The organism is Novosphingobium sp. EMRT-2, assembly GCF_005145025.1.
Classification (GTDB): domain Bacteria; phylum Pseudomonadota; class Alphaproteobacteria; order Sphingomonadales; family Sphingomonadaceae; genus Novosphingobium.
On record NZ_CP039695.1, the window covers coordinates 1,045,172 to 1,102,842 of the forward strand.

50 protein-coding genes and 1 pseudogene (2 of these 51 running past the window's edge) are annotated in these 57,671 nt (G+C 66.8%); 15 read left to right on the forward strand and 36 right to left on the reverse strand.

Annotated features, from left to right (window positions below):
- The 9 genes and pseudogenes from nuoF to FA702_RS05225 all read right to left on the reverse strand — a co-directional run.
- Positions 1 to 1,235: the 5' portion of an NADH-quinone oxidoreductase subunit NuoF gene (nuoF, locus tag FA702_RS05185; protein WP_124807920.1), read on the reverse strand. 58 nt of this gene lie to the left of the window's left edge; the window shows 1,235 of its 1,293 coding nt (coding positions 1-1,235); it begins with the start codon at positions 1,233 to 1,235; the stop codon falls past the left edge of the window.
- A 3-nt stretch (positions 1,236 to 1,238) separates the two neighbouring features.
- Positions 1,239 to 1,907 (reverse strand): NAD(P)H-dependent oxidoreductase subunit E, encoded by a 669-nt coding sequence (locus FA702_RS05190; protein ID WP_136955289.1) that lies wholly within the window; start codon positions 1,905 to 1,907, stop codon positions 1,239 to 1,241.
- On the reverse strand, positions 1,907 to 2,230 hold the full coding sequence (locus FA702_RS05195; protein WP_125955111.1) for a nuclear transport factor 2 family protein: 324 nt from the start codon (positions 2,228 to 2,230) through the stop codon (positions 1,907 to 1,909). Before FA702_RS05195 ends, FA702_RS05190 begins: the two co-directional genes overlap by 1 nt.
- A 38-nt stretch (positions 2,231 to 2,268) precedes the next feature.
- Entirely contained in the window at positions 2,269 to 3,480 is a 1,212-nt protein-coding gene (locus FA702_RS05200) for an NADH-quinone oxidoreductase subunit D (RefSeq protein ID WP_125955065.1), read from the reverse strand.
- A 17-nt stretch (positions 3,481 to 3,497) separates the two neighbouring features.
- Positions 3,498 to 4,109: pseudogene (locus tag FA702_RS05205) on the reverse strand (NADH-quinone oxidoreductase subunit C); the annotation flags it as partial.
- A gap of 10 nt (positions 4,110 to 4,119) precedes the next feature.
- Positions 4,120 to 4,680 carry an NADH-quinone oxidoreductase subunit B family protein gene (locus tag FA702_RS05210; protein WP_124807925.1) on the reverse strand — a complete coding sequence of 187 codons (561 nt, stop codon included), beginning with the start codon at positions 4,678 to 4,680 and terminating at the stop codon, positions 4,120 to 4,122.
- Positions 4,677 to 5,051 carry an NADH-quinone oxidoreductase subunit A gene (locus FA702_RS05215; protein ID WP_124807926.1) on the reverse strand — a complete coding sequence of 125 codons (375 nt, stop codon included), beginning with the start codon at positions 5,049 to 5,051 and terminating at the stop codon, positions 4,677 to 4,679. Before FA702_RS05215 ends, FA702_RS05210 begins: the two co-directional genes overlap by 4 nt.
- 161 nt (positions 5,052 to 5,212) lie before the next feature.
- The gene (locus FA702_RS05220; protein ID WP_136955291.1) at positions 5,213 to 6,643 is read right to left on the reverse strand and encodes a coniferyl aldehyde dehydrogenase; all 1,431 of its coding nucleotides are present in this window, start codon (positions 6,641 to 6,643) and stop codon (positions 5,213 to 5,215) included.
- Positions 6,644 to 6,680: 37 nt separating this feature from the next.
- Positions 6,681 to 7,451, reverse strand: a complete 771-nt coding sequence (locus FA702_RS05225) for an A24 family peptidase (RefSeq protein ID WP_255504719.1) — start codon at positions 7,449 to 7,451, stop codon at positions 6,681 to 6,683.
- 198 nt (positions 7,452 to 7,649) lie between these two features.
- Here FA702_RS05225 and FA702_RS05230 point away from each other — a divergent pair, with 198 nt between their 5' ends.
- Complete coding sequence (locus FA702_RS05230; RefSeq protein ID WP_136955292.1) at positions 7,650 to 8,846, forward strand: acetyl-CoA C-acyltransferase; 1,197 nt, start codon at positions 7,650 to 7,652, stop codon at positions 8,844 to 8,846.
- 28 nt (positions 8,847 to 8,874) lie between these two features.
- On the opposite strand, the gene FA702_RS05235 is transcribed toward FA702_RS05230, so the two are convergent.
- A complete protein-coding gene (locus tag FA702_RS05235) occupies positions 8,875 to 9,351 on the reverse strand; it encodes an SH3 domain-containing protein (RefSeq protein ID WP_255504720.1) in 477 nt (158 codons plus the stop codon).
- Positions 9,352 to 9,469: 118 nt separating this feature from the next.
- Here FA702_RS05235 and FA702_RS05240 point away from each other — a divergent pair, with 118 nt between their 5' ends.
- From FA702_RS05240 to FA702_RS05250, 3 genes are all read left to right on the forward strand, one after another.
- Positions 9,470 to 10,513, forward strand: coding sequence for a D-glycerate dehydrogenase (locus tag FA702_RS05240; RefSeq protein WP_136955294.1), 1,044 nt, complete (start codon positions 9,470 to 9,472; stop codon positions 10,511 to 10,513).
- Positions 10,514 to 10,621: 108 nt separating this feature from the next.
- A complete protein-coding gene (locus tag FA702_RS05245) occupies positions 10,622 to 11,929 on the forward strand; it encodes an ammonium transporter (RefSeq protein ID WP_255504721.1) in 1,308 nt (435 codons plus the stop codon).
- 140 nt (positions 11,930 to 12,069) lie between these two features.
- Positions 12,070 to 12,525: a PilZ domain-containing protein gene (locus FA702_RS05250; protein WP_124807932.1), complete on the forward strand. Its 456-nt coding sequence runs from the start codon at positions 12,070 to 12,072 to the stop codon at positions 12,523 to 12,525.
- A 40-nt stretch (positions 12,526 to 12,565) separates the two neighbouring features.
- Here the strand turns inward: FA702_RS05250 and FA702_RS05255 are convergent, their stop codons facing one another.
- From FA702_RS05255 to FA702_RS05280, 6 genes are all read right to left on the reverse strand, one after another.
- Entirely contained in the window at positions 12,566 to 13,987 is a 1,422-nt protein-coding gene (locus tag FA702_RS05255; RefSeq protein ID WP_125955059.1) for a nitronate monooxygenase family protein, read from the reverse strand.
- 9 nt (positions 13,988 to 13,996) lie between these two features.
- On the reverse strand, positions 13,997 to 14,758 hold the full coding sequence (locus FA702_RS05260; protein WP_223806453.1) for a class I SAM-dependent methyltransferase: 762 nt from the start codon (positions 14,756 to 14,758) through the stop codon (positions 13,997 to 13,999).
- Positions 14,755 to 15,882, reverse strand: a complete 1,128-nt coding sequence (gene prfB, locus FA702_RS05265) for a peptide chain release factor 2 (RefSeq protein ID WP_124807934.1) — start codon at positions 15,880 to 15,882, stop codon at positions 14,755 to 14,757. Before prfB ends, FA702_RS05260 begins: the two co-directional genes overlap by 4 nt.
- Before the next feature lie 113 nt (positions 15,883 to 15,995).
- Entirely contained in the window at positions 15,996 to 16,544 is a 549-nt protein-coding gene (locus tag FA702_RS05270) for a peroxiredoxin (protein WP_136955295.1), read from the reverse strand.
- Positions 16,545 to 16,632: 88 nt separating this feature from the next.
- Positions 16,633 to 19,146 (reverse strand): penicillin-binding protein 1A, encoded by a 2,514-nt coding sequence (locus FA702_RS05275; RefSeq protein ID WP_136955296.1) that lies wholly within the window; start codon positions 19,144 to 19,146, stop codon positions 16,633 to 16,635.
- Positions 19,147 to 19,198: 52 nt separating this feature from the next.
- Positions 19,199 to 20,074 carry an N-acetylmuramoyl-L-alanine amidase gene (locus tag FA702_RS05280; protein ID WP_136955297.1) on the reverse strand — a complete coding sequence of 292 codons (876 nt, stop codon included), beginning with the start codon at positions 20,072 to 20,074 and terminating at the stop codon, positions 19,199 to 19,201.
- 632 nt (positions 20,075 to 20,706) lie between these two features.
- Between FA702_RS05280 and FA702_RS05285 the strand changes: the two genes are divergently transcribed.
- Complete coding sequence (locus tag FA702_RS05285; RefSeq protein WP_136955298.1) at positions 20,707 to 23,460, forward strand: ribonuclease E/G; 2,754 nt, start codon at positions 20,707 to 20,709, stop codon at positions 23,458 to 23,460.
- Between the two features lie 73 nt (positions 23,461 to 23,533).
- On the opposite strand, the gene FA702_RS05290 is transcribed toward FA702_RS05285, so the two are convergent.
- Positions 23,534 to 24,166: a class I SAM-dependent methyltransferase gene (locus FA702_RS05290; protein WP_136955299.1), complete on the reverse strand. Its 633-nt coding sequence runs from the start codon at positions 24,164 to 24,166 to the stop codon at positions 23,534 to 23,536.
- Positions 24,167 to 24,404: 238 nt separating this feature from the next.
- Here FA702_RS05290 and FA702_RS05295 point away from each other — a divergent pair, with 238 nt between their 5' ends.
- Genes FA702_RS05295 through zapE form a run of 3 tightly spaced genes read left to right on the forward strand, consistent with a single transcriptional unit; the run spans position 24,405 to position 26,765 of the window.
- Entirely contained in the window at positions 24,405 to 25,187 is a 783-nt protein-coding gene (locus FA702_RS05295) for a succinate dehydrogenase iron-sulfur subunit (RefSeq protein ID WP_124807940.1), read from the forward strand.
- Between the two features lie 7 nt (positions 25,188 to 25,194).
- Entirely contained in the window at positions 25,195 to 25,650 is a 456-nt protein-coding gene (locus FA702_RS05300) for a PaaI family thioesterase (RefSeq protein ID WP_136955300.1), read from the forward strand.
- The gene (zapE, locus tag FA702_RS05305; protein ID WP_136955301.1) at positions 25,647 to 26,765 is read left to right on the forward strand and encodes a cell division protein ZapE; all 1,119 of its coding nucleotides are present in this window, start codon (positions 25,647 to 25,649) and stop codon (positions 26,763 to 26,765) included. The genes FA702_RS05300 and zapE overlap by 4 nt, the downstream gene beginning before the upstream one ends.
- 353 nt (positions 26,766 to 27,118) lie before the next feature.
- Here zapE and FA702_RS23120 read toward each other — a convergent pair whose 3' ends face one another.
- The 13 genes from FA702_RS23120 to FA702_RS05370 all read right to left on the reverse strand — a co-directional run bounded on the left by FA702_RS23120 (position 27,119) and on the right by FA702_RS05370 (position 45,395).
- A complete protein-coding gene (locus FA702_RS23120) occupies positions 27,119 to 29,332 on the reverse strand; it encodes an EAL domain-containing protein (RefSeq protein ID WP_255504722.1) in 2,214 nt (737 codons plus the stop codon).
- A gap of 215 nt (positions 29,333 to 29,547) precedes the next feature.
- Entirely contained in the window at positions 29,548 to 31,437 is a 1,890-nt protein-coding gene (locus tag FA702_RS05315) for an XrtA/PEP-CTERM system amidotransferase (protein ID WP_136955302.1), read from the reverse strand.
- A gap of 10 nt (positions 31,438 to 31,447) precedes the next feature.
- A complete protein-coding gene (xrtA, locus tag FA702_RS05320; protein WP_136955303.1) occupies positions 31,448 to 33,004 on the reverse strand; it encodes an exosortase A in 1,557 nt (518 codons plus the stop codon).
- Positions 32,994 to 34,298, reverse strand: coding sequence for a TIGR03087 family PEP-CTERM/XrtA system glycosyltransferase (locus FA702_RS05325; protein WP_255504723.1), 1,305 nt, complete (start codon positions 34,296 to 34,298; stop codon positions 32,994 to 32,996). Before FA702_RS05325 ends, xrtA begins: the two co-directional genes overlap by 11 nt.
- Complete coding sequence (locus tag FA702_RS05330; protein WP_136955304.1) at positions 34,232 to 35,293, reverse strand: FemAB family XrtA/PEP-CTERM system-associated protein; 1,062 nt, start codon at positions 35,291 to 35,293, stop codon at positions 34,232 to 34,234. The genes FA702_RS05325 and FA702_RS05330 overlap by 67 nt, the downstream gene beginning before the upstream one ends.
- A complete protein-coding gene (locus FA702_RS05335) occupies positions 35,290 to 36,198 on the reverse strand; it encodes an XrtA system polysaccharide deacetylase (RefSeq protein ID WP_136955305.1) in 909 nt (302 codons plus the stop codon). Before FA702_RS05335 ends, FA702_RS05330 begins: the two co-directional genes overlap by 4 nt.
- A 16-nt stretch (positions 36,199 to 36,214) precedes the next feature.
- The gene (locus FA702_RS05340; RefSeq protein ID WP_136955306.1) at positions 36,215 to 37,459 is read right to left on the reverse strand and encodes an XrtA/PEP-CTERM system-associated ATPase; all 1,245 of its coding nucleotides are present in this window, start codon (positions 37,457 to 37,459) and stop codon (positions 36,215 to 36,217) included.
- A 16-nt stretch (positions 37,460 to 37,475) separates the two neighbouring features.
- Positions 37,476 to 39,209, reverse strand: coding sequence for a preprotein translocase subunit YajC (locus FA702_RS05345; protein ID WP_136955307.1), 1,734 nt, complete (start codon positions 39,207 to 39,209; stop codon positions 37,476 to 37,478).
- A 2-nt stretch (positions 39,210 to 39,211) separates the two neighbouring features.
- Entirely contained in the window at positions 39,212 to 40,210 is a 999-nt protein-coding gene (locus FA702_RS05350; RefSeq protein ID WP_136955308.1) for an AAA family ATPase, read from the reverse strand.
- Between the two features lie 16 nt (positions 40,211 to 40,226).
- Entirely contained in the window at positions 40,227 to 41,747 is a 1,521-nt protein-coding gene (locus FA702_RS05355; RefSeq protein ID WP_136955309.1) for an XrtA system polysaccharide chain length determinant, read from the reverse strand.
- A gap of 31 nt (positions 41,748 to 41,778) precedes the next feature.
- Positions 41,779 to 42,426 (reverse strand): XrtA/PEP-CTERM system exopolysaccharide export protein, encoded by a 648-nt coding sequence (locus tag FA702_RS05360; protein ID WP_136955310.1) that lies wholly within the window; start codon positions 42,424 to 42,426, stop codon positions 41,779 to 41,781.
- Positions 42,427 to 42,636: 210 nt separating this feature from the next.
- A complete protein-coding gene (locus tag FA702_RS05365; protein ID WP_136955311.1) occupies positions 42,637 to 43,863 on the reverse strand; it encodes a pyridoxal-dependent decarboxylase, exosortase A system-associated in 1,227 nt (408 codons plus the stop codon).
- Positions 43,860 to 45,395 (reverse strand): acyl-CoA ligase (AMP-forming), exosortase A system-associated, encoded by a 1,536-nt coding sequence (locus FA702_RS05370; protein ID WP_136955312.1) that lies wholly within the window; start codon positions 45,393 to 45,395, stop codon positions 43,860 to 43,862. Before FA702_RS05370 ends, FA702_RS05365 begins: the two co-directional genes overlap by 4 nt.
- A gap of 36 nt (positions 45,396 to 45,431) precedes the next feature.
- On the opposite strand from FA702_RS05370, the gene FA702_RS05375 reads away from it, so the two are divergent.
- The 4 genes from FA702_RS05375 to FA702_RS05390 all read left to right on the forward strand — a co-directional run bounded on the left by FA702_RS05375 (position 45,432) and on the right by FA702_RS05390 (position 48,237).
- A complete protein-coding gene (locus FA702_RS05375) occupies positions 45,432 to 46,433 on the forward strand; it encodes a GNAT family N-acetyltransferase (RefSeq protein ID WP_255504724.1) in 1,002 nt (333 codons plus the stop codon).
- Between the two features lie 69 nt (positions 46,434 to 46,502).
- Positions 46,503 to 46,778, forward strand: a complete 276-nt coding sequence (locus FA702_RS05380) for a phosphopantetheine-binding protein (protein WP_136955314.1) — start codon at positions 46,503 to 46,505, stop codon at positions 46,776 to 46,778.
- Positions 46,779 to 46,783: 5 nt separating this feature from the next.
- Positions 46,784 to 47,455 carry a hypothetical protein gene (locus FA702_RS05385; RefSeq protein ID WP_136955315.1) on the forward strand — a complete coding sequence of 224 codons (672 nt, stop codon included), beginning with the start codon at positions 46,784 to 46,786 and terminating at the stop codon, positions 47,453 to 47,455.
- On the forward strand, positions 47,452 to 48,237 hold the full coding sequence (locus tag FA702_RS05390) for a hydrolase 1, exosortase A system-associated (protein WP_136955316.1): 786 nt from the start codon (positions 47,452 to 47,454) through the stop codon (positions 48,235 to 48,237). Before FA702_RS05385 ends, FA702_RS05390 begins: the two co-directional genes overlap by 4 nt.
- Here FA702_RS05390 and trxB read toward each other — a convergent pair.
- The 5 genes from trxB to FA702_RS05415 all read right to left on the reverse strand — a co-directional run bounded on the left by trxB (position 48,234) and on the right by FA702_RS05415 (position 52,397).
- Positions 48,234 to 49,205 carry a thioredoxin-disulfide reductase gene (gene trxB / locus FA702_RS05395; RefSeq protein ID WP_136955317.1) on the reverse strand — a complete coding sequence of 324 codons (972 nt, stop codon included), beginning with the start codon at positions 49,203 to 49,205 and terminating at the stop codon, positions 48,234 to 48,236. The two genes, FA702_RS05390 and trxB, sit on opposite strands and share 4 nt — an antisense overlap.
- Positions 49,206 to 49,332: 127 nt before the next feature.
- Positions 49,333 to 50,124, reverse strand: coding sequence for a tyrosine-protein phosphatase (locus FA702_RS05400; RefSeq protein ID WP_136955318.1), 792 nt, complete (start codon positions 50,122 to 50,124; stop codon positions 49,333 to 49,335).
- Between the two features lie 66 nt (positions 50,125 to 50,190).
- Positions 50,191 to 50,625, reverse strand: a complete 435-nt coding sequence (locus FA702_RS05405; protein ID WP_255504725.1) for a response regulator — start codon at positions 50,623 to 50,625, stop codon at positions 50,191 to 50,193.
- Between the two features lie 129 nt (positions 50,626 to 50,754).
- Positions 50,755 to 51,189: a hotdog fold thioesterase gene (locus FA702_RS05410; RefSeq protein WP_136955319.1), complete on the reverse strand. Its 435-nt coding sequence runs from the start codon at positions 51,187 to 51,189 to the stop codon at positions 50,755 to 50,757.
- On the reverse strand, positions 51,186 to 52,397 hold the full coding sequence (locus FA702_RS05415) for a M20 family metallopeptidase (protein WP_136955320.1): 1,212 nt from the start codon (positions 52,395 to 52,397) through the stop codon (positions 51,186 to 51,188). The genes FA702_RS05410 and FA702_RS05415 overlap by 4 nt, the downstream gene beginning before the upstream one ends.
- Before the next feature lie 181 nt (positions 52,398 to 52,578).
- Between FA702_RS05415 and FA702_RS05420 the strand changes: the two genes are divergently transcribed.
- Positions 52,579 to 53,826, forward strand: coding sequence for an acetyl-CoA C-acetyltransferase (locus FA702_RS05420; protein WP_136955321.1), 1,248 nt, complete (start codon positions 52,579 to 52,581; stop codon positions 53,824 to 53,826).
- A gap of 57 nt (positions 53,827 to 53,883) precedes the next feature.
- Here the strand turns inward: FA702_RS05420 and FA702_RS05425 are convergent, their stop codons facing one another.
- Positions 53,884 to 55,221: a M28 family peptidase gene (locus tag FA702_RS05425; RefSeq protein WP_136955322.1), complete on the reverse strand. Its 1,338-nt coding sequence runs from the start codon at positions 55,219 to 55,221 to the stop codon at positions 53,884 to 53,886.
- Between the two features lie 135 nt (positions 55,222 to 55,356).
- Here FA702_RS05425 and ettA point away from each other — a divergent pair, with 135 nt between their 5' ends.
- The gene (ettA, locus tag FA702_RS05430) at positions 55,357 to 57,030 is read left to right on the forward strand and encodes an energy-dependent translational throttle protein EttA (protein WP_136955323.1); all 1,674 of its coding nucleotides are present in this window, start codon (positions 55,357 to 55,359) and stop codon (positions 57,028 to 57,030) included.
- A gap of 193 nt (positions 57,031 to 57,223) precedes the next feature.
- Positions 57,224 to 57,671, forward strand: partial view of an RcnB family protein gene (locus tag FA702_RS05435; RefSeq protein WP_136955324.1) — the beginning only. It continues 608 nt past the right edge of the window; only the first 448 of its 1,056 coding nucleotides appear in the window; its start codon is at positions 57,224 to 57,226; its stop codon lies beyond the right edge, outside the window.

Consider the following 57,671-nt stretch of genomic DNA (forward strand, 5'->3'; position numbering starts at 1 on the left):
CGGAAGTGGCGGATCAGGCCCTGGATCGGCCAGGCGGCCGCGTCACCCAGGGCGCAGATGGTGTGGCCTTCGACCTGCTTGGTCACGTTGAACAGCATGTCGATTTCCTCGACCGCCGCGTCGCCCGTGCGCAAACGCTCCATCACGCGCCACATCCAGCCGGTGCCTTCGCGGCACGGCGTGCACTGGCCGCAGCTTTCGTGCTTGTAGAAGTGCGACAGGCGGGCGATCGCGCGAACGATATCGGTGGACTTGTCCATCACGATCACGGCGGCGGTGCCTAGGCCCGAACCGAGCGCGCGCAAGCCATCGAAGTCCATCGGCGCGTCCCAGATTTCCGCGGCCGGAACCAGCGGAACCGAGGAACCACCGGGGATCACGGCCAGCAGGTTGTCCTTGCCGCCACGAATGCCGCCGCAGTGCTTCTCGATCAGTTCGCTGAACGGGATCGACATCTCTTCCTCGACCACGCAGGGCCGTTCGACGTGCCCGCTGATCTGGAAGAGCTTGGTGCCCTTGTTGTTCTCGCGCCCGAACGACGAGAACCACGAAGCGCCGCGCCGCAGGATGGTGGGCGCGACCGCGATCGATTCGACGTTGTTGACCGTGGTCGGGCAGCCATAGAGCCCCGCGCCCGCCGGGAACGGCGGCTTGAGGCGCGGCTGGCCCTTCTTGCCTTCGAGGCTTTCGATCATCGCGGTTTCTTCGCCGCAGATGTAGGCGCCCGCGCCGCGGTGGACGAAGACGTCGAAGTCATAGCCCGAACCGCAGGCGTTCTTGCCCAGCAGGCCAGCGGCATAGGCCTCATCCCGCGCGGCGAACAGCGTTTCGGCCTCGCGAATGTATTCGCCGCGAATGTAGATGTAGGCCGCTCGCGCGCGCATCGCGAAGCCCGCCACCAGCGCGCCTTCCAGCAGCTTGTGCGGATCGTGGCGGATGATCTCGCGGTCCTTGCACGAACCCGGCTCGGATTCGTCGGCGTTGATTACCAGGAAGCTGGGCCGGCCGTCCTTGCTTTCCTTGGGCATGAAGGACCACTTCATGCCGGTGGGGAAGCCCGCGCCGCCACGGCCGCGCAGGCCGGAAGCCTTGATTTCCTCGATGATCCCGTCCTGCCCGCGTTCGAGCAGCGCCTTGGTGTTGTCCCAATCCCCGCGCGCCTGCGCGGCGGGCAGGTTCCACGGCTGGTAGCCATAGACGTTGGTGAAGATGCGGTCCTTGTCGGCGAGAGCCATGGCTTACCATTCCCCCCGATAATCGTGGTTTTCGCTGACCATCGCGGTCAGGTTGCTGAGCGCGCCGGCCGGTTCCACCGTGTGACGGCCGGGAAGCTGCGTGCCGGTCTTGGGCTGCTTGCCCGCCGCCAGTTCGTCGAGGATGCGGTCCATGTCGGCGGGGGTCAGATCCTCGTAGTTGTCGTCGTTGATCTGGACCATCGGCGCCGAAGCGCAGTTGCCCATGCATTCGACCTCGGTGAACGACCACAGGCCGTCATCGGTGATATGCCCGGCCTTCATCCCGCGCTTCTTGCAGGCGGCGATGATGTCGTCCGATCCGCGCAACATGCACGGCGTGGTGCCGCAGACCTGGACGTGGAAACGACCGATCGGCGCGATGTTGTACATCGTGTAGAACGTCGCCACCTCGACCACGCGGATGATCGGCATGGAGAGATAGGCGGCGACATATTCCATCACCGGGATCGGCAGCCAGCCTTGCGTGTTCAGTTCAGCGCCGACCTGCCGCTGGGCCAGATCGAGCAACGGCATCACCGCCGAGCGCTGCCGCCCTTCGGGGTAGCGCGCCACGATCTCTTTCGCCTTTTCCGCGTTCTCGGCAGTCCAGGCAAAGGCGCCCCAGCGGGCGCGCAATTCCGGGGTATCCGGTTCGATGTAGCGGTCAGCCATCAGCGAATAAACTCCACCCGAGAGCACTTATCGCCCTCGAAAGTATAGACTGCGATCACGTCGAACGGTTCGACCAGGGCCGATCCGTCGGTGGCGGGGCCGCGCGTGACGTGTTCGCGCATCAGCACGTAGTTGCCGATCGCCTGCGCGTCGCGGATTTCGGCGTGGTTCTGCGGCCAGCGGGCGAACGCGGCGGCAAGGCCGGAGCGCGTGCCCTCCTTGCCCTCGCGCACCACATCCCCGCGATAGTTCGCCTCGCAGGCGTCGTCGGTCATGTAGGAGACGTAGGTATCCACGTCCTGCGCATTGTACGCCGCGATCATCGCCTTGGCCGTGCGCAAGTTAGATTCTTCGGAGCTGCTCACCGGTCGCACTCCCCGAACACCACGTCGATGGCGCCAAGGATCGCGGTCGCGTCGGGCAGCATGTGGCCCTTGCACATGAAGTCCATCGCCTGAAGGTGGCTGAACGCCGTCGGCCGGATCTTGCAGCGGTACGGCTTGTTGCTGCCGTCCGAGACCAGATAGACGCCGAATTCGCCCTTGGGGCTTTCGGTGGCGACATAGACTTCGCCGGCCGGAACGTGGAAGCCTTCCGAATAGAGCTTGAAGTGATGGATCAGCGATTCCATCGAGCTCTTCATCTCGCCGCGCTTGGGCGGGACCACCTTGCGGTCGGTCGAGCTGACCGGGCCTTCGGGCATTTCGGCCAGGCACTGCTTCATGATCCGCGCGGACTGGCGGACTTCCTCCACGCGCACCATGAAGCGATCATAGCAATCGCCGCTGGTGCCGACCGGAATCTCGAAGTCCATGCGGTCATAAACGTCATAGGGCTGCGCCTTGCGCAGATCCCACGCGATGCCCGAACCACGGATCATCGGGCCGGAAAAGCCCCAGCGGATCGCGTCTTCCTTGCTGACTACCGCGATATCGACGTTGCGCTGCTTGAAGATGCGGTTGTCGACCAGCAGGCTCATCGCGTCTTCGAACAGCTGCGGCAGGCGCGTGTCGAGCCAGTCGCCAATGTCGGTCAGCAGCTTCAGCGGCACGTCCTGGTGCACGCCGCCGGGGCGGAACCAGGCCGAATGCATCCGCGCGCCCGAAGCGCGCTCGAAGAAGTTGAGGCAGTCCTCGCGGATTTCGAACAGCCACAGGTTCGGCGTCATCGCGCCCACGTCCATGACGTGCGAGCCGATGTTGAGCATGTGGTTGCAGATGCGCGTCAGTTCCGCGAACAGCACGCGCAGGTACTGCCCGCGCAGCGGCACCTCGAGGTTGAGCAGCTTTTCAACCGCGAGCACGTAGGAGTGCTCCATGCCCAGCGGCGAGCAGTAGTCGAGCCGGTCGAAGTACGGCAACGCCTGGGTATAGGTCTTGTATTCGATCAGCTTTTCGGTGCCGCGATGGAGCAGGCCGACGTGCGGATCGATCCGCTCGATGATCTCGCCGTCCAGCTCCATGACCATGCGCAACACGCCGTGCGCGGCCGGGTGCTGGGGGCCGAAGTTGATCGTGTAGTTGGTGATGACCTCGTCGCCGGTGGTCGGCGATTCTTCCAGCTGGAAGCTCATGCCTTGGCCCCTTCCGCCGCCTTTTCATCGCCTGGCAGCACGTATTCCGCGCCTTCCCACGGACTCATGAAATCGAACTGGCGCAGATCCTGCGCCAGTTCGACCGGTTCATAGACCACGCGCTTGTCCTCTTCGGAATAGCGCAGCTCGACATAGCCGGTCAGCGGGAAGTCCTTGCGGAACGGATGGCCCTGGAAACCGTAGTCGGTGAGGATGCGGCGCAGGTCCGGATGGCCGGCGAACAACACGCCGAACATGTCGTACACTTCGCGCTCGTACCAGCCGGCGACGGGCCACAGGGTCGTCACCGTCGGCACCGGAGTCGCCTCGTCGGTCGAAACCTTGACGATGATCCGGTGGTTCTTGGTCAGCGAGAGCAGGCAGTAGCAGACCTCGAAACGGTCGGGCCGCTGCGGATAGTCCACGCCCGCGATTTCCATGAGCTGCTGGTATTCGTGCGCGTCGCGCAGCAGGCGGAGTGCGTCCTCCACGCGATCGCGCGCGACCGTCAGCAGGACTTCGCCATGCTCTTCCTTCGCCGAAACCAGCATGGCGCCCAGCGCCGCCGAAAGCGTGTCCAGCACGCCTTCGTTCGAGGTGAAGCGCGGGGCGGAATGAACGACCGTCATGCCCTTCTCCTCAACGCTCGAGCGTGCCGACGCGGCGGATCTTCCGCTGCAGCTGCATCACACCATAGAGTAGCGCCTCGGCGGTGGGAGGGCAGCCGGGCACGTAGATATCGACCGGCACGATGCGGTCGCAGCCGCGCACCACCGAGTAGCTGTAGTGGTAGTAGCCGCCGCCGTTAGCGCACGAGCCCATCGAGATGACGTACTTGGGGTCCGACATCTGATCATAGACCTTGCGCAGCGCCGGGGCCATCTTGTTGCACAGCGTGCCGGCCACGATCATCACGTCCGACTGGCGCGGGGATGCGCGCGGCGCGACGCCGAAGCGCTCCATGTCGTAGCGCGGCATGTTCACGTGGATCATCTCGACCGCGCAGCAGGCAAGGCCGAACGTCATCCACCACAGCGAGCCGGTGCGCGCCCACTGGAACAGTTCCTCGGTCGAGGTGACGAGGAAGCCCTTGTCCGAAACCTCGGCATTGAGGCTTTCGAAGAACGCCTGATCGGGCGCGGTGATGGCGGAGCCAGCGGCAGCGCCGGTTGCAGTCGGAGCGGTGACCATGTTGCTCATTCCCAATCCAGCGCTCCCTTTTTCCAGGCGTAGGCAAACCCGACGACCAGTTCCGCCAGGAACAGCATCATCGTGAACCAGCCGGCCCAGCCCGTTTCCTTCAGGCTGACCGCCCAGGGAAACAGGAACGCCGCTTCCAGATCGAAGATGATGAACAGGATCGCGACCAGATAGAACCGGACGTCGAACTGGCTGCGCGGGTCTTCGAACGCGGGGAAACCGCATTCGTACTCGCTGAGCTTTTCCGCGTTGGGATTGTAGGTTCCCGTCAAGCGGGAAACACCCATCGGCAGGAACACAAAGGCACTGGAAAGCGCAAGAGCGATCCCGAGGAAGATCAGGATCGGCAGATATTGTGACAGATCGACCAAGGGGCTGACTCGCCTAGCTGGTGTTCGCTCCGCGCCCTAGTCCCGACGCCGCCCGCGCGCAAGTGCCGTGCAGCGCCCGCAGGGGCAGTTTCTCCACCCTTTTGGCCTTCCCGTGCCGATTACAGCCCCGTTTCCGGGCCTCCCGCGATCGTATGCGGGGCTTACTTAAGTTGCATCTTCAGGGTGCGCTGCGTCGCGGTACCATAGGGCGGCCGCAAGCCTGCCAGCTTCGCAAGATCGACCTTCGGCTGACGATAGACCGCGCGCGCATGGCTGAACGTGCGGAAACCTTCCACGCCATGATAACTGCCCATTCCCGAAGGCCCGATTCCGCCGAACGGCAGGTCATCGGCCGATACGTGGAAGATCACGTCGTTGACGGTAACGCCGCCCGAGATGGTACGGGTCAGCACCTTCTCCGCCTCCGCCTTGTCCTCGCCGAAGTAGTACAGCCCGAGCGGACGATCGTGCGCGTTGACGTAATCGATCACCTCGTCGATCGCGCGATAGGTTTTCACCGGCAGGACCGGACCGAAGATTTCCTCCTGCATCACGCGCATGTCGTAGTTGACGTTGCGTAGGATGGTCAGCGGCATCTTGTTGCCGTTGGTGCCTTCGAAGTCCTCGCCGCCCGGATTGACGACGATCGCCTCGGCGCCCTTGTCGCGCGCGTCCTCCACCAGCCCGGCCAGGCGATCCCGGTGGCGCCGGTTGATGACCGAGGTGTAGTCGTCGTTGGCGAGCAGCGTCGGATACATCGAGCTGACCCCGGCCGCGACCGCGGCGATGGCGCGATCCTCCAGTTCCTCGGGCACCATCATGTAATCGGGCGCCAGGCATATCTGCCCCGCGTTCATCATCTTGCCCAGCGCCACACGCTCTGCGCTGCGCTGGAGATCGGCGCTGCGGCCGAAGATCGTTGGCGACTTGCCCCCCAGTTCCAGCGTGACCGGCACGAGGTGATCGGCGGCGGCATGGAGCACGTGGCGGCCGATCGGCGTCGCCCCGGTGAACAGCAGATGGTCGAACGGCAGCCCGCAGAACGCCTGTCCGGTTTCCGGCCCGCCCGTAACCACGGCCACTTCCTCTTCGGCGAAGTAGCGCGGGAACAGTTCCTGCATCAATTCGGACGTGCGCTCGGTAAATTCCGAAGGCTTGAGCATCGCGCGGTTGCCGGCAGCGAAAGCCTGCGCCAACGGCGCCATTGTCAGCCCGACCGGGAAGTTCCACGGCGCGACGATGCCGATCACGCCCTTGGGTTCGTAGCGCACTTCCGCCCGCGCACCGAGCAAGTTCAGCGGGAAGTTGACGTGGCGCTTTTCGGGTCGCGACCAGCGCTTCATCCGCTTCTGCGAATAGCGCACTATGCTGACCGAGGGCATGATGTCGGTCAGCATGGACTGTTCGTGGCTGCGGTGGCCGAAATCGGCGCTCATCGCCTTGGCGAACGCCTCGCCATGCTCCTTGAGCATGGTGGCGCAACGCTCCAGCCGGTCGTGGCGCACCGAAAGCGCTTCGGGGCGCGCCGCCGTGAAGGCCGTGCGCTGGCGTTCCAGAACGGCCAGCATGTCCGCGCGATTCGTCTCGTTCATCACAATTCCCGTCCCCGGACCGCTTGTGCGGCCCGCTTTATCCGAAGCCCTGGAACAGGAAGACCGACCAGCCGGCGACGGCGAGACAGGTTCCGAGCGGCAGGGCCGTTTGGCGCGAAACCTTACGGCCTCCCGCCAGCAAAGCAACTGTCGTGAGAAGGCCGATCACGCTACCCCCCAGCAGCGTGGCGACCGTGCCCACCGGCCCCAACCACAGGCCGATGGCGCCCAGCAGCAGCGGGTCCCCTCCCCCCATGCCTTCGCGGCCGCGCACCCGGCGATAGTAGGCGGCGATCAGCCAGAGCATGCCGAAGCCGGCCAGCGCTCCCGCCCCGGCCCACAGGATTGGACCGCTATCGCGCTCCACCGCCCCCCGCAGCAGCGCGAGCGCGCCTCCGGAGCCCGCCAGCGTCCCCACCAGCGGCAGGGGCAGCCAGAAGTGCCGCAGATCGAGCAGCGCCAGCAGCAGCAGTTGCCAGCCCAGCACCATCGCGGCCAGCGCGGTGCGATCGGGCATGGCCATCACGGACACGAGCGCCACCGCCGCCCCGCCCAGTTCGCAGCCAAGCTGCCAGCCGCCGATCGCGCCGCCGCAGCTCCGGCAGCGCCCCCGCTGCACGATCCACGAAACCACCGGCACCAGTTCCAGTGGGCCAAGCACCCGCCCGCAGTGATCGCAGGCCGACCGGCCGGTCACGACCGACCGGTCCTCTGGCAACCGCGCCAGCGCCGCGCCCAGGAAGCTCCCGACGATCGCGCCCAGCATCGCCGACGCGGACCAGATCAGCGGCAGGCTGGCATATGCCACGCGTTCGTGACTCCCCCGTCGGCTCGATTGCCATGAGCGCGGCGTGGCAGTATGGCCCCGCCAAGTCCAGCCCCGGCGCAATCGTGGCCTCAGGAACCACCAACGAACCGCAACGGATCGTCAGATGGTTGCCGCCCGCCCGGACCGACCCCATATCCGGGTCTTCCCTGACCCGACCATTGAAGGAGTGTGATCGCCATGGCCCAGTTTTCCGCCGCAGATCCGGTCGTTATCCTGTCTTACGCGCGCACTCCGATGGGTTCGATGCAGGGCGCGCTGTCCGATGCCGCCGCCACCGACCTTGGCGCCACTGCCGTGAAGGCCGCCGTCGAGCGTGCCGGCGTGGCGGGCGACAAGATCGACCGCGTGTATATGGGCTGCGTGCTGCCCGCCGGCCTCGGCCAGGCGCCCGCGCGCCAGGCCGCGATCAAGGCCGGACTGCCCAAGTCCGTGCAGGCAACCACCGTCAACAAGGTCTGCGGCTCCGGCATGCAGACCGTGATCATGGGCGCCGAGGCGCTGGCCTCGGGCAGCGTCGACGTGATCGTGGCCGGCGGCATGGAAAGCATGACCAACGCGCCTTACCTGCTCAAGAAGCACCGTTCGGGCGCGCGCATCGGGCATGATACCGCCTACGATCACATGTTCCTCGATGGCCTGGAAGACGCCTACGAACCCGGCCGCGCGATGGGCACGTTCGCGCAGGATACCGCCAACGAATACCAGCTGACCCGTGAAGCGCAGGATGGCTACGCGATCGAATCGCTGCGCCGCGCGCAGGCCGCCATTTCCGAAGGGGCCTTCGTGGACGAAATCGCGCCGGTCACGGTGAAAGCGCGCGGCGGCGATGTCGTGGTCGATACCGACGAACAGCCCGGCAAGGGCCGTCCGGACAAGATCCCGACGCTCAAGCCCGCCTTCGCCAAGGACGGCACGATCACGGCCGCCACCTCCAGCTCGATTTCCGACGGGGCCGCCGCCGTGGTCATCACCCGCCAGAGCGTTGCCGATGCGGAAGGCCTGAAGCCGGTGGCGAAGGTTGTCGCGCTTGCCGCGCACGCGCAGGAACCGAAGGACTTCACGGTCGCCCCGGTCGGCGCGATCAACAAGGTGCTGGAACGGGCCGGCTGGTCGATCGCCGATGTCGATCTGTTCGAAGTGAACGAAGCTTTCGCCTGCGTCGCGATGTTCGCGATGCACGATCTGGGCATCCCGCACGAGAAGATCAACGTGCACGGCGGCGCCACGGCGCTGGGCCACCCGATCGGCGCCAGCGGCACGCGCATCGTCACCACGCTGATCGGCGCGCTGAAGCGCCACGGCAAGACCAAGGGCGTGGCCAGCCTGTGCATCGGCGGCGGCGAAGCCACCGCGCTGGCGATAGAGCTGGTCTGACCCGCAAGAAAATGGCGGGGCGCCGGCGTTACGGTGCCCCTGCCCCCCAGATGGCCGCTTGCTGGGCATAGCCCTTGCGGCCATTAACATCGAACTGGCACCAGCCGGCGCCGCAATCGCCGATCGTGCCCACCACGCCGGGCGCCAGCCGCCACAGCAGCCGCCCCGAACCGTCGGCCTTTTCGCGCATCTCCGCGACGCCGCCCTTGACCATGCCGGTATGGGCGCGCGCCAGGAACTGGGCGAGCATCCACCCGCGCGAACCGTCCGGGTCCTCCACCAGCCGCCAGCCGCCCATCACGCGCAGCACCTTCATCGGCAGCCCCTTGCGCACGTAGGTCCAGTTGATCCGGTATTCCCGGCCGGGGCCGACGCGCATGTTCGATTCATCCTTGCGCAGCGAAACCCAGTATGGCGCGCCGCCATCCTCCGCGCGCGCGGCGTGGCTGGAAAGACCGGCGGACACGGCAAGGACGCAGGGCAGGACATACTTCACGGCACGCACGACACGGAAACCCCAGACCAAATCCAACAAAAACTTGCCCGCCATGCGATACAGCATTGGCACGACAGGGCAACCACGCGCTTGACCATCCCTGTCCCGCAGGCATAGCGGTACGATCATGCCAACGCACCAGAGCGCCGCCGACGCGCGCACCGCGCACGAAGCCGTCAAACGCCGGATCGAGGGGAAACCCTCGGTCATCGTCACCCGCCGCCTGCTGCCGGAAACCGAACAGCGGATGCGCGAACTGTTCGACGTGACGCTGAACGCCGATGACCGGGCGATGACGCGCGACGAACTCGTCGCCGCGATGCAATCCTGCGACGTGCTGGTGCCGACCGTGACCGACACGATCGACGCCGGGATGATCGCCGAAGCGGGCGACCGGCTGGGGCTGATCGCGAATTTCGGCGCGGGGATCGAACACATCGACCTGGCCGCCACGCGCGCCCGCAGAATCATCGTGACCAACACGCCCGGCGTCTTCACCGACGATACGGCGGACATGACGCTGGCGCTGATCATTTCCGTCGCGCGGCGGCTCAACCATGGCGGCCGCATCCTGCGCGCCGGCAAGTGGGAAGGCTGGGCACCTTCCACGCTGCTGGGCCACCGGCTCAACGGCAAGACGCTGGGCATCATTGGCATGGGCCGGATCGGGCAGGCCGTGGCGCACCGCGCCCGCGCCTTCGGCCTGCAGGTGGCCTATCACAACCGGCATCGCCTGCCCGAAGCGCTCGAAACCATGCTGGGCGCACGCTACGTCGCCGATCTCGACACCCTGATTGGCGAGGCGGATATCCTCTCACTGCACTGCCCCGCCTCGCCCGAAACGCACCACCTGCTCGATGCCCGGCGGATCGCGCTGATGAAGCCCGAAGCCTACCTCATCAATACCGCGCGCGGGCAGATCGTGGACGAACAGGCGCTGATCGAAGCGCTGGTGGCAGGGCGCATCGGTGGCGCGGGGCTCGACGTGTTCGAGCACGAGCCGCAGGTCGATCCGCGCCTGCTGGCGCACCACAACGTCGCGATCCTGCCGCACATGGGCAGCGCCACGTTCGAGGGACGCATCGCGTCGGGCGAAAAGGTCATGGCCAACATCCGCTTCTGGGCCGACGGACATCGCCCGCCCGATCAGGTGCTGGAAGGCTGGGCCTGACGCCGCCGATCCGGCGCCATCGCCTCCTCTGCCTGTACAGGGCCATGCGCTTCGCCTAGGGGCTTGAACGGACACCGCATAACCGCAAGCGCGGACGGAGGGGCAAGAGTGCGCAAGTTTCTGGCAACGGCCGCGATGGCCGCGACATCGGCCATCCCGGCACTGGCGCAGGCCCAGACCGCCACTATGCTCGATTCCGCCGACAGCGGCGATACCGCCTGGCTTCTCGCGGCTTCGGCGCTGGTGCTGATGATGGCCGCGCCGGGCCTCACCCTGTTCTACGGCGGCCTGGTGCGCGCCAAGGGCTTCCTGGCGGTGATGGTGCAGACCGGCGCAATCGTCGCCGTTGCCTCCCTGCTGTGGATCGCCGTTGGCTATACGCTGGCCTTCGGTGAAGTGACCAATGGCTGGATCGGCGCCGGCAATGCCTGGATGCTGCTCAATCTCGGCAATGTGCGCGGCAGCTATGGCGTGCCCGAAAGCGCGTTCGCCCTGTTCCAGATGTGCTTCGCGCTGATCACCCCCGCGCTGATGGTCGGCGCCTGGGTCGATCGCGCGCGGTTCGGCTGGGTCGTCGCCTTTTCGGCGTTGTGGAGCCTGATCGTCTATGCGCCCGTCGCGCACTGGATCTGGGGCGGCGGCTGGCTGGCCACCAAGCTCGGCACGCTGGATTTCGCAGGCGGCATCGTGGTCCACACCACCGCCGGCGTCTCGGCGCTGGTCGTCGCCATGCTGCTGGGCAAGCGCAACGGCTTTCCCAAGTCGCTGATGCTGCCGCACAGCCCGGCGCTGACGTTGGCCGGCGCGGCGCTGCTGTGGGTGGGCTGGTTCGGCTTCAACGGCGGCTCGGCGCTGGCCGCCAACGACGACGCGGCCTCCGCCATCATCAACACCCACGCCGCCGCCAGCGCGGCGGCGCTGGCCTGGCTGCTGATCGAAAAGCTGACCGTGGGCAAACCCACCTCGGTGGGCTTCGCCACCGGCGCGATCGCCGGCCTCGCCACCGTGACGCCGGCCGCCGGCTTCATCGCGCCTGGTGCGGCGATGCTGCTCGGCGTTGCCGCCGCGGCGGTATGCTATCCGATGATCCTGCTTGTGAAGCACAAGCTCCATATCGATGATTCGCTTGATGTTTTCGCAGTGCATGGCGTGGGCGGCATGCTCGGGTCGATCCTGCTCGCGGTGTTCGTCTCGCCGTCGCTGGGCGGCACCGGCTATGCCGATGGCATGGGCATGGCGCGCCAGATCGTCGGGCAGGTCGGCGGCGTGGGCATCGTGGCGATCTGGAGCGCCTTTGCCACCACCATCGCTGCCCTGATGGTTTCGATGGTGATACCGATGCGCGTCACCGAAGACGAGGAACGGGACGGTCTGGACCTGACCAGCCACGGCGAACGGGCGTGGGAAATGGACTGACGGCGGGCGGCCCGGATTTCCCCGGACGTTCGGGTCATCGCCCCGAAATCACCGTCGATGCCGATTTTGCTTCATACCCTGCTGATCGATAACGATTCTTTTACCGGCCATTGATACGTCATCTCCGAAGGAGTGATGTGATGGTCCAGCACAAATTGGCGGACGCCCTCGAGGCGAGGACCGCGCATCGACGCCGCCTGACGCTGTCGGTGGAAGCCAATGTCACCGCAGCGGGTACGCCTGTCGACGCCAGGCTGCTCGACTTGTCGGAACGCGGCTTCCTGCTCGAAAGCGATACCGCGCTGGACGAAGGCGATGTGGTAGACATCGGTCTGCCCGAAACGGCCGCGGCCACCGAGGCGGTCGTGGTGTGGACAGCGGGCACGCGCCACGGCTGCGAATTCGTTACGCCGATCAGCCGCGCCACCGTCAGCGCGCTGCTGCTGCGTTCGCCCGCGCTGCATGGACAGGTAACGATCCCGGCGGACCAGCGATCGCAGGAAGTGTTCTCGCCCCGCGCGAAGTTGGCGATCTGGATCGGCCTTGCCCTGCTGGCATGGCTGCCGATCATCGTCGCCTTCAGCCTCTGGGGCTGAAGGCGCGGCCGCACCACTTACCCGCGCAAGGTCTTCGGCGTCAGTCCCCCGTCAGGATACGATCGACCAATTGCTTCACGCTGGGCGTGAAGTTGTTCGAATAGAACGGGTCCTGCTTGAAACGATAGGCCGCGTGGCCGGCGAACATGAGGTTCTGATCCACCGGGCCGCCGTGCGCGATGTCCTGCAACGTCTTCTGGATGCAGAAGCTGCGCGGATCGGCGAGCCGGCCGGTGGTATAGTCGTCATGATCCTTCCAGGACGAAAAGCCACAGTGGGAAAGACAGCCCATGCAATCGGCCTGATCCTTGCGGATTTCCTCACGCTCGGCGGGCGTCACGAACACGATGGTATCGTCCGGCGTGCGTAGCGCATCGGTATAGCCCGCACCAAACCAGTTGCGCGCGCGATCGAGATCAGCCGGCGTAACCCAGAAGTTCTTGCCCTTCACCCCGACATCGAGCTGCACGGTGTGTTCGCCCGCCGCGACCTTGGAATAGGGAATCTGGCGCTCCGAACGCGCTTCGAGATTGCGCAGGAAGGGATTGCGCACGGCCGAGCTGTAGAACCCCGTGGGGGAAAAGCGGTGCAGCAGCACGTCGCCCGGTTCCAGCGTGCGCAGATGGTCCTTCCACGCCTGCGGAATGGGGCTTTCGTGCGTCAGCAGCGGCCGCGTGCCGAACTGGAAGGCGATGCTGCCGAGTTCCGGATTGTCGATCCAGTCGTTCCATTCGCGCAGGAACCATACACCGCCGGCCATCACGATCGGCACGTCGTCCGAAACGCCTTCCTTGCGCATCGTATCGCGCAGCGCGGCAACGCGGGGATAGGGATCTTCCGGCGTTAGCGGGTTTTCCGCATTCGACAGGCCATTATGGCCGCCCGCCAGCCACGGGTCCTCATAGACCACGGCGGCCATCAGATCGGAAACCTTGTGGTAGGCCCGCTTCCACAGCGCGCGAAAGGCGCGCGCGGATGAGACGATCGGCAGATAGTTGACGTTGAACCGCGCCGCGATTTCCGAGAGCTTGTAGGGCATCCCCGCGCCGCAGGTCACGCCGGTAACAAGGCCGCGCGTCTTTTCCAGCACGCCCTCCAGCACCTGCTGCGCACCGCCCATTTCCCACAACACGTTGATGTTGATCGCGCCACGCATGCCGTTGGGGCCGCTGGCGATATCATAGGCGCGCCGCACCTGCTCGACCGCGCCGTCGATCGCGTAGCGGATCAGTTCCTCGTGCCGCTCACGGCGAGTCATGGCGTTGTAAATCTGCGGAATGATCTTGCCTTCGGCGTCATAGCTATCGGCGTTGACGGCGCTGACCGTACCGATTCCGCCCGCAGCCGCCCATGCCCCCGAACTGGCATGATTGGTGGCCGCCACGCCCTTGCCGCCTTCAACCAGCGGCCAGACTTCACGGCCGCCATACAGAATCGGCTTCAACCCCTTGAACGCAGACATAAACCCCTCTCAACGACCCTTCGCGCGCGTGACCTGCCCGGCTTCCAGCCGACACGGCTTTATCTTACCGGGTTCGGGCCGCCTGGGCGCGGCTTCGAACTGTGCATAATAGCCCGCTATTTCGGGCTTACGTTGAAATTCACTCAAGCGGAAGCCCACCGCCTCAAATTCGCAGAACAGAAGCGCCGGCGGCGTTCCGTGCTGTTCGGTCGGCCGGTCCAGATCGACCACGATCACGCGTCCACCCGGCCGCAGCGCGGGCCAGAGGCGCCACAGGAACGCATAGGGCTCCCCCACTTCGTGATACATGTGGATCAGGAACACGCGGTCGAAACTGTGTTCCGGAATGCGTGGATCGTCGACCGCGCCGGGCTTGATCGACACGTTGTCGAGCCGGTCATGCTCGACGCGCGCGCCCAGCTTGCGCAGCGCCGCCTCGTCGATGTCCTGCGCCAATACGCGCCCCTTGGCGCCGACACGGGCCGCCAGACGGACGGTGTAATAGCCCTCGCCCGCGCCAATATCGGCCACGGTCATGCCCGGCTGGATCGCGGCCAGGTCCATGACCGTCTGCGCTTCCTTGCGGTTGTCGCGCTCCGCCTCGGTGGTGAAGCCACTGCCGCCCGGTCCCGATACGGGCCTGTCCGCACGCGGGAACGCCCGCGCAGTCGGAGCCCGATCCTCGTCGGACGGCCGCTGGCACGACGCCAGCGCCACGCAGGCCACCCCGATCAGGCCCGCCCGCAGGCCCAGGGCAGCCAGCCTGCTCAATCGTCGTCTTCCACGGCGACCTTTTCGCCGGTCACCTTTTGCGAGAGCGCCGCCGCCATGAACGGATCGAGCGCGCCATCCAGCACGTCCGTGGGATTGGTCGAAACCACACCGGTGCGCAGGTCCTTCACCTGCTGGTAGGGCTGCAACACGTAGGAACGGATCTGGTGGCCCCAGCCGATCTCGGTCTTGGCGGCATATTCGCCGCTGGCCGCCGCCTCGCGCTTGGCCAGTTCGGCTTCGTAGATCCGCGCCTTCAGCATGTTCATCGCGGTCGCGCGGTTCTTGTGCTGCGAACGGTCGTTCTGGCTGGCGACGATGATGCCGGTCGGCACGTGGGTGATGCGCACCGCCGAATCGGTCGTGTTGACGTGCTGCCCGCCCGCGCCCGACGCACGGTAGGTATCGATCTTCAGGTCGGCCGGATTGATATCGACCTCGATGTTGTCGTCGATTTCGGGATAGACCCAGACCGAGCTGAACGAGGTGTGCCGCCGCGCCGAGCTGTCATAGGGGCTGATGCGGACGAGGCGGTGGACGCCGCTTTCCGTCTTGGCATAGCCATAGGCGTTCTCGCCCTTGATCAGCAGCGTGGCCGACTTGATGCCAGCGGCTTCGCCGGCGTGGTAATCGACCAGATCGACCTTGTAGCCATGCCGCTCGGCCCAGCGCGTGTACATGCGCTGGAGCATTTCCGCCCAGTCCTGGCTTTCGGTGCCGCCCGCGCCGGCGTGGACTTCGAGATAGGCGTTGTTGGCGTCGGCCTCGCCGGCCAACAATGCCTGCACCTTGTCGTTGTCCGCCCGTTCGGCCAGCGCCGCCAGCGTCGCCAGCCCTTCGTTAATGGTGGCTTCGTCGTCCTCCATCTCGCCCAGTTCGACGAACTCAATCGCGTCGGCCATTTCCTGACCGATCTGGTTGACTGTGCCGATCGCGGCTTCCAGCCGGCGACGCTCGCGCATCACTTCCTCGGCCTTCTTGGGATCGTCCCACAGCTTCGGGTCTTCGACCCGCGCGTTCAGCTCATCGAGCCGGCGAACGGCGCGATCCCAATCGAGGAACTTGCGCACCAGCGCCAGCGACGCTTCGATGCGATCGATATGAGCCTGACCTTCGGCCCGCATGATACCTGAACTCCGTAAATGAGCGGAACCGCTTAGCGAAGCGGCGCGCCAAGTAAAGGCCGGTTGTCACTGCCCGGCGCCCGCCGATGCGGGTTATGATGCTCGAAGAGGGCCTAGCGCCGCGCGCGCAGGCGCTGCACCGCTTCCAGGGTCAGGCGAACGTGATCGCGATAGTCCATGTCCGAATGCACCAGCACGACCCGGCCATCCCGCCCGATCACATAGCTGGTGCGCTTGGTCAGTCCGGTGGACGTGCCATCGCGCTTGAGATCGACGTCATACGCGGCGATCACCTGCGGCGTCGCGGCGGCCACGGCGAACTTGTCGCGGCAGGCTTCGCGCGAAAACTTCTGCAGCGTCGGCAGGTCATCGGCGGACATCCCGACCACGGTGGCCCCGGCGGCGCGGAACTGGTCCGTAGCCTCGGCAAAGGCGTGCGCTTCCAGCGTGCAGCCCTGCGTGAAGGCCTTGGGGTAGAAATAGAGCACGACCGGGCCACGGCGCAGCGCCTGACGCAGGTTGAACTGGAACGTCCGCCCGCCCAGCGCGCCTTGCGCGGCGAAATCCGGCGCGCGCGCGCCTTGCGGCAGTTCCGCCTGCGCGGCGAACGGAAGAACGAGGGCGACGGCCGCGGCGGCGACCTTGATGGAGCGTGGGATCATTCCCCCGGTATAGCAGGCTCCGCGCCGCGCGGGGAGATGCCAAAACGCGAGCTGCCCGATAGGGCGGCGACGCGCCAACAGGGCCGGGTCAGTAGATCCCGCCCTGTTCCTCCACGAAGCCTTCCTCCCCGCCTTCGGGCGCGGCTGCGGGCCCATGGCGCGCGGCGCGGGCGCGGCGCAGCGCATCGAGCACGGCTTCCTTGGTCGTCAGTTCTTCCTGGTGGATCGTGCGCCGTGGCTCGGTATCGGGCTTGAACGCCTCCCAGATCACCGACGCCTTGGGTTCGTCGTTGTTCGGCATGCCGCCGAACACGCGCTTGCCTGAAACGCGGTCGATGCGGACCATGCGCACGCCTTCGGGCACCGGGAACGGCACATCGGCCCAGCGCGCGCGGGTGGACTGGACGAACTGCTTGAAGATCGGCGCGGCGATGCGGCCGCCTTGCGCATAGCCACCCAGGCTGCGCGGCTGGTCGTAGCCCATATAGACACCGGCGATGATGTCGGGCGAACCGCCCACGAACCACACATTCGTCGGACCGGACGTGGTGCCGGTCTTGCCGAACAGCGGCAGGTTGAGATCGCGCAGCGTGACCGCCGTGCCGCGAATGACCACGCCTTCGAGCATGTGAACGACCTGGTAGGCGGTGCGCGCGTCCATCACCTGACGCCCCGACGGCTTGAGGCGCGGCATGGGCTTGCCGTCCCACCGCGCCATGTTGCACCCGTCGCATGGGCGGTTGTCGGCGCGCCACACGACCTTGCCGTTGCGGTCCTGCACGAAATCGACCACCGACGGTTCATGCTGGCGACCATGGTTGGCCAGCGCCGAATAGGCGTTGACCATGCGCAGCACCGTTGTGTCTCCGGCGCCGAGCGCCATGGACAGGAACGGCTTGTAATCGCCGATGCCGACATCGCGGATCGTCTTCACCACGCGATCCATGCCGGTATCGTTGGCGATGCGCACGGTCATCAGGTTGCGCGACTGTTCGAGGCCCCAGCGCATCGTGTGGCTGCCCGAACCGCCTTCGCCACCGAAGTTGCGGAAGCACTTCTGGCCCAGCGCCGCGCCCTGATAGACGCAGAACGTGCCATCGACGACCATCGAGGCCGGCGTCATCCCGTTGTCGAGGCCGGTGGCATAGACGAAGGGCTTGATCGTGGAGCCGGGCTGGCGCTGTGCCTGCGTGGCGCGGTTGAACGAGCCAAGCCGCGCATCGAAACCGCCCTGCATGGCCAGCACGCGCCCGCTCTGCGGGTCTTCCACCACCATCCCGCCCGAGACTTCCGGCACCGTCCGCACCGCCCAGGCGTTGCCGTTGGGCGCAACCGTGATCACATCGCCCGGCTTCATCGCCTGCGGCATGCCATAGAGCGGCCCGGTGCTGCCATCGGCAAAACCAATCTTGCCGCTATCGCCGCTGCGCGACAGCACCACGCCGACACGCCAGTCGAGATAGCGGATCGAGAGGTTGCTGGTGATAAGCTGGGTCTGCCAGTTGCCATCGGAGAGGTCGATCGTCGCCACCGGCCCGTGCCAGGGCCGTCCACCCGAATAGCGCAGCAGGCCCGCGCGCAAAGCGTCCTGCGCCGCCGTCTGCAACTGAGTATCGAGCGAGGTCCGCACCCACAGCCCGCCAGCATAGACGCTGTTGGGGCCATCCTCGGCCTTTTCGCCGAACTTGTCGATCAGCTGGCGGCGCACTTCCTCCAGGAAATAGCCGGCATCGGCCGTGTAATTCTCCGCCCGCCGGGGCACGAGGCCGAGCGGCTGCGCCTTGGCTTCATTCGCCTGCGCCTGCGTGGCCCAGCCGTTGCGGACCATCTGGTCCAGAACCCAGTTGCGGCGCGTCACCGCCTCGTCATGGAACCGGGCGCGGCCATACTTCTCCGGCGCCTTGGGCAGGATGGCAAGGAAAGCCACCTCGTGCAGCTTGAGATCGCCCACGTCCTTGTCGAAGTACGCGCGCGCCGCCGCCTGCACGCCGAAGCTCTGTCGTCCCAGCGGGATTTCGTTCAAGTAGAGTTCGAGGATCTGCTGCTTGGTCAGCACGCCCTCGATGCGCCGTGCCAGGATCAGTTCCTTGAGCTTGCGCGTGATCGAGTATTCGTCGCCCAGCAGGATGTTCTTGGCGACCTGCTGGGTGATCGTGGACCCGCCCCGCGCGCGCTGGCCGGAGCCGAACTTGGTGGCATAATCGAACACCGCGCCGACAAAGCCGGTGTAATCGATGCCGCCGTGCGTCCAGAACGTCTTGTCCTCGGCAGAAAGGAACGCGTTGATCAGCGGCTCGGGGAAATCCACGAAGCGCAGTTGCACGCGCCGTTCGCGCGCATAGGACGAAACGATCTCGCCATCCGCGCCGCGCACCATCGTGGGCAGCGGCGGCTGATAGGTCAGCAGCTTGTCCGCCGAAGGCAGCCCGCGCGCCACGAAGACCCAGACGAGGAGATAGAGCGCGACCACCGCGCCCAGGGCGTAGCCCCCGAAACGGAACCACTTCCTTTCGCGCCAAGAGTGGCGGAACCATGCGACCAGCCCCGATGCCTCGCGGCGAATGCGGTAGCTGATGCTCTGCTGGGGCGTATCTTCGGCCATCGTGCGCGCCCTCTAGCACGCCCTTTCCGTCAGAAGCCAGTGGGCGCGCGCATCATGGAGCAATCCCTGCCGCCTCCTGCCGGGCCAGGAAAATTTCCACGGCCTGCGCCACCCTTGCCGCGAACTGTTTGCGCCAGGCAGGATCGATCAGGCGCCGCGCATCGTCGGGGCTGCTGATATAGCCCGCCTCCACCAGCACCGAAGGAAGATCCAGCGATTTCAGCACGACGAAGGCGGCCTGTCGCTGCGGATTGGCGTGAAACGTGAGCGCCCCCTGACCTTCCCGCACCACCAGATCGGAGAAACGCTGCGACCGCTCGCGCATCTCGCGCCGGGAAAGATCGACCAGAATGGTCGCCACCGCGCTGGACTTGCCGCCAAGCGCGACGCCGTTCACGTCATCGGCGCGGTTTTCGCGCTGCGCCACCTGATCGGCGACCGCATCGGAACCGCGATCCGACAGGGTATAGACCGTTGCTCCGTGCGCGTCCGGCGTCTCCGCCGCATCCGCGTGAATCGACACGAACAGGTCAGCCTTCAACTGGCGGGCGATACCGGCGCGCTCCTCGAGCACCAGAAACCGGTCGCTGTCGCGCGTCATCGCCACGCGCACGCGGCCATCGGCCAGCAACGCATCGCGCAGCGCCTTGGCCAGCGCCAGCGTGACGTTCTTCTCGCGCAGGGTGCCCTCGCCGCTCGCCCCCGGATCGTGACCGCCATGGCCGGCATCGATCACGACCAGCGGCCGGCTGGCGTCCGCCGGCCCTTCGACAGGAGGTAGGCCGATCCCGCGCGATCCATCGGGCAGCGTCAGCCGCAGGACATACCCGACGCCGGGATTGCCGATGCCCACCACGAAATATCCCCACAGCAGCAAGGCCGCCAACGGCAGCACAAACCCCGCGATGATCCCGACCCGCCGCAACATCGCCGTCCGCTATGCAGGTCCGGTTTCGGTCGGTCCAGCCGGAATCGCGGAACGGCGGTGCGCCACCCGTGGGAAAGGCCGCGGAAAATCATCGCCATTGTTTTAATTGCTGGTTTGGATTTGTAATGCTAGCACCGTTCCACCGGGGCAAGCCAGCACCGGCACCAGCCTTGAATATGCCCTTCCTGACCCCATTTGACCGGGCAGAACGGCGGACCCGGGCAACGTGGAGCCGCTGGCAAAAATCCGGAACGCGGGGATGACGAAGCAGAAACGCTCACTCACCCGCGCCGTGAAGGTTGATGCTGTGATGATGAGCCGAGTTTCGATTGAGCAGAAGCGCCCCGGAAGGGCCGCTCGCGCTTGGTCGATCCCACTTCCGACGGGCCGGAGCCTGACGGAAGCCGGCGCGCGCATTTCGCCGCGCATTGTCAGCACTGCAGACGCAAACCAACCGCCGCCGGGCGGAGAGCGCCATAGGACCGAGGTCCAGGCGCTCCGAACCGGCATTTCCGCATTCGCGATACGTCATGGCCGGGCCATCGCCCGGCCGTCCGGCGTTCGCGCTTCACTAAAGAACCGCGCCCGGTACCCGGATACAATCCCGTGGCGGCGCGGCTGGAGATTCCATAATGACCACGCGCATGCTGATCGATGCGCGCCACCAGGAAGAAACCCGGGTGGCGGTGCTCAAGGGCAACCGTATTGAAGAATTCGACTTTGAATCGGCTGATCACAAGCAGATCAAGGGCAACATCTATCTCGCCAAGGTAACCCGCGTCGAACCGTCGCTGCAGGCGGCGTTCGTCGATTTCGGCGGCAACCGCCACGGCTTCCTGGCCTTCAGCGAAATCCATCCGGATTACTACCAGATCCCCAAGGAGGATCGCGAGGCGCTGCTGGCCGAAGAAGCCGCGCATGCCGAGGAAGAAGCCGCCCTGCGCGCGGCCGAGGATGATGCGGACGACGGTTTCGGCGATGAAGGCGATGCCTTCGGCGACGACGAAGGCGTGACCGAGGTCGACACCTCGGAAAAGGATGATGTCGCCACGATCGAAGGCGGCGTGGTCGAAGGCGAAAGCGAAGAGTCCGAGCAGGAAGCCGAGGCGGAAGATGCCTCTGCCGATAACGGTGGACGCCGTCCGCGGCGCGGACGCCGGCAGGGCCGTGGCCAGGCCAAGGAAGCCGACGAACTGCGCGCCAAGCGCATGGCGCTGCGCCGCCGCTACAAGATCCAGGACGTGATTCAGCGCCGCCAGGTGCTGCTGGTACAGGTTGTGAAGGAAGAGCGCGGCAACAAGGGCGCAGCGCTGACCACCTACCTCAGCCTCGCGGGCCGCTATTGCGTGCTCATGCCCAATTCCAGCCATGGCGGCGGCATCAGCCGCAAGATTTCCAGCGCTTCGGACCGCAAGCGGCTGAAGTCGATCATCGGCGAGCTGGAACTGCCCAAGTCGATGAGCTGCATCGTTCGCACTGCCGGGCTGCAGCGCACCAAGACCGAAATCAAGCGCGACTTCGATTACCTTGCCCGCCTGTGGGACGAGATCCGCGAACGCACGCTGCATTCCAGCGCGCCGGCGCTGATCCATTCGGACAGCGACCTGATCAAGCGCGCGATCCGCGATATCTACAACCGCGATATCGAGGAAGTGATCGTCGAGGGCGAAGCCGGATACCGCGCCGGCAAGGACTTCATGAAGCTGCTGATGCCCAGCCACGCCAAGCGGGTGAAGCACTATGCCGATCCGGTTCCGCTGTTCCAGCGGTATGGCGCGGAAGACCAGCTTACCGCGATGTACGATCCGGTGGTCCAGCTGAAGTCGGGCGGCTACCTCGTCATCAACCCAACCGAAGCGCTCGTGTCGATCGACATCAACTCGGGCCGTTCCACCAAGGAACACGGCATCGAGGCGACGGCGCTTTCCACCAACCTTGAAGCGGCCCGCGAAATCGCGCGCCAGCTTCGCCTGCGCGACATGGCCGGGCTCGTCGTCATCGACTTCATCGACATGGAGTACGGATCGAACATCCGGAAGGTCGAGAAGGCGATGAAGGACGCGCTGAAGAACGACCGCGCGCGCATCCAGGTTGGCCGCATCTCGGGCTTCGGCCTGATGGAGATGAGCCGCCAGCGCCTGCGCACCGGCGTGCTGGAGGCGACCACCCGCGCTTGTCCGCACTGCGATGGCTCGGGCCTTGTCCGCACCGCCTCGTCCGCCGGCCTTTCCGCCCTGCGCATGATCGAGGACGAAGCCGCCAAGGGCCGCGGCAGCGTCATCACGCTCTATGCCAGCCAGGAAGCGACGATCTACGTCCTCAACACCAAGCGTGCCGATCTTGCCGAGATCGAGGCCCGCTATGGCGTGACCGTGGAAGTGATCCCCGAAGGCGAGAACGAAGGCGCCAAGATGCGCGTTGCCTCGCGCGGACCGAAGCCCGAGTTCCAGCCGCGCTTCGAACCGATCGTCGAACCCGAGGAAGACGACCTCGCTGACGAGACGTTCGACGACGAGGAAGAGGAAGAAGAAGCCGAAGCGCGCGGCGACGATCGCGACAACGGCAATGGCCGCCGCAAGCGCCGCAAGCGCCGGCGCGGCCGTGGTCGCCGCGACGACGAAACGGGGCAGACCGAGGACACCCGGTCGGCCGACGCCGGTGATGGCGAAGCCGAAGCGGCAGACGATGTCGATGATGGCGAGGAAACCGAAAGCGCCGTTGCCGCTGGCGAGGATGCCGACGGCGAGCGCGGTCCCCGCAAGCGTCGTCGCCGCAGCCGTCGCCGCCGTGGCGGCGGACGCGAGGCGGATGGCGCCGAAGGTGGCGAAGAGGTGAGCGTGGCGGACGAAGCGGCTGCTTCGGAAGAAGCGCCGGAAGAAACGGTTGCCGAAGCTCCGGCCGAAGCGGAAACCGCCGAAGCCGTGGCCGCGCCCGTGGACGAGGCTCCCGCCAAGCCCAAGCGCACCCGCCGCAAGAAGGCCGATGCCGCTCCGGCCGTTGAGGAAGCGCCGGCTGCGGAAGCGGCCCCGGCTGAGCCGGTTGCCACCGAGGAAGCCGCCGCCGAGGAGGCCCCCGCCAAGCCCAAGCGCACCCGCCGTAAGAAGGCCGATGCCGCTCCGGCCGTTGAGGAAGCGCTGGCTGCGGAAGCGGCCCCCGCTGAAACGGTTGTTGCCGAACCGGCTGCCGCTGAAGAAGCTCCGGCCAAGCCCAAGCGCACCCGCCGCAAGAAGGCGGAGACCGCCGCTCCGGCGGAAGAAGTGACTGAGGCTGTCGCAGAAGCGGAAGCGGAACCGGCTGTCACCGAGCAGGCTGACGATGACGCCAATGCCGAAGCCGCGGGCGGCGCATCGCGTCGCGGCTGGTGGCAGCGCACGTTCGGCGCCTGACGGAATCCTTCCGGACAACAGAAAAGCCCTCCCCGGACCGCCGGGGAGGGCTTTTTCTTAGCGGCCCCTTGCTTCACCCCGCCTTGAGCGCGCTGCCCCATTCCATCCAGGACGCCCAGCGCGGCATCTTCGGCATGTAGCGCTGTCCGCTGTCTTCCACGGCAAAGCCCGCCTGGCGGACGGACGCGATCACCGGCCGCGTCAGATGGCACCCCCCCATCAAGGGAACCCAAAGCGGTTCCAGCCGGCGCTGCCAGCGCTGCACGCCCGGATCGGGGGCCTGGCCGTGTTCAAGGAACAGCAACCGCCCGCCCGGCTTCAGGATGCGCCGCATTTCGCGCAGGACCTGCGCGGAATCCCCCACGGAGCACAGGGTATAGGTGCAGACGACGGTATCGAAACTGTCGTCCGCGAACGGAATTGCCTCGCCCACGCCTTCGCGGATATCGGCCTGCCAACCCTTCCTTTCGGCTTCGGCGCGGGCATAGTCGAGCAGCTTGCCCGAAGGATCCAGCCCGGCGAACGCGGTTACCGCGTCGGCATCGTAGAACTGCTGGTTTATGCCCCCGCCGCAGCCCAGTTCGAACACGCGCCCCCGGGCCTTGGGCACCACGCCGGCCCGCAATTCCATGATCGCATCGGCGCTGCACGCGCACCGGATCATCCGCGGCAGGATCGTGTCCTCATACCATTGTCTGATGCCCATCCCTCTCCCTCTCGATCGCCTTTCACGCTGCCGGCGCAGAGTGCGCATACCCTCCACCCTCGACAAGCCGGAAACACCGCGCGTTCCGCAGCATGGTTCCTCCGGAACGATGGCAAGCCCCATCCTGCCAATTGTGCGCCGCAAGGCGCATTACCCTTCTGTCCCCCTTGCCCCACGCGCCGGTTTCGCTAATGACCGACTCGAATTGGAGCCAACCACGCGCATCGGGGACATTTTGATGGCGACCTTCTCGCTTCCGAAGAATTCCAAGATCACCGGAAAGTCCCGTCATCACGCGGCGGCGACCCAGGGCCGGATCCGGAAGTTCAAGGTCTATCGCTACGACCCCGACAGCGGCGAGAACCCCCGCTACGACACGTTCGAGATCGATCTGGACCAGTGCGGTCCGATGGTGCTGGACGCGCTGATCAAGATGAAGAGCGAGCAGGACCCGACGCTGACGTTCCGTCGCTCCTGCCGCGAGGGCATCTGCGGTTCGTGCGCAATGAACCTCAACGGCCGCAACGGCCTGGCCTGCACCACCGCGATCGAGGACCTCAAGGGCGACATCCGCATCACCCCGCTGCCGCATATGGAAGTGATCAAGGACCTCGTTCCCGATTTCACGCACTTCTATGCGCAGTACGCCTCGATCCGTCCCTGGCTGCAGACCGTTTCGCCCACGCCTTCGGGCAAGGAGCGCCTCCAGTCGCCCGAACAGCGGGAAAAGCTGGACGGCCTCTACGAGTGCATCCTGTGCGCCTGCTGCTCGACATCGTGCCCGAGCTACTGGTGGAATTCGGACAAGTTCCTTGGCCCGGCGATCCTGCTCCAGGCCTATCGCTGGCTGGCCGACAGCCGCGATGAAATGACCGGCGAGCGGCTGGACGAGCTGGAAGATCCTTTCCGCCTCTATCGCTGCCACACGATCATGAACTGCGCCAACGTCTGCCCCAAGGGCCTGTCGCCGGCGCGCGCGATCGCCGAAATCAAGAAGATGCAGGCCGAACGGGCGGTCTGACGCGAAGATGGCCTTCAGCTACGGGCCTTCTGACCGGCACCCCGGCTGGTTTACCTGGAACCTCGCGGATACCACCCGGTTCAACGCCCAGACGATGGGCGATCTGGTCGTGCGCGAAGAAGAGGCGCCGGGCGGCAAGCGCCAGGTCCGTCTGCGCATGTTTCCCGAACGCCGGCACAGCAACCTGCTGGATGCGGTGCACGGCGGGGTAACGCTGGCGCTGATCGACATTTCGCTGTTTTCCGCGATGCGGCTGCTGCTGAACGGCGATGCGGCGGGTTCGGTCACGCTCGATCTGGCGACCCAGTTCATCGGCGCGGGCAGGATCGGCCAGCCGCTCGATTCGGTTTGCGAAGTTCTGCGCGAAACCGGGCGGCTTGTTTTCCTGCGCGGATTGGTGGTCCAGGAAGACGAGACCATCGCGTCCTTTACCGGCACGGTCCGCAAACCTTCGCGCAAATGACCCGCGTTTCCGAACGGTACGCCGAACTGGTCGCGGCGGGAGAACTCCGGCCCGATCCGGAACAGGCCGCTGCCGCCGCCACGCTGGATCGGCTCCAGCAGGAACTGGAAACACCGGTGTCCGCGCCCGGCTTTTTCGGCAAGCTGCTCGGCCGCAAGACGCAGGAACAGCCGCGCGGGCTCTACATGTGGGGCGGCGTGGGGCGTGGCAAGTCCATGCTGATGGACCTGTTTCACGACAATCTCGCCATCACCGCCAAGCGCCGTTCGCACTTCCACGAATTCATGCTCGATGTGCACGCCCGCCTGCGCGAGGAGCGCAAGAAGGAAAGCGGCGACCCGATCCTGCCCGTCGCGGCCGCCATCGGGCAGGAAACGCGCGTGCTGTGCTTCGACGAGATGGTCGTGAACAACAGCGCCGACGCCATGATCATGAGCCGGCTGTTCACTGCGCTGATCGTGGACCATGGCGTGACGGTAGTGACCACCTCCAACCGCGCGCCTTCGGAACTATACAAGGACGGTCTGAACCGGGAACACTTCCTGCCGTTCATCGCGCTGGTCGAAAGCCGGCTGGACGTGCTGACGCTCAATGGCCCGACCGATTACCGGCTGGAACGGATGCGCGGCGTCGGCACCTGGCACGTGCCCAACGGCCCAGCCGCGACCGAAGCTACGCGCGAAGCTTTTTTCCGGCTCACCGACTATCCGCCCGAAGACGGCCTGCACGTGCCTTCCGCCGACATCGACGTCGGCGGCGGACGGATGCTGCACGTGCCCAAAAGCCTGAAGGGCGTGGCCGTGTTCAGTTTCAAGCGGCTCTGCGCCGAAGCGCGCGGAGCGGCGGACTATCTGGCCATCGCCCGCAAGTACCACACCGTCATCATCGTCGGCATCCCGCGCCTCGGCCCCGAGAACCGCAACGAGGCCGCGCGCTTCGTCACGCTGATCGACGCGCTTTACGAACACAAGGTGAAGCTGATTGCCGCCGCTGATGCCGAACCGGCGGAACTTTACGAAAGCGGCGATGGCCGCTTCGAATTTGACCGCACCATCAGCCGCCTGATGGAAATGCAAAGCCAGGACTATCTCGCGCTGGGACACGGCGAGAACTGACAGCGCCTTCCTCGCGGACCTGCCCGGTTCATACCGCTAGCCGATGCTGCGCACTTACCAGCCCCGTGGGGGCATCCGGCAATCCGTCTGTTCTGGCGCGAATCACCCAACAAAAAACCCGCGCGAAACCGCACGGGTTAACCAAAAAACAGAGAGCAATAAGCCAATCTCCACCGAAGCCAGTGGAAATCCAAAAAGCCCGGAGTGCCAGAAAACGGGCACTTCCTTGCGGAAATGCCCGTATTTTCAGTGCTTCAGATCAGCTGAAGCAGCCAACGCCAAATCGACATAGCTTTTGCCTCCATCCACGGTTGGAAGCAAAAATTATCATTAACGTCGAGGGTTAACAATCCCTAAACGATTCCGATCTGGATGTCGGCCGATCGCCGGTAGGTCTGGATGAAGTCGGCGAAGGATTGCGGCTTGCCGAGGTAATACCCCTGGGCGTGATCGCAACCCAGCTCCATCAGAAGCTGCAGCGTCGCCTCGTCCTCGATTCCCTCGGCCACCACTTCCTGGTGAAGATCGTGCGCCAGCGCGATCGTATGGGCGACGATCGCGCGCTCGCGCTCGGCCGTGGTGATGCGCGAAACGAACCGGCGGTCGATCTTCAACTCGTCGCTCGGCAGTTCGGCCAGATAGGAAAGGCTCGCCTCGCCGGTGCCGAAATCGTCGATCGACAGACGGAAGCCCAGCGCGCGCAATTGCGAAAGATTGTGACGCGCCGCCGGACGGTTGTGGACGCTGGAGGTTTCGGTCACCTCGATGGTCAGGAGCGCAGGATCGATCCCGCGCCGCTGCACGACCTCGGCGATGTTCGATACCAGATTGGGCTTGTCGACCATCTGCGCCGAAAGGTTGATGCTCATCTGGAAGCGCGGCCCCAGCGCGTTGATCTCAAGCGCCGCGGTGATCGCTTCTTCCAGAACCCAGAAGGTCAGGGCGTCGATCCGCCCTGCCCGCTCCGCCTGCAGGATGAAGGCATCGGGCGCGATCGGCCCGCGCGTGGGGTGGTTCCAGCGGATCAGGGCTTCTGCGCCGTAGAAGCGCTTTTCCACAAAGTCCCACTGCGGCTGGAAGGCCAGCCAGATATCGCCGTTGCGCAGACCTTCATCGATCCGCGCATGGAGCGAGAGCTCCCACGGTGCTTCGGCAAGGCGCGCCGCTTCGAACAATTCGATCGACCGGCCGCTGGTCAGCGCCTCGTTGGCGCTCGCCAGCGCGGAATTGACGCGCGTAAGGGCATCCACGCCTTCGTTGCGGTCGAGACCGAAGTGGATGTTGGTGTCGAAAGTATGCTCGCCGATCTGTAGCGGAGCCGAAAACAGCGCGCGCAACCCTTCGAGATGGTTGAGCTGCATTTCCAGCGGCCGCGCTTCCTCGGTCCAGGCGAAATGGCCGCCATCGCCGTTGTAGATCTCGCTGCGTCCCGAGCCGACGGACAGGCGGCGCGCAATCTGCCGCGCGCATTCGCCGTGCAGTTCGTTGGGCAGAGTCGCGAGGATTTCCTCGTAGCGCGCGATTACTGCGACCACCACGTCGCGGCCAACCTCGATCTGCTTCGAGGTGAGCGACAGGAGGTTGGGCAGGCCCGATGCGCTAGTGTGCTGCACGCGGCGGCGCCACTTCTGCCAAAGACGGATGCTGCCATAGATCGCCATCGTGGCGAGGAGCTGATCGGTGAAGCTGAGGATGCCGAATTCGACCAGGATGGCGGGCAGCACGAACGTGACCGCGCAGGCCGCGCCATAGAACAGCGCCTTTTCTCGGCGGGACCGGGCATTCGCCGCGAGCGCGAGGCAAACCGCCAGCAGGCCCAGCAGGACAAGGCGCGGCAGAACGATGGCGAAAGGCCGCCGCAACCCCTCGGCTCCGGCGAAAGCCAGCGCAATGTCGGGCGTGCGGCCGTGCCCGAAGTATCCGATCGGCCGTCCTGCCGTCCCGAAATCGCTGATGACGACGGTGCGGCCAGTCAGCAGGCCCGGCGCGAACTTGCCGTTGAGCAGCTTGCTGACGGGAAGCTGCGGCACCGAATCCGGATCGAGCGAGAAATCGGGCACATAGACCCCGCCCTCACGCCCGCGGATACCGACAACGGCCGGGCCGACGGTGGGATAGGCCTTGCCATCGATCCGTACCGCATAGGGCGCGGTCGTGGCGAAATCGATGAAGTTCGCGTTCCATTTGGAAATGGCGATGCGCGAACGCGGCACCACGGAGGACGCCGGAAACAGGAACTCGCCATGCGAATCCGCGTCCACGCTGTTGTTGCGCAGAACCAGCGAGAAATCGTCCCCCAGTTCGCCGATGGCACGCGCCAGCGCGCGATCGCCCCAGATCGACTGGCCGGTATCGACGCGCGCGTCGAGCACGACCTTGCGCGGAACCTGCCGTCGCACCAGTTCGAGCAACCGGGCCTGTTCCATCGTGGTCCAGCCGCTGCTCTTCGTCGATCCCGATCCCTGGTTGTCCAGCGGGATAACGATGACCGGCTGCGAGATCGCGTGGCTGGAAAGACGATAGCGAACGTTCCAGTAGATCTGGTCCAACGGCTCGGCAATGAACACCAGGCTGCATATCAGCCCAATGAGCACCGAGATTGAAACTGGCGATCGCAGAATGTTTCGCATGGACCGTCACGAAAAAGGTTACGATCGGCGTCTAATCCGAAATGGTTTATATGACCTTACCATGGTTACCGCCCATCAACCAAATTGAACAGGCGATGAAGCAGGCCCCCGGCGATCGCACATAGCCCGAACCTGCCGCGGTGAGGGGCGGATCAGGACAGCAGCGCCAGGCTGCGATCCAGCATCAGCACCTGCCAGAGCAGGCGGGAATGGTCGGCGCGGCCTGCGATATGCGCGTCGGCTATGTCGCGCAGCACGGGAGCGCGGAACCAGCCGGTCCGCGCCAGCACGCCGCCTTCGGCGACCGCCCTCGCCTCTCCGGCCAGCGGTCCGCGCAGCCATGCGGCGATCGGCGTGACGAAGCCCATCTTGGGGCGGAACAGGACGTCCTCCGGCAGATAACGGCGCATCACGTCCTTCATCAGCCATTTGCCCGTCGCCCCGCGTACCCGCATGGCCTCGGGCAGCCGCGCGCCGAATTCCAGCAAGCGGTGATCGAGCAGCGGCTCGCGCGCTTCGAGGCTGACAGCCATGCTCGTCCGGTCCACCTTGGTCAGAATGTCGCCGGGCAGATAGAACTTGAGATCAGCGTATTGCGCCCGGTCCAGCCCGGAACGCCCCGGCGCCCGGCGCATCATGTCCACGAAGGGCTGTTCAGCGCGGTAATCGCCCCGCAGCCGCAGGAAATCCTCGCCATAAAGCCGGTCGCGCAGTTCAACCGGGGTGACGGAGAGCGATCGGGCATAGCCCTCCTCCCCGCTCCGCGCGAGGTTGAGGAAGGTCGCCTTGGCGCGCAGTGGTCGCGGCGCCCAGTCCGCCTTGGGCCAGAGCCGTCCCAGCGTGCCGAACACCGGCGCGCGCAAGCCTTGCGGCAGCAGCGCCCGCACGGATTCCTCGCGTTGGTGGAACACCTGCCGGCGGTATCCGGCGAAGGCCTCGTCCGCGCCATCGCCCGAAAGCGCGACGGTCACGTGCTCGCGCGCCAGTTCGCAGACCCGGAACGTCGGCAGGGCGGAGGCATCGGCGAACGGCTCGTCGAACATGCTGGCCAGCCGGTCGATCAGCGCGAAATCGTCCGACGCCACCACCCGCTTGCGGTGTTCGGTGCCGAACATCGCGGCTACCTTGTCGGCATAGGCCGTCTCGTCGAGCGCGTGCACATCGAAGCCGATGCTGCAGGTCTTCACCGGATCGGTGCTGGCCTCCGCCATCAGCGCCACCACGCTGGAACTGTCGACGCCGCCCGAAAGGAAGGCACCCAGCGGCACGTCGGCCATCATGCGTGAGGTCACCGCCTCGCGCAGGCGGTGCAGCAGGTGCGCGCCGAGATCGGCCGTATTGCCCTGCTCGCGGTCGGCAAAGGAGATGTCCCACCACTGCACCGAGGCGGCCGGCGGGGCATCGTGCCGCAGCAGGCGGTAATGGCCCGCCGGCAGCTTTTCCACGCCCTTCAGGATAGACCGGTGATCGGGCACGTATCCCCAGGCGAGATAGTCCTCGATCGCCAGCGGATCGATATCCCGCCGCAGCATGGGATGCGCGAGCAGGGCCTTCAGCTCCGAACCGAAGATCACGCTGCCATCGGCCAATTGCGCCGTGAACAGCGGCTTCACGCCCAGCCGGTCGCGCGCCAGCAGCAACGTCTTCTGCCGCAGGTCATAGAGCGCGAAGGCAAACATGCCGTGCAGGCGCGGCAGGCAATCGACGCCCCAGCGCTGCCACGCCGCGAGGATCACCTCGCTGTCGCCGTCAGTGTGGAACTGCGCGCCATCGGCCTGCAATTCGCGGCGCAATTCGCGGAAATTGTAAATCTCGCCGTTGAAGACGAGCATCGCCGAACCGTCGGTGGCCGCCATCGGCTGCGGCGATCCCGCCAGATCGATGATCGCCAGCCGGCGGTGCCCCAGCGCGACGCCAGGGGCGGTCCATATCCCCTGCCCGTCCGGCCCGCGATGCGCGATGGCATCGCACATCCGCTCCAGCCGCGCCGGATCGACCGGCTTCATGCCCTCCGTGTGGAAAATGCCCGCGATGCCGCACATGCCGCCGCGCCTATCGCATGTTGCCGGTGCGGTCCATCCAGGTCGCCACCGGACCGGTAGCACCGAGGAAGGCCCGGACGGCCGCTTCCGTCTGCCTATCGCTGCCTTCGGACGACACGATCAGCGTGGCTGTGGGCCGGCGGCGCAGCAGCAGCCGGTCGGCGATGTTGGCCAGCTTGAGCCGCGCGTTGCTGCCGGTCAGCAGATCGCCGGTGCGATACCAGGTGAGCGCGAGGCGGTGGACCGGCCCCGGCGCCTGGATCACATCGGACTTCGCACCTTCCAGCGCCAGGCCCGGCTTTTCCCACGCCCAGCTGCTGCCCAGCGGCAAGGCGCCCTGCCCGAAGCCGCCAGCCTCCTTCCCTTCCGCCTGCCCGGCATAGAGCGCGTAGGACACCTCCACCCGGTGCCCCTTCGCATCGGCATAGCTGCCCAGCAGCCGATGCTCGGCGCCCGTGTGCAGCGGCCGCCAGGGCGCGACCGGCGCCATGTCCACCCGGTGCCAACCCGGCACATCGGGCAGCAGGATCTGCGCGGGCACCGGCGCCTCCAGCCGGTTGGCCATCGCCCCCCAGCCCACGAACAGCGCGGCGATCCCGGCCAGCGCGCCCAGCGCACGGCCTTCGGGCCAGCGCAAGGCGGCTAGCCGGCCCAGTAGCGGAGAGGCGGCGATGGCGTCCGCATCGATCATCGGATCGTCGATCGCGCGATCGAAGAACTTCCAGCCCGCAGCCATGACCAGCGCCATCACGATGGCGAAGAACACCCAGCCGTAGAACACATGGTCGAAGCCGGCGGCGAAGCCGATGCCGACCTTGCCGGCGATGAACACCGTGCCCCAGGCGCGCACGCCGTTGGCTAGGATCGGCACCACCAGCGCCATTGCCATGAACGCCACCCGGCGCGGCCAGCTGCGGAAGCAGACGTTGGCGACCAGCGCGCCATAGGCCGCCATCGCGATCAGGAACTTCACGCCCGAACAGGCTTCGGCCACTTCGAAATAGCCGCCCGGTGCGGTGATGAACACGCCGTCGATCGTGGCGGGGCCTCCCGCCACAGACAACAACAGCATCGTGATCTTGGCCGTCACGGTCTGCAGCGTGGGGATCATCTCATCCCCGGCGGGCACCAGAAACAGCATGTAGAACAGCGGAAACGCCAGCGCCACGCCCACGCGCGGCCCCAGCAGCGTCAGCACGCTCGCCTGCAGCATGACCACGACCGCCAGTTGCCGCGCCAGCGAGAAGCCGGAGAAATCGCCGAGCATCCACAGGAAGCACGCCCCGGCGAACGGCAGCAGGCCCGGCCACCAGGCCGTGGGTACGAGGCGCTGCAGCCCGTCCGTCCGCAGCCAGACCAGCCAGCCGAGGATCAGCGGAATCAGCAGCGCGTGATTGTAGGTCGAGCTGTCCCACCATTGCAGCGCCATGTCGCGCCAGTCGCCGGCGAACAGCGCGAACACGCCGAGCCATGCCGTGGCAACGAACAGCAACGGCCGCCGCCAGCTTTCCGGCACGGCCAAAACGAAACGCTGGACGAAAGACAGCGGCACGGCATCAGGCCGCATGGCGATCCCCCCTGCGGTCCGCACCCAGCAGGGCCGGCAGCGGGTCGAGCGCGCGGTCCCACCCGCACCGGTCGACCACGAAGCGCCGCCCGGCCGCGCCCATGCTGCGCGCCAGCGCCGTATCGGCAAGCAGCGCCAGCGTGTGCGTGGCGAAATCCTCCGGCCCGTCCGCGACCGCGAGGTCTTGTCCCACGCGCGCCGGGATGCCGGTAGCGGCCGCGCGCGTCGCCAGTACGGGGCGCGCCATGGCCATGGCCTCCAGCACCTTGTTCTGCACGCCGCGCGCGATCAGCAGCGGCGCGACGACCAGATCGGCCCCGGCGAGCCAGGGGCGGACATCCGGCACGGTGCCCGTCACGCGGCATCCGTTGCGGCCTTGCAGTGCCTGCACCTCGGCCACCGGTGCACGGCCGACCACGTTGAATTCGGCTTGCGCAAACCGCTCGCGCACGCGCGGCATGACCTGGCGCGCGAAGAACTGCACCGCCGCGATGTTCGGCGGATAGTCCATCTGCCCGGTAAAGACGATCTGCGGCCCGGCGCGCAGCATCTCGGGCGCGGGCGCGATGCCCGAGGGATCGTAGAACCGCCAGTCGATCCCGTTGGGCAGCGCCATCACCCGGGTTCCGCGCCGATGCTGCAGGCGATCGCGGAACAGCGTGGCTTCCTCATCGGTCACCAGTACGCTGGCGGTGGCGCGATGCGCGATCTTTTCCTCGAACCGGCGCAGGAGGTTCGCCTCGCGCCGGTACATCACCCGCACCGCTGGATTGCCTGCGCGCGCATAGGCTTCGAACTTGGCGGAATCGACATCCACAAAGTCCATCACCACCGGCCCGGTGAAATCCTCCGGAATGTATTGCGCCATCTGCCCGGAGAACACGAAGATCGCCGAGATCGGCCGGGTCGCCAGCGTCTCGCGCACGAAGCGGCGGATGGCCGGCGAGGAAAACGCGGTCAGGCTGACGGGCTTGCCCGTTGCCAGCGCCTGCGCGGCGGCTACGGGAACCGACTTGGTCCGCGCGACAAGGCACAGGCCGGCCGAAATCGCCGCCAGTTCCGGTTCGTGCGACCAGTCCGCCTCGTCATCGGCAAAGCACGCGACATGAACCGGCGCCAGCGCGCTGATCCGGCGCAGCATGTGACACGAGCGGATCTTGTCGCCGCGATCGGGCGGAAACGGCATCCGGTGCGCCAGAAACAGGATTTCGCCCATGGCCGCGCCCGTCACGCCAGCCCGGTCGCGATCAGCGGACCGAGCCGGTTTGCGATCGGCAGCGGCAGTTTCTGCCACGCGGCGATCTTGGCGCGATAGCGCGGGCTGAGCGGATTGACGTCGCGCGGAGGAACGCCATCGGCGGACCAAGTGGCATAGGACAGCGGCTCCGGCACGAAGCCCCAGTTGCGCTTGAAATGGTAGGCGCCGCTGTCGGTCTTGGACCGGCCGAAATCGAACCGGTCGCAACCCCGGCCGCGCGCGTGGTTCATCAGCGCGTAGTACATCACGTCGTTGGCGCGCAGCGCGCGCGCCGCGAACACGCCGCCTCCCCAATAGGGCATGACCGCGCCGCGATGGTACAGGCTGAGCACGCTGGCGACCGGCTTGCCCTGGTGCAGCACCGTCAGGATATCCGCATCCGCAACGAAGAGGTCCATCACCGCATCGAACAGGCGCTTGGGGAATACCGGCGTGCCCAGGTTGCGCACGGATTCGGCATAGACCGCGTAGTGCATCGCGCGATCCGCCCCGGACCGGCCGACCCGCACTTCCAGATCGTTGCCCAGCCCCTTGCGCACTTCCGCGCGCTGTTTGCGCGGGACAGCGAGCAACTGCGCTTCATCGTCGGCGGCCAGCGGCAGGACGAAGCCGGCGTGGCTATCCTGCTTGATGTGCCAACCCGCGCCGTCCGGCATCACGCCGCCGCGCAGCTCGATCGTGGGCGTGGACAGACGGCGGGCCAGTTCGCGCGCGGCATCGAACAGCGCCGTGGCTTCGCCCGCATCGCCGATCAGCCCGCCGCCCACTGCGAACCCGGTCGAGACCAGCGCGCGGCCGAAAAGCGGGGAGTGCGCCGCGTGCAACGGCAGCATCGCGGTAATCGCGCCATCACGCTCGGCCAGCAGCAGGTGCGCGCGGTGCCCGGTGGCGCGCTCCACTGCCTCGATCCATTCCAGGCGGTGGAACGGCGTGGCGGCGGGGTCTTCGGCCAGGAAACGCGCCATCGCGGGGCGATCCCCGGGATCGGCAAGGCGCACGCGCGCCGCCATGAAGCGGAACGGCGCGTTCATGCCGCCTTCTCCAGCACGGTTTCGGCCGGCAGAGCCAAGGCCATCTGGCCCGCCGCCACCGCGTCCATCCGCCCCCAGCGGAAATCGCGGATCAGCCGGTCCAACTTGGCCGCCATGACCGAGAGGTTGGTATAGTGCCGGAACTTCGAGCGCAGCGGCGCGGAAGCGACGCGCGGCTGTTCCGGGTCGATTTCCCACGGATGGAAATAGAACACGGCGGGCCGGCCATCGACGCTGTTGACCTGCCGGATCGCCCAGCGCGAAAGCGGATAGGGCAGCAGGCGGAAGAAGCCGCCGCCGCCCGCCGCCATGCGCCGACCGGCAACCTCCGCCGTCGTCACCGGAATCTCGATAAGGTCCGCACCCGCGACCGGGTGGAAGGCGAAACGCGGCGCCTCTCGCCAGCCGTAGTGATCGTGCACGATCGGGGCGACGCTAGAGGAATAGACATAGCCCTGCTCCGCCAGCACCTCGTGCGCCCACGGCGTGCGCGCATCGATCGAGAAACTGGGCGCGCGATAGCCCGTCACGCGCTGGCCGCCGGCATCTTCCAGCACCGCCCGCGCCCGCGCAATGTCCTCGGCAAAGGCCCTCGCGCCCAGCGTGAACACCCGGGCATGGTCCCAGCCGTGGCTGGCGATCTCGTGCCCTTCGTCGGCGATGCGCCGGATCATCGCGGGATAGCGCTGCGCCACCCAGCCCAGCGTGAAGAACGTGCCCTTCACCCCGGCATCGGCAAACAGGCGCAGGATCACATCGCAATTGCGTTCCACGCGGCAGGAAAGGCCATCCCAGTCACCGCGATCGATCACGGTTTCGAACGCGCCGACCTGGAACCAGTCCTCGACATCGACCGAAAGGCCGTTGAGCGGCGCCTGGGTGGACCCTGTGCTCGACCAGGTCATCGGCACGCTTTCCTCCTCAGGCCGCGAGGCGCGGCTTCTGCTCGCTTTCCAGCCATTCGATCAGCATGGTCAGGACATGGCGGATCGCCTGCTCCTGCTCGGCCAGCCGCGTTTCCAGTGCGGCGACGCGACCGTTGGCATCCTCCAGCGCGGCGGCGAGTTCATCGCGAGCCGGGTCCTCCGCCGTTGCGGCCGGTCGCTGTTCGGCGAGTTCGATCACGGCCTGCTGCAGTTCGGCAATCTGTTCGTCGCGGCTGGCCAGCGCCTGCTGGATCAGTGACAGGTCGAACGCCGGTTGCGCAGGAGCCTCGGGCGCGGCTTTGCCGGCCGGCTGAACGTCGCGCTCCAGCGCGGGTTCGGGCGCGGCAAAGGAATCCATAACCGGCAGCGCATCGGCCAGCGCAGGTTCGGCCGCCGGGGCCGGTTGCGCGGCCACGGCACCGCCCGCCGCATCGCGATCGAGATCGGTCAGCACGTCCTTGAGCATTGCGTTGTCGATGCCCGGGGATTGTTCGATCGCGCCCATCAGCAGCAGGCGGCTGACGATCTGGTTGATCCGGCGCGGCACACCGCCGCTTGCCCGCGCGAGATCGGCATAGACGCGCGGCTCGAACGCGGGATTGCCCGTCCAGCCCACACGCGCGAGGCGGTGTTCGATATACGGCCCCACCTCGCCCGCTTCCATGGCATCGAGATGGTGCGAGGCGATCACGCGCTGACGCAACTGCTCCAGTTCGGGCGAAGTCTGCAGCAGCGTGCGGAATTCCGGCTGGCCCAGCAGCAGCATCTGCAGCAGCGGATGCGCGCCGAGCTGGAAGTTCGACAGCATCCGCAGTTCTTCGAGCGCGCCGATCGAAAGGTTCTGCGCTTCGTCCACCACCAGCAGGCAGCGGCGGCCGGCGCGCGCTTCCTCGTGCAGGAACACCTCGATCGCCGCGAGCGCGGAAGCCTTGTCGTGCCCCGGCACGTGCAGGCCGAAGGCGCGCGCGGCAACGTGGATCAGCTCCTCGCCATCGAGCTTGCTGGTAACGATCTGGCCGGCGGTCAGCCGCTGGCGGTCGATCGTCGCCATCAGGTGCGCGGCCAGCGTGGATTTGCCCGCGCCGACCTCGCCGGTGATGACGATGAACCCTTCGCCCTGCGCCAGACCATAGCCCAGGTACGACAGCGCCTTGCGGTGCGTCGTGCTCTCGAAATAGAAATCCGGGTCCGGCGTAAGCTGGAAGGGGCGCCCTGTCAGCCCATAGAACGTATCGTACATCGAAGCCCCCCGGGCGTTAGAAATTGTAGCGCAGGGCGATCCGGCCCGATGCGACGAGTTCGTCCGGCGCCGCCTTTCGGCTGAAGCCATCGATGCCCACCGCCGCGCTGCCGACCAGACGATCGGTCAGGTTGCGGAAATAGGAAGCGTTGGCGCCCACCGCGTTGCCCTTGGCATTGCCAGCCGAACCGCTGTTGTACCAAGCGCTGTAAACCGCCACGGCGAAACTGGATCGCCGGTCGAGCCGGCCGGAAACGCCGCCATCGACATACCAGCTTTCGTCCACGGTGCTATCGGCAAGGCCCAATACCGTGCCCCGCGCGGCAATGAACTTGCGGCGGACATAGCCGGCGCCGATCCCCGCGCGCAGGCGGCCCACGGTCATCCCGTACGTCGCGTTGACGCCCCGGGCGCGGAACACCGACGACGACAGCGAGGCCAGCGCGCCGTCGACGCAGCCGCCGCCGGTCGAACCGATGCCGCAACCGCTGATGTTGCCGTTGAACGGATCGCGGCCGACCTCGAAGTCGGTCGGCACGTCGCGCAGCGCGTTGCCCAGCGAGGAACCGAAGCCGGAAATGCCGTCATAGACCGAGATACCCAGCGCGCTGCGCGCATTGGGCGCATAGCTGAAGCTGCCGTAATAGGTCGTGCTGTCGTACCGGCGGCCGACGAAGGCCGAAAGCGATGTGCGCCGGCTGGGCCGCCACATCACGCCGGCATCCCAGCTGAGACCGCTGAAGTCATAGGCGATCACGCGCGGCTTGGACTTGTCGGTGACGAAGCGGCCGTTGCTGCCGATCACCGGCACGCCGTTGACGTCATAGACCGCATCGCGGGCCGAAACCTGCACGTCCTGATACCCGACATCGCCCACCAGCGCGAGGTCCTGCGTCACCGGCAGGGTCACCTGCACGCCGGCGTTCAGTTCGCGATAGCGCTGGTCGAGGTTGGAAATGTCTTCCTGCGCATAGCGGCCGCTGGCGGTCACGCCCACCGGCGCGATCACGCCGGGGCGTACGCCTGCCGAAAGCTGCGCCGATTGCGAAAGCGAATGATCGAAGATGTTGGAGCTGGGCTGCCCGGCCACGGCGGTCACGCCGTTCTTGGTATCCACCTTGGTGTAGCCCACCATGTAGGAGCCGTTGACCGCCACATCGCCGACATGCGTCGCCAGCGCCGGCCCGGCATAGGCCGAATAGATCTGCGTGGTCGCGCTGCTGGTGGCCACGGGGTTCAGGCTGCCCGCGCCGGTCGCATCGACGCGGGTCCGCGTCGCCAGGCCGCCGGCTTCCACCGACAGCGTGCGCGGGATCAGATCGTGCTTCACCCGGGCGAGGCCCGAGATCGTGTCGCCGTTGGCGGTATTGCCCTTTTCGGTGATGCGCCGTTCGTAGCGGAACGAGACCGCGCCTTGCGTGTTGCGCCCGTTAAGCGCCACATCGACCCCGGCCGCGATCGCGGTGTAGGTGAGCACGTCGTCGCCGGGCTTCAGTTCGGCCAGCAGGTTCTGCGAGACTTCGAGATAGGGCTGGATCGTGGTCCGCGCGCCGCCGCCGGCGGAACGGATCGAATGACCACCCCGGCCCTTCGCGGAAGCGTCCCCACCCGCGTCGCCGCCGCCCGAGGCGTCATCGACATTGCCATAGTCAAGCTTCTGCGCCAGCGCGGGCGCGCCGTGCAGCGCCAGCAGCGCTGCGGCCCCGTGCAGGGCGAATTGCGCGCCCCGGCGCGTGGAAAGGCGGGCCATCTTCATTCCTTGTACCCGTAATAAGAGCCGAAACGCCGGCCTGTGGGTGAGAAGCGCGTGCAGTTGAGCAGCAGCCGGATGTTCTCGCAGCCGGAAAGGATGTTCACCGCGTCGCGCAGTTCGGCTTCGCCGGTCTGGTCCGCACGGACGACCATCATCGCCTGTCCGACATGCATGGCCAGCTCCGAAGCCGGAGAGGCCGCCAGCGCGGGCGGGCTGTCGAAGATGACGATGCGGTTGGGCGCGTGCGCCGTCAGCCGGTCCAGCACCGTACGCGTTCGTGCGGACGCCAGGTATTCGGTGTCGGAGCCGGTCGAATTGCCGGCCGGCAGCACGAATAGGCCGGGAATGTCGGTGCCGAGGATGCAGTCCTCGACCACGACCGATGGATCGGCCAGCGCGTCCATCAGGCCGGGGCCGCCGGGCAGCCCGAGCGCGGACAGCACGCTGGGCTTGGCGAAATCAGCATCGACCAGCAGGACTTCGTTGTCCTTTTCCGCCGCGATCGACAGCGCCAGATTGGTGGCGCAGAACGTCTTGCCCTCGCCCGGGTGGGCCGAACAGACAAGAATGCGCTCGCCATGCGGGGCGCCGCGCCCGGCGCGCGAATCCGCCGCCGTCAGCAGCAGCTGGCGCTTCACGATGCGAAACTCTTCCAGCAGTTCCGTCACCGCGCCATCGGGTTCGATCAGGCACTGTTCGCGCAAGTGCAGGCGGTCGATCGGATGCAGCTTGCCCTTGAAGACCTGTTCCGCCGGGATACCGTCAAGCACGGGTTGCGCCGCCACCGGTGCCGGACCGTCCACGGCCGCCGGCAAGGGCGGCACGGGCGCGACAGGCGTGACGGGCGCGGCATCAGGCGCAGACGCTTCCGGAGCCGGTTCGCTGGGAGCGGCGGGCACCGGAGTCTGCAACACCTTGCGGAAATCGAACGTCCCGGCCGCGCGCTCAATCAGCGACGGGCCGGAAGGCGGCAGCGGGATTTTGCTCTGGTCGGTCATCTTCAACCCCGCTTCCTCACGCCACCATGCCGCGTTTCATGAATTCGACCGCCAGCAGCAGCACCAGCACGGCCACAAGGCCCGCGCTTGCGCCGGCGAACCATTTGAGGTGCCGGTTGCGCAGCGCCCGCGCCTGGCGCGTCAGCGTCAGCGACACGGAGCCGAGCACCGGCATCCCGGAGGCCCGTTCGAGCTGGCCGGTCGTGGTGTAGGTCGATCGCAACTGCGCCACCGCGAACGCCGCGCCGCAGCCCGCGCCCAGGCCCACGATCAGCACCAGCATCAGCAGCAACGGCCGATCCGGAGCCGCCGGCGCGCGCGGCGTGGAGGGCGGATCGATCACGTCGAACTTCACCGCATCGTGTTCGGATTCCACCTGGCCGCGCAGGCGAAGCTGTTCGCGATCGCGCAGCAGCTTGTCGTACTGTTCCTTCAGCACGTCATAATCGCGATTGATCCGCGCCGCTTCGGCGGCGACCGCCGGTTCGCTGTATTGCTTGCCGGTAAGCTGGCCGATTTCGCCCTGGAGCGATGCCTTGCGCGATTGCAGCGCCACCACGCTTGCCTCGCGATCCGCCTTGATCGACTGGAGCGAGGAATAGGCCGGGTTGGGCGTGCCGCCGACGTGCCCGCTTTCCGATGCCGCCTGCCGTGAGAGGCTGGCGATCTGGCTCTTGAGCGCGATCACATCGGGGTGGCTGTCGGTAAGGCCGCGCGCGCGCATCGATGCGAGATCAGACTGCGCCTGCGCCAGCGCACCCTTGGCGCCGCCCGATACGCCGGGCACCATGATCGTCTGCGGCGTACCCGAAAGCTGGCCGTTGATCGAGGCGAGCGCGCTTTGCGCCGCCAGCAGATCGGATTCGACGCCGCGCAGTTCGGAACGCGCGCTTTCCAGCTTCGCGCCCAGCGATCCGCTGCCGGGAATGAGATCGGTGTTCTTCGCCTCGAATTCCTGGCGCTTCTGTTCGGCAGCTTCGAGATCCTTCTGACGATCGGCCAGCTGCTGATCCATGAAGGCAAGCGTGCTGCTCATCTCGCCGCGACCGCCGGCCAGGTTCTCCTCGCGGAAGATGTCGATCATCTTCTGCACGATGTCCTGCGCCAGCTTGGCGTTCTGCACGTCGGTATAGCCACCGCTGCCGGAGCTGGCGGAAATCTCGAACAGGTTGTCCTGCTGGCTGACCACCTTGATCCGCGCGCCCAGGCCCTGGACCGCCGATTCCATCTGCTTGTCGCTGGTGATCTTGTCGCCCAGCCGCGTCGCGCGGATGACCTTCTCGAGATTGACCGAGCTGGTCAGCGTCTGGCGCACGCGCTCGATATCGCGCTTGCCGTCGTTGCCCACGCCGATCTGGTCGGACAGCACGTTGTCGGTCTGGACGAAGATGCGCGCTTTCGATTCGTAGCTGTTCGGCACCATCGCCACGAAGACCCACCCGACAAGGCAGACCAGCCAGGCGATGCCCAGCGCCAGCCAGCGCCGGTGCCAGATACCGTAAAGCGCGATGCGCACTTCTTCGTAGATGTTGGTCATCGCCGGAAAGGCCCCCTCGTCCCGCCGCCGCTCAGAACGTGCTCTCGGGGATGATGATCACATCCCCGGGCATGAGCAGGACGTTGGCCTTGCTGTCCCCCTTGCGCAGCAAATCGCCCAACTTGACCGCGTATTCCTTCTGCTTGCCGGTCTGCTTGTCGAAGCGGATCAGGCGGGCGCGGTTGCCGGCGGCGTATTCGGACAGACCGCCCACCGCGATCATCGCGTCGAGCAGCGTCATGTTGGCGCGATAGGGGATCGAGGCCGGCTTCTCCGTCGCCCCGACGATCCGCACCTGCTGGCTGAACGTGCCCGCGAACTTGTTGACGATGACCGAGACGATCGGCTCCTGGATATATTGCGAGAGCTGGAGCTTGAGGTCTTCCGCCAGCATCGAGGGCGTCTTGCCCACCGCCGGCATGTCGGTAATCAGCGGCGTGGTGATGCGCCCGTCGGGCCGGACCTGCACGCTCGCGCCGAGTTCGGGGTTGCGCCACACGAAGATCGTCAGTTCGTCGAGCGGGCCGATCACGTATTCCTCGCCCGGCCCTTCCTGCAGCGAGACGAACGAGGCCGGCGGAAGCTGCGGCTTGCCGCCCGAACCCGCACAGCCCGAAAGGGCAAGGCTTGCCATGGCGGTGCCGGCAAGCAGGCGGGTCAGACGCGTATCGATCGGCATGGACTGTCCTTTTCCGAGCCAGCGACGACGCTTCCGCCGTCCCGCCAAGGGACACGGAAGGCACCGCTATTCAGTGTCGGCTATCGCGAAAAAGGGTGAAGATACCGTTAGCCTTCTCTGAACCGCGCCTGCAAAACATCGGTAATTTGCGGCCAGTCCCGAAACGGTACGGAATGGCGGGGCGGTATGAAAATCCGCTCCGTTACGGATTCATACGAGGATTTCCGCCGCCGGCCCCTGCCCCAGGAACATCGCCGGGCTGGCGCTGGCGCCATAGGCCCCGGCGCAGAAGATCGCCACCAGATCGCCCGGATAGGCGCGGGGAAAGCCGCCCTTGTCGGCTAGCCGGTCGAGCGGGGTGCAAAGGCAGCCGACGATGCTCGCCTCCTCCTCCACCGGTGCGTCGAACCGCGTGGCGATGGCGCTGGGATAGTTGCGCCGCACCACCGTGCCGAAGTTGCCGCTGGCGGCAAGCTGGTGATGCAGACCGCCATCGGTGACGAGATAAATCTCGCCATGGCTTTCCTTACGATCGACGATCCGGTTCAGATAGACGCCCGCTTCGCCCACCAGATAGCGGCCCAGCTCGATGCAGAAATGCGTCTCGGCCAGCACCGCCGGCAGGTCCGCGAAGCGTTCGCCGAGAGCCGCGCCCACAGCCTCCGCGTCCACCGGCTCGTCGCCGGGGAAATAGGGAATGCCCATGCCACCGCCCAGGTTGCACTTGGGCAGCGGCGCGCCGCTTTCCTCCGCCAGCCGCGCCGCCAGTTGCAGCGTCTGCGCCTGCGTATCGGCGATGGCAGCGGCATCAAGCGCCTGACTTCCCGCAAAAATATGGAAACCCCGCCATTCCGCGCCGGACGCGATCAGGCGGCGCGCCAGAGCCGGCACGCGCTCCGCGTCGATCCCGAACGGCTTGGCCCCGCCGCCCATTTTCATGCCCGATCCCTTGAGATCGAAATCGGGATTGACGCGAATGGCAAGGCGCGGCGTCCGCCCCAGCCGTTCGGCGATGGACAAGGCGCGGTCCGCCTCTCCTTCCGATTCGAGATTGAGCGTCACGCCTCTGGCAATCGCGGCTTCCAGTTCCGCGTCGCGCTTGCCCGGTCCGGCAAAGCTCACCAGACCCGGATCGATGCCGGCGGCCTCCACCATCGCCAGTTCGCCGCCCGACGCGATGTCGAACCCGTCGACCAGCCCGGCCATGTGCGCCAGCAGCGGCCCGAACGGGTTGGCCTTCACCGCGTAGTGGATCGCCAGCCGCTCCGGCATCGCCGCGCGCAGGCCGGCCATCTTCCGGTCGAGCAATTCGCGCGCATAGACGAACAGCGGCGTGCGCCCGGCCTCCTCCACTAGGTCGCTCGCCTTGCGACCGGCGATGGCCAGTTCCCCGTCAATCGCGGCGAAACCGGGCGGGATGGGACCGAGCGGCTTCATGCGTTCCCTCCGCCCGCGATTTCGGCGGCGAGGGCCACGCGGTCCAGCTTGCCGTTGGGGCTGACCGGCATGTCCGCCCGCCAGTGGACGTGGCGCGGCACCATGAAATTGGGCAGCGCGCGGGTCAGCGCGGGCAGCAGTTCCGCCTTGGCTTTCTCCGGCGCCACGGCGGGCCGGGCGACAAGATGGATCGCGTGCCCCAGGTGCGGATCAGGCAGGCCCAGCGCAACGGCTTCGGCGACCAGCCCGGTGGCAACCGCCGCTTCCTCCACTTCCTGCGGGCTGACACGGTTGCCCGATGTCTTGATCATGGCATCGCGCCGCCCCACGAAATGCAGCAGCCCTTCAGCGTCGCGCCGCACGCGATCGCCCGACCACACCGCCATGCCGCCCAGCGCGGAGAACGCGGGCGCGGGGCGGAAGCGCTCGGCGGTGCGTTCGGCGTCTTGCCAATAGCCCTGCGCCACGAGCGGCCCGGCATGGACCAGTTCGCCTTCCTCGTCCGGCGCGGCTTCGGCACCGCCGTCGGCCACCACCATGATCTCGGCAAAGGGAATCGCGCGACCGATCGATGTCGGATGGGCGTCCACCAGATCGGGATCGAGATAAGCGGAACGGAACGCCTCGGTCAGGCCGTACATCGGATAGAGCCGCGCTTCGGGAAACGTCGCGCGCAAGGCGCGCACCAGCGAGGGCGTCAGCGCGCCGCCGCTGTTGGTCAGCCGGCGCAGTTGCCGGGCGGCATCCTCGGGCCAGTCCTGCTCCACCAGTTGCAGCCACAGCGGCGGAACCGCGGCAATGCTGGTCACGCCATCGCGCGCCACGGCCTTCACCACATCGCGCGGGGTCAGGTAATCGAGCGGCACCACCGCGCCCCCGGCATACCAGGTCGAAAGCAACTGGTTCTGGCCGTAATCGAACGCGAAGGGCAGCACCGCCAGCACGCGGTCGGCCGGCGTCACTTTCAGGTAGTGCGCCACGCTGACCGCCCCCAGCCACAGGTTTGCGTGGCTGAGCACCACACCCTTGGGCCGGCCGGTCGAGCCGCTGGTGTAGAGAATCGCCGCCAGATCATCGGGCGCGGCCTTGCTTGGGGGCAGCGGATCGGCCTCCCCGCCCAGCCCCTCGCGCACGCCGGCTTCCTCGCACAGCGCGGCCTGCCCGGCATCGCCCGGCTCCAGCGTATCGAGCCGCGCCGTGTTGGAAATCATCAGCCGCGCGCCGCTGTCAGCCAGAATGTGCGCCACCTGCGCCCGCTTGAGCAACGGATTCACCGGAACGTGCACCAGCCCGGCGCGCACGGCCGCCAGCGGCATCAGGCAGGCCAGCTCGGTCTTGGCCAGCCATGTGGCCACCCGCGCGCCCTTTTCCGGCACCTGCCGGGCGAGCCATGCCGCCAAGCGGCCTACACGGTCATTTAACGCCTCGAAGCTAAGGGTCTCGTTCCGCAGGATCAGCGCCGGGGCTTCCGGCGCGCCACGCAAGGGCAAGTGGTCCAGCGGATGAACGGCAGGATCGGGATCGGCGGACACGCGGTTTTCGGACCTTCGCAACGGGGAATTCGGTTCTTGGGCGCCATCGTCTATCACGCCAGTCTTAACGAAGCGCAAGAAGACGCCGCGCTTTCGCGCCTGCTCGGCCGCGAGATGCAGCGCGCGCCGTTCGACCGGCTGGACTGGTACGCCCTGCTGGCGCGCGAATGCCTCGATCCCGCGCGCTGCTTCCTCGCCGCCGCGCGCGACGGGGACGAACGCGCGGTGCTGCCCCTGCGCCAGACCGCGCCGGGCACGCTGGAGCCGCTTGGCAACTGGTACAGCTTCTTCACCCGCGCGCGCTGGACCGATCATGGCGCGGCGCTGCTGGAAGGCATCGCGCGCGACCTGTCGCGCACGCACGACCAGATCGTGCTGTCGCCGCTGCCCGAGGAAGACGTGGCGCCGCTGGCCGCCGCGTTCCGCAAGGCGGGCTGGCTGGCCTTTGCCTCTCCCTGCGACACCAACCATATCCTGCCGGTGGACGGCCGCAGCTTTGCCGAATACTGGGCCGCCCGCCCCGGCCGCCTGCGCGAAACCGTGCGGCGCAAGGGCAAAAAGGGCGTGGTCGACCTGCGCATCGCCACCGCGTTCAATGATGCAGACTGGGCCGCCTATGAAACGATCTATCGGCTGAGCTGGAAGCCGGAAGAAGGCAGCCCCGCCTTCCTGCGCCGCTTCGCCGAAGCCGAAAGCGCGGCCGGCAACCTGCGGCTGGGCATCGCCACGATCGACGGCAAGCCCGTGGCCGCGCAGTTCTGGACGGTGGAGGGCGGCACCGCCTTCATTCACAAGCTGGCGCACGATGAAAGCGCCAAGGCCCATTCGCCCGGCACGCTGCTGACCGCCGCGCTGTTCGAGCATGTGATCGATCGCGACCACGTGCGCGAAGTGGACTTCGGCACCGGCGACGATCCCTACAAGCGCGACTGGATGGAAAGCACCCGCACGCGCTGGCAGGTGGCGTTCTACCGTCCGCTCGCTCCGCGCCGCTGGCCGGCCATCGCCAAGGCGCTCGTGCGCGGCGGGCGGACGTAACGCCCCTTGCTCCGGACTCCCGCGCTGGCTAGACGCCGCGAAAACCATGATATCAGGGAAGGTTCGATAGTGACCGGTCTGGCCAACGACGAAACCGACACGCTGCTCCGCGCGATCCTGCGCGACGTTCTGGGTCTCGCGGCGGACCGCGTTGCCGCGTTCGATGCGGATACCGGGCTGTTCGGCGCGCTGCCCGAACTCGATTCGATGGCCGTGGCCGGCCTGCTCACCGAAATGGAAGACCGCTTCGACATCGTGATCGATGATGACGAAGTCGATGGCGAGTTGCTGGAAACCTACGGCAACCTGCTCGCCTTCGCGCAGGTCAAGCGCGCGGCCGCCTGATCGCGGTGTTCGCCGACTGGCCCTGCCCCGGCCCGGAAGGCCCCGCCAACGAACAGGCGCTCGCGTTCGACCGTGACCGCGCGCACCGCCTGCTGATCGTGCCCGCGCTGTTCGAGGAAGCGAACCGCACGCGGCGCTTCCTGGTCGAAACCATGCGCCGGCTCGACGCCGCCGGGATCGACAGCTTCCTGCCCGACTTGCCCGGCTGCAACGAAAGCCCGCAAGAGTTCGCCGCTCAGAGCCTCCACGCCTGGCGCACCGCCATGGCACAGGCGGCGGCGCACTTCGCCGTAACGCATGTGCTGGCGGTGCGTGGCGGGGCGCTGGTCTTTCCCACCTCGCTGCCGGGCTGGGTGCTGGAGCCGGTCAAGGGCGCTACGGTCCTGCGCCAGTTGATCCGCGCCCGCACGCTCTCCGCGCGCGAGGCCGGCCGTGAGGAGGACAGCGCCGTGCTCCTGAACCTGGGCCGCGCCGAGGGGCTGGACCTCGCCGGCTACCGGTGCGGAGCCTCGCTGATCGCGGGGCTGGAAACCGCTTTGCCGGCGGACGAGGCACAGCGCACGATCCGGCAGGCCGAGCTTGGCGGCGGCGCGCTGTGGCTGCGCGCCGAACCGGGTGAGGATGCGGCGCAATCGGAGGCCCTGGCCGCCCTCATCGCGCGCGAGGTCGCGGCATGAACCGCCAGCACCTGTCATTTCCGTGCGAAGGCGCGATGCTGGCCGGCACGCTGGACATGGCGAGCGCCACGGGGACTACGGGCCTGCTGATCGTTTCGGGCGGCAACGAAATCCGCGCCGGAGCGTGGGCCGGGCAAGCGCAACTCGCGGCCCGATTGGCGCGCCATGGCGTTCCCGTGTTCCGCTTCGACCGGCGCGGCGTGGGCGACAGCGAAGGCGCGAACGGGGGATTCCGCTCCAGCCGCTATGACCTCGCCGCCGCGATCGCCGCGTTCCGCAAGGCTGCGCCGCACGTCCGCCGCGTGGTGGCTTTCGGCAACTGCGATGCCGCCGCCGCGCTGCTGTTGCATCACGCCGGGCTGGGCATCGACGCGCTGGTGCTGGCGAATCCGTGGACGATCGATGGCGAGGAGGCGCCCGAGGCGATGCCCGCCGCCGCGATCCGCCAGCGTTACCTCGCCAAGCTGAAGAACCCGCGCGAAGTGCTGCGCCTGCTGACGGGCGGCGTGAACATCGCCAAGCTGTTCCGGGGCCTGCGCAGCGCCGCCGCGCCGGCGGCCGCGCCGTCGTCGCTGGTGGACGCCTTGCGCGCCGGGGCGGAGGCGTTCGCCGGGCCGCTCACCATCCTGCTCGCCAGCGGCGACCGCACCGCGCAACTGTTCGAGGCGGCGTGGCCGAAGGACGATCCGCGCATCCGGCGGATCGCCAGCGCCTCGCACAGTTTTTCCGACGAAGCGGCGCGCGAATGGCTGTTCGCGCGCCTGCTGGATGTGCTGGCTTAGCCGACCGCTTCCGTCTTGCTGGCCGCGAAATCGAGTTCGGCCACGAACCGTTCCGCATCCAACGCCGCCATGCAGCCCGTGCCGGCCGCCGTTACCGCCTGGCGATAGGTGTGGTCCATCACGTCACCAGCCGCGAACACGCCCGGGATCGCGGTCTTGGGCGTGCCCGGCTCGACCACGATGTAGCCGCTCTCGTCCAGCTCCAACTTGCTCTTGAACAGTTCGGTCGCCGGAGCGTGACCGATCGCGACGAAAGCGCCGTCCGTCTCCACCACGGACTGCTCGCCCGTCTGGGTATCGATCACTGCCACGCCGGTCAGGCCCTTGCCGGGCTCGCCCACGAAACGGTCGACCTTCTTGTTCCACAGCACCTTCACGTTGGGATGCGCGAACAGGCGGTCCTGCAGGATCTTTTCGGCGCGGAACGAATCGCGGCGGTGGATGATCGTGACGTCCTGCGAATGGTTGGTCAGGTACAGCGCTTCCTCGACCGCGGTGTTGCCGCCACCGATGACCACGACCTTCTTGCCGCGATAGAAGAACCCGTCGCAGGTGGCGCAGGCCGAAACGCCCTTGCCGCCGAACTCGACTTCGCCCGGCACGCCCAGCCACTTGGCCTGCGCGCCCGTGGCGATCACCAGCGTATCGCCTTCGTAGATGTCGCCGCTATCGCCCACCGCGCGGAACGGCGGACCTTCCAGGCTGACCTCGGTAATCGTGTCCCACAGCATCCGCGTACCGACGTGCTCGGCCTGGGCCTGCATTTCCTGCACCAGCCACGGTCCCTGCACGGCTTCGCGGAAACCGGGATAATTCTCGACGTCGGTGGTGATGGTCAGCTGGCCGCCGGGCTGAAGACCCTGCACCACGATCGGCTCCATCCCGGCTCGCGCGCCATAGATCGCGGCGGTCAGGCCGGCGGGGCCGGAACCGATGATGAGCATGCGGGTCTTGTGCGTGGTGGCCATGGTGAACTCCGGTCGGGGCCTGTGGCAACGGGTGCCGAAACTGGGCAAGCGACATAGGAATACCCCGCGCGGAATGCGAGTCCGCGCAGCCCGGTTATCCGGCAAATTCGCCTTGTGAGCGGCGAGGTCAGACTATCAGGCGCCGCTCCAGGGCCGCGATATCCGCTGCACCGAAGCCCAGCACCGCGTCGGCATAGGCCTCCACCGATCCATGCCGTTCGCGAATCGCGGCAAAGCTGGTGTCGAGATAGTCGGCATGGACCGACATCAGCACGCGCACCGCCGCATCGTCCATGTGCCGGCCGAACCCGGCGCGAACGTGGCGTGCTCCTGCCGCAATGCGCGCTTCGGCGTTGCCCGCCGTGTTGGTCAGCAGATAGTCTTCCAGGATGTCATCGGGATGAACGCCCAGCAGGTGATGCACCAGCGCGGCGGCCACGCCGGTCCGGTCCTTGCCCGCCAGGCAATGCAGCAAGCTCGCCCCGTCGCGGTCGACCAGCGCGCGCAGATAGAGGCGATACGTGCCGGCCAGCACCGGGCGGAACGGCAGGGTTTCGTACAACCGGATCATCGCGGCGTGCGCGTCGGCGGCGGTGCGGACCTGCTCGGCCGCTTCCTCGTGCACCGCACGGCCATGGGCGCTGGCCGTCTCGCCCGGGTGGAACAGGACGTGCCCGTCGAATTCCGGATGGCGCAGGCACGGGCAGGCTTCACGCTCGCTGTCGCCGCGCAGGTCGATCACCGTGGCGATGCCCAGGCGATGCACCGCGTCGAGATCGTCCGCCGTGGCATCGCCATGCTGGCCCGATCGCCACAGCACGCCCTGCCGGATGGCTCCGCCGCGCGCAGGGTAGCCGCCATAGTCCCGAAAATTGTGAATGCCCTGCATGGGCAGGACGCGGCCCTCCGCATCGATCATGAAATCAGGCTCCTCGTTCGGGACGCCTTCTTGCCCTGCGGCAGACCGATTGCAAGACAGTGACAGTTAATGGCTCTGGTTCACATCCTGTCGGGAACCATCGCGGGCGCATTGCAACGCGCGCGTGACCACGACCGAAGCCGGCGTCGGCTTGGGCACCAGAACCCCTCCCAGATCGCGGACCGCCGTGTCCAGCCGCTCAACATCGCCGGTATGCAGGACGTAAGGAACGCCCCGCGCCGCCAGCGCGCGCGCAACCGGCTCGCACGTCTTGCCATGCCCCAGCGACACATCGAGAATGGCTGCGCTCACCCGCTCAGCATCAAGGATTTCCAGCGCTTCGCCCGGTTCAAGCGCCGTCAATGGCACGCAGCCGGCATCGGCGACCGCGCATTCCAGATCGAGCAGGATCAACGGTTCGTCGTCCAGAACCAGAATCCGCTTGGGACTTTCATGGTCACCGGCACCGGTCATGCCCGAATAGCTGTTGTCCTGCGTCACCAAACCGATTTGTCCCGGGCGCGGCCGCATTGCCGCTGGTCTTCTATACCGCCCACAATGCTTTTCCCGCCGGATGGTTCCAGCACACGGTAAATTTTGACAGCGACCGTGTTGATAGTTGGCGGCACGTTACTTCCGGTCGAGCGGAATGATCGCCACGGTCAGGCGTGAAACGCACACCAGCCGGCCTTCCCCGTCCTCGATGCGAATCGACCAGACGTGCGTGGTTCTGCCCAGCGCCTCCGGCCGGGCCGTGGCATAGACCCATCCATCGCGGACGGGACGAACGTGGTTGGCGTTGATCTCCATTCCGACCCCGACAAACTTGTCCGGATCGACGGTCATCGCCGCCGCCATCGAGCCGACTGTTTCCGCCAGTGCCACCGAAGCTCCGCCATGCAGCCGCCCGAACGGCTGGTGCGTGCGTTCGTCCACCGGCATTCGCGCCCGGATCCAGTCCGGCCCGCAATCGTCGAACTCGATACCCAGCAGCGCGGGCATGGCCTTCGTGCCCATGCGCGTCAGCCGCTCGAGCGAGGGCATTTCGGCATTCCACCAGATCATGCGAAACCTTCCGCCAGAAACGTCTCGGCGCATCCCGCCAGCAACGCCGTGCCCAGCGGGAGCACGGCCTCGTCCACGACCATCCGCGTGGAATGGATGCCGCAGGCGTGGCGCCAGTCGGTCCCTTCGTGCGCAACGCCCAGGAAGAACATCGCGCCCGGCACCTTTTCCAGCACGTAGGAGAAGTCCTCCGCCCCCATGATCGGATCGGCTAGGCGGTGGAACGCATCCGGCCCGCGCAGTTGCCGCGCCACCCTTTCGCCAAGATCGACCGCGCGGGCATCGCAGACCGTCACCGGGAAACCGGGCGTGAGCGTCACGTCTGCCGTCATACCGTGCGCGGCGGCGATATGCGTTGCCAGCGTGCGCAATCCCTCGCGCAGAGCCTCGCGGTTGGTGGGCGAGAGCGTGCGCAGCGTGCCCCCCAGCGTCGCGGTATCGGCGATCACGTTGTGCGCCGTGCCCGCTTCCACTTTGGCCACGGTAGCGACGACGGGATCGGCGACCGGGAATTTGCGCGTGACCATGGCCTGCAGCGCGGTCACGATCTCGCAGGCCACCGGCACGGGATCGAGCGTGTAATGCGGCATGGAGGCGTGGCCGCCGCTGCCCCGAACCACGATCTCGAACTGGTCGGCCGAAGCCATCAGCGGGCCGGCACGCCCGGCGACAAGGCCATGCGGGCTGTTCGGCATGATGTGCAGCGCGAACGCCGCTTCGGGCAGCGGGCGGTCGCCACCGCCCAGCAGACCGTCTTCGAGCATGAAACGCGCGCCGTGCCAACCTTCCTCGCCCGGCTGGAACATGAAGCGGACCTCGCCCGCCCAGCTTTCGCGGCGCGCGGCCAGCAGTTCGACGGCGCCGGCCAGCATCGCGGTATGCGTGTCGTGCCCGCAGGCGTGCATCGCGCCGGGAATGGTCGAGGCATAGGGCAGCCCGGTTTCCTCGGGCATCGGCAGGGCATCCATGTCGCCCCGCAGCAGCACGGTGCGCCCTTCCCCGGCGCCGCCCTTCAACGTGGCGACAAGGCCGGTGGTGGACGGCCCTTCCCGCCATTCGAGCGGCAGATGGGCCAGCGCGGCGCGCACCTTGTCGCGCGTCTTCGGCGTCTGCAGCCCCAGTTCCGGTTCGGCGTGAATCGCGCGGCGCAAGGAGACGATCCGGTCGGACAGTCCACGCGCCTGATCGAGCAGTTGGTCGGTGAGCATGACGGACATCATAGGCACGCCGCCGAAACGGTGTCGAGAGGGGCGGCCGCGGATACCGCATGGTTGCGCCCGGCGAATTGGACTTGCAGAGACCGCTCACGCGTATTAATCGATCGATTAAACGCCATCTAGCGAGCGTCCGGACAGAGTTGCCCGGCATCGCGACAGGGAGAGACTGACAATGGCCGAAGCCTATATCATCGACGCCGTCCGCACGCCGCGCGGCGTGGGCAAGCCCGGCAAGGGCGCGCTTTCGCACCTGCATCCGCAGCACCTTGCGGCAACCGTGCTGAAGGCGATCAAGGACCGCAACCACCTCGACACCTCCACCGTGGACGACATCATCTGGTCCACCTCATCGCAAGTCGGCAAGCAGGGTGGCGACCTTGGCCGCATGTCGGCGCTGGCCGCCGGCTATGACATCACCGCCAGCGGCACCACGCTCGACCGGTTCTGCGGCGGTGGCATTACCTCGGTGAACCTCGCCTGCGCTTCGGTCATGTCAGGCATGGAAGACTGCGTGATCGCGGGCGGCACCGAAATGATGAGCTTCACCGCTGCCCACGGCGCGGAACAGGCCAATGCCGGCATCAAGCCGCTGGGCATGGGTTCGGGCAACATGGCGCTCGACGCCATCCACCCGCAATCGCACCAGGGCGTTTGCGGCGATGCGATTGCCTCGATCGAAGGCATCAGCCGCGAAGCGCTCGATGCTCTCGCGCTCGTCAGCCAGCAGCGCGCGGACGTGGCGATCAAGGAAGGCCGCTTCGCCAAATCCGTGGTGCCGGTCTATAACGAGGACGGCTCGGTCGCGCTCGATCGCGAGGAGTTCCCCCGCCCCGAAACGACCGCCGAAGGCCTTGCCGCGCTCAAGCCCAGCTTCGCCGGGCTGGCCGATTTCGACCTTGGCGGCACCACCTTCCGCAAGCAGATCAACCGCCGCTATCCCGACGTGGAAATCCAGCATTTCCACCATGCTGGCAACTCCTCGGGCGTGGTCGATGGCGCGGCCGCCATTCTCGTCACCTCGAAGGACTATGCCGACAAGCACGGGCTGAAGCCGCGCGCCCGCATCGTTGCTTACGCCAACCAGGGTGACGATCCCACGCTGATGCTCAACGCCCCGGTTCCGGCGGCGAAGAAGGTGCTAGCCAAGGCCGGACTGACCAAGGACGACATCGACGTCTGGGAAATCAACGAAGCCTTCGCCGTGGTCGCCGAAAAGTTCATCCGCGATCTCGACCTCGACCGGTCGAAGGTGAACCCCAACGGCGGCGCGATGGCGCTGGGCCACCCGATCGGCGCCACGGGTTCGATCCTGATCGGCACCGCGCTCGACGAACTGGAGCGCACCGGCGGCCGCTATGGCCTCGTCACCATGTGCGCCGCCGGCGGCATGGCGCCCGCGATCATCATCGAACGGATCTGATACCACAACCCCGTCGTCCCCGCCTTCGCGGGGTCGACGGGATTCATGCCACCCGCGTCATTCGACCGGCTGGATCGGCTCCGCCGCGTTGGCCACGACCTTGAGCACCGCCGTCCACGCCGCCACGTTCTGCGCCAGCGCCTGCGGATCGATCTTGTCGAGCGTATCGTCGGGTGTGTGGTGCAGGTCAAAATAGTGCGTGCCGTCCTGGTTGAGATCGATCACGGCCAGCTTCTGCCTGGCGATCACGAAGCCCACGTCGGTTCCGCCCTCCACCTCGCCATGGCCGGTGACGATGCCCATCGGCGCAAGCGCGGCGGTGATGCGATCGCCCAGTGGCTTGTTGCCGGCGGCGAACTTCGTGATCACGCGCCACACCCGGTCCGCGCCGAAATCGCTTTCCATCGCCAGCGCGTGCGGCTCCCCATGCTTGTCCGCATAGGCCTTGCCGCCGAAGCCGCCCAGTTCCTCGCTCCCCGCCCACAGCACGCGGATCGTGCGCAAGGGCTTGCCCCCTTCCTGCGCCTTCAGCGCGGCAGCGGTCACGATCGCGCACCCGGCAGCATCATCGATCGCGCCAGTGCCGAGATCCCAGCTATCGAGATGGCAGCCGACCAGGATCGGCGGTAGCGACGGATCGCTGCCCGGCAGTTCGCCGATCAAGTTGCCGGAAGGCAGATTGTCTGCCGTCCTGCCGGTCAGCGTGAGCGCGATGCGCACCGGCTTGCCGCCGGCCACCGTGCGCGCGATGAGGTCGGCGTCGGGATTCGAAACCGCCCCGGCCGGGATCGGCTTCACGCCCTCGGGCCAGTTGGTGGCACCGGTATGCGGGTTGCGGTGGCCATCGGTGCCAATGGAGCGGATCACCACGCCAATCGCGCCCTTGCGCGCGGCGATGGCCGGCCCCTGCCGACGGGCATTGCCATAGGGACCATAGCCGCTGCCGTCCTGGGCCGCGCGCATGGCGTGATCGATATAGGCGATCTTGCCGGCCAGCGAACCGTCCGGCGCGGCCTTGAGCGCGTCCAGCGTCGGGAAATAGACGAGTTCGCCCTCGATACCGGCATCCGGGGTGGTGCCGCTATAGCCCAGCGCGGTCACGGCCAGATTTTGCGGCACCGGCGCTACCAGCCGCGCGCGATCCACGCCGCGCACATAGCCGCGGATGGGAAACGGCTCGACCGCGACATTGCGAAAGCCCAGCGCCTTCAGCTTTTCAGACCCCCACGCCCGCGCCCGCGCCTCCGCCTCGCTGCCGGCAAGGCGCGGGCCGACATCGGTGGTCAGCCCCGCCACGATGTTCCACGCGACATCGTCCTTCGGCGGTTCCGCCTGCGCGGCAACGAGGGGAACGAAGGCGGCGGAGAGCGCGAGCGCGCGGAGCTTGTTTCGCATGAAACTTTTCCTATCTTTGGGGTGCTCTCCTGCCAACACCCTATCCGCCAAAACGTCCGCTTGCCCGGCCCTTCCCGCTTGGCTAGAGGCCGCATCAAGTGCCGAGTTCGCACGCCATTCCACCAAGGAACGATCATGGCCGCCCAATACGCCTACGTCATGAAGGACATGACGAAGACCTTCCCCGGCGCACAGAAGCCGGTGCTGAACAATATCAACCTGCAGTTCTACCAGGGCGCCAAGATCGGCATCGTCGGCCCGAACGGCGCCGGTAAATCGACCCTGATCAAGATCATGGCCGGGATCGACAAGGACTTCACCGGCGAAGCATGGCCGGGCGAGAACATCACCGTCGGCTATCTCGAGCAGGAGCCGCAGCTTGACGAGAGCAAGACCGTGCTTGAAAACGTCAAGGATGGGGCGCGCGCGACGGCGGACATGGTCGAGCGCTTCAACCAGATCGGCATGGAAATGGCCGAGGAAGACGCCGACTTCGACGCCTTGGGCGCGGAGATGGCCGAGCTTCAGGACAAGATCGACGCGGTCGATGGCTGGACGCTCGACAACCAGCTCGAAATCGCCATGGAAGCGCTGCGCTGCCCTCCCGGCGACTGGTCGGTGGCAAGCCTTTCGGGTGGTGAAAAGCGCCGCATCGCGCTGACCCGCCTGCTGATCCAGAAGCCTTCGATCCTGCTGCTCGACGAACCGACCAACCACCTTGACGCCGAATCCGTCGAATGGCTGGAAAACCACCTCAAGGACTATGCCGGCGCGGTGCTGATGATCACCCACGACCGCTACTTCCTTGACAACGTGGTGGGCTGGATCCTCGAACTCGACCGCGGAAAGTACTTCCCCTACGAGGGCAACTACTCGACCTACCTCGAGACCAAGGCCAAGCGCATAGCCCAGGAAGAGCGCGAGGAAAGCGGCAAGCAGAAGGCGCTGCAGCGCGAACTCGAATGGATCCGCCAGACCCCGGCGGCGCGCCAGACCAAGTCCAAGGCGCGTATCCGCAAGTTCGAGGAACTGCAGAACGCGCAGGATAACCGTCCGGTCGGCAAGGCGCAGATCGTGATCCAGGTGCCCGAGCGCCTTGGCGGCAAGGTGATCGAGGTAAAGAACATCTCGAAGGCCTATGGCGACAAGCTGCTGTTCGAAGACCTCTCGTTCATGCTGCCGCCCGGTGGCATCGTCGGCGTGATCGGGCCGAACGGCGCGGGCAAATCCACGCTGTTCAAGATCCTGACGGGCAAGGAGACACCGGACACCGGTTCGGTGGAAATCGGTTCGACCGTCCACCTCGGCTATGTCGACCAGAGCCGTGACGACCTGAACCCGGCCAACAACGTGTGGCAGGAAATCTCGGATGGCCTCGATTACATGAAGGTCAACGGGCAGGACATGTCTACGCGCGCCTACGTCGGCGCGTTCAACTTCAAGGGTCCGGACCAGCAGAAGAACGTCGGCAAGCTTTCGGGCGGTGAGCGCAACCGCGTGCACATGGCCAAGATGCTGAAGGCTGGCGGCAACGTGCTGCTGCTCGACGAACCGACCAACGACCTTGACGTCGAAACGCTGGCGGCGCTGGAAGACGCGATCGAGAACTTCGCGGGCTGCGCCGTGGTCATCAGCCACGACCGCTTCTTCCTCGACCGTCTGGCCACGCACATCCTCGCGTTCGAGGGCAACAGCCATGTCGAATGGTTCGAAGGCAACTTCGCGGCTTACGAGGAAGACAAGCGCCGTCGCCTGGGCGACGCGGCCGACCGGCCCACCGCGCTGGCCTACAAGAAGCTGACGCGCTGATTTCCAGCGGCGATGCCTGAAACACGCGGCGGGGCGGGAACCATGTTCCCGCCCCGTTTCGCTGTGCCGTTTCGGGAAAGCTGAACGAATGCCCTTGCAAGCGGTTCAGCGGCGCGACAGCGCGACTCCGGTAACACAGTGTCACATGACGTCACGGGATTGGCCGTGACCACAGGTGCATCGGAGAGCGGCCATGGCCGGGATCACATTCTTCAGGAACAGCCTGCTGACGGCGGCCGCGCTCGCCTCGACGGTGGCCGCGCTTCCCACGGCAGCATTCGCCCAGCAGGGCGACTGGCGCGGCGCGGGGCGCGAGGCGCGCGGGGGCGACGCCGGTCCGGGCCGTGGCGGCAACCGGGGCGGCGGCTGGAACGGAGGCGGCAATGGTGGAGGCGGCTGGAATCGCCCCGCTCCGCAACAGGCCCAACCGCAGCCCCAGCCCCAACCTCAGCCGCAACGCAACTGGGGGGGCGGCAATCCGGGCGGCTGGAACCAGAATCGCCCCCAATCGCAACCCTCCATGCCCCAGCAGCAGGCGCCACGCGCGCCGCGCGCCTGGCAGGGGGGCGGCGATGGTGGCGTCCGTCCGGCGCCGCAGGATCGTGGCAACGGCTGGCAAGGTCGCGGTTGGCAAGGGGGCG

Excerpts from the sequence above, each read along its gene's own strand:
- FA702_RS05190 (WP_136955289.1), bottom strand. The coding sequence starts at position 1,907 with ATGGCTGACCGCTACATCGAACCGGATACCCCGGAATTGCGCGCCCGC.
- FA702_RS05195 (WP_125955111.1), bottom strand. The coding sequence starts at position 2,230 with ATGATCGCGGCGTACAATGCGCAGGACGTGGATACCTACGTCTCCTAC.
- FA702_RS05200 (WP_125955065.1), bottom strand. The coding sequence starts at position 3,480 with ATGAGCTTCCAGCTGGAAGAATCGCCGACCACCGGCGACGAGGTCATC.
- FA702_RS05210 (WP_124807925.1), bottom strand. The coding sequence starts at position 4,680 with ATGAGCAACATGGTCACCGCTCCGACTGCAACCGGCGCTGCCGCTGGC.
- FA702_RS05220 (WP_136955291.1), bottom strand. The coding sequence starts at position 6,643 with ATGAACGAGACGAATCGCGCGGACATGCTGGCCGTTCTGGAACGCCAG.
- FA702_RS05230 (WP_136955292.1), top strand. The coding sequence starts at position 7,650 with ATGGCCCAGTTTTCCGCCGCAGATCCGGTCGTTATCCTGTCTTACGCG.
- FA702_RS05240 (WP_136955294.1), top strand. The coding sequence starts at position 9,470 with ATGCCAACGCACCAGAGCGCCGCCGACGCGCGCACCGCGCACGAAGCC.
- FA702_RS05250 (WP_124807932.1), top strand. The coding sequence starts at position 12,070 with ATGGTCCAGCACAAATTGGCGGACGCCCTCGAGGCGAGGACCGCGCAT.
- FA702_RS05255 (WP_125955059.1), bottom strand. The coding sequence starts at position 13,987 with ATGTCTGCGTTCAAGGGGTTGAAGCCGATTCTGTATGGCGGCCGTGAA.
- prfB (WP_124807934.1), bottom strand. The coding sequence starts at position 15,882 with ATGCGGGCCGAAGGTCAGGCTCATATCGATCGCATCGAAGCGTCGCTG.
- FA702_RS05270 (WP_136955295.1), bottom strand. The coding sequence starts at position 16,544 with ATGATCCCACGCTCCATCAAGGTCGCCGCCGCGGCCGTCGCCCTCGTT.
- FA702_RS05275 (WP_136955296.1), bottom strand. The coding sequence starts at position 19,146 with ATGGCCGAAGATACGCCCCAGCAGAGCATCAGCTACCGCATTCGCCGC.
- FA702_RS05280 (WP_136955297.1), bottom strand. The coding sequence starts at position 20,074 with ATGTTGCGGCGGGTCGGGATCATCGCGGGGTTTGTGCTGCCGTTGGCG.
- FA702_RS05285 (WP_136955298.1), top strand. The coding sequence starts at position 20,707 with ATGACCACGCGCATGCTGATCGATGCGCGCCACCAGGAAGAAACCCGG.
- FA702_RS05290 (WP_136955299.1), bottom strand. The coding sequence starts at position 24,166 with ATGGGCATCAGACAATGGTATGAGGACACGATCCTGCCGCGGATGATC.
- FA702_RS05295 (WP_124807940.1), top strand. The coding sequence starts at position 24,405 with ATGGCGACCTTCTCGCTTCCGAAGAATTCCAAGATCACCGGAAAGTCC.
- FA702_RS05300 (WP_136955300.1), top strand. The coding sequence starts at position 25,195 with ATGGCCTTCAGCTACGGGCCTTCTGACCGGCACCCCGGCTGGTTTACC.
- zapE (WP_136955301.1), top strand. The coding sequence starts at position 25,647 with ATGACCCGCGTTTCCGAACGGTACGCCGAACTGGTCGCGGCGGGAGAA.
- FA702_RS05315 (WP_136955302.1), bottom strand. The coding sequence starts at position 31,437 with ATGTGCGGCATCGCGGGCATTTTCCACACGGAGGGCATGAAGCCGGTC.
- xrtA (WP_136955303.1), bottom strand. The coding sequence starts at position 33,004 with ATGCGGCCTGATGCCGTGCCGCTGTCTTTCGTCCAGCGTTTCGTTTTG.
- FA702_RS05330 (WP_136955304.1), bottom strand. The coding sequence starts at position 35,293 with ATGAACGCGCCGTTCCGCTTCATGGCGGCGCGCGTGCGCCTTGCCGAT.
- FA702_RS05335 (WP_136955305.1), bottom strand. The coding sequence starts at position 36,198 with ATGACCTGGTCGAGCACAGGGTCCACCCAGGCGCCGCTCAACGGCCTT.
- FA702_RS05340 (WP_136955306.1), bottom strand. The coding sequence starts at position 37,459 with ATGTACGATACGTTCTATGGGCTGACAGGGCGCCCCTTCCAGCTTACG.
- FA702_RS05345 (WP_136955307.1), bottom strand. The coding sequence starts at position 39,209 with ATGGCCCGCCTTTCCACGCGCCGGGGCGCGCAATTCGCCCTGCACGGG.
- FA702_RS05350 (WP_136955308.1), bottom strand. The coding sequence starts at position 40,210 with ATGACCGACCAGAGCAAAATCCCGCTGCCGCCTTCCGGCCCGTCGCTG.
- FA702_RS05355 (WP_136955309.1), bottom strand. The coding sequence starts at position 41,747 with ATGACCAACATCTACGAAGAAGTGCGCATCGCGCTTTACGGTATCTGG.
- FA702_RS05360 (WP_136955310.1), bottom strand. The coding sequence starts at position 42,426 with ATGCCGATCGATACGCGTCTGACCCGCCTGCTTGCCGGCACCGCCATG.
- FA702_RS05365 (WP_136955311.1), bottom strand. The coding sequence starts at position 43,863 with ATGAAGCCGCTCGGTCCCATCCCGCCCGGTTTCGCCGCGATTGACGGG.
- FA702_RS05390 (WP_136955316.1), top strand. The coding sequence starts at position 47,452 with ATGAACCGCCAGCACCTGTCATTTCCGTGCGAAGGCGCGATGCTGGCC.
- trxB (WP_136955317.1), bottom strand. The coding sequence starts at position 49,205 with ATGGCCACCACGCACAAGACCCGCATGCTCATCATCGGTTCCGGCCCC.
- FA702_RS05400 (WP_136955318.1), bottom strand. The coding sequence starts at position 50,124 with ATGATCGATGCGGAGGGCCGCGTCCTGCCCATGCAGGGCATTCACAAT.
- FA702_RS05410 (WP_136955319.1), bottom strand. The coding sequence starts at position 51,189 with ATGATCTGGTGGAATGCCGAAATGCCCTCGCTCGAGCGGCTGACGCGC.
- FA702_RS05415 (WP_136955320.1), bottom strand. The coding sequence starts at position 52,397 with ATGCTCACCGACCAACTGCTCGATCAGGCGCGTGGACTGTCCGACCGG.
- FA702_RS05420 (WP_136955321.1), top strand. The coding sequence starts at position 52,579 with ATGGCCGAAGCCTATATCATCGACGCCGTCCGCACGCCGCGCGGCGTG.
- FA702_RS05425 (WP_136955322.1), bottom strand. The coding sequence starts at position 55,221 with ATGCGAAACAAGCTCCGCGCGCTCGCGCTCTCCGCCGCCTTCGTTCCC.
- ettA (WP_136955323.1), top strand. The coding sequence starts at position 55,357 with ATGGCCGCCCAATACGCCTACGTCATGAAGGACATGACGAAGACCTTC.